This is a genomic window from Filibacter tadaridae, assembly GCF_900609045.1.
GTDB lineage: Bacteria > Bacillota > Bacilli > Bacillales_A > Planococcaceae > Sporosarcina > Sporosarcina tadaridae.
This window is the reverse complement of the sequence record NZ_UXAV01000014.1, coordinates 1-54,519: the sequence shown is the minus strand read 5'-3', so window position 1 is coordinate 54,519 and position 54,519 is coordinate 1. Positions and strand designations below refer to the sequence as shown.

Genomic DNA, 54,519 nt, shown 5'->3' with positions numbered 1-54,519 from the left:
TGCGAAGAGGTCACACCCGTTCCCATACCGAACACGGAAGTTAAGCTCTTCAGCGCCGATGGTAGTTGGGGGTTTCCCCCTGTGAGAGTAGGACGTCGCCGGGCACCAAGAAAGTCATTGCTGAAAAGCAGTGGCTTTTTTTATGCTCAAAAACAAATAGAAAATCAACTTTTCTAGTAGTGTTACCATCATAAAAGAAAAAAGACTGTAGGCAAATGCCATAGTTTCTGTAGTTTTACTACAGTCTGAGCCTTAAGCTAATGCAGCGGGCTTTCCCGTTCGACTAAGTCTGTAGTTCTGCCAATTGAATCACAAGGAGCCCCAATACTTCAGTGAATGACCATTCAAGAAGATATGAACTGCTTAAAGTACTGGCATCCATTATAATAGGGGTAGATAAAGGAAGTGTAAGTAGCTATGAGATACACGGATCGTCCGCTTGTTCAAGCGTTGAATACATTTAGGGCAGCAAACCCGGTTTCGTTTCACGTACCTGGGCATAAGAATGGGATGCTTTCCGGTTTGCCGGATGAATTGCGCTCGTCCCTTTATTATGATGTTACTGAACTTGAAGGACTTGATGATTTACATGAACCGGAAGGAGTCATAGAAGAAGCACAACGAAGGTTAGCTTCACTATACGCTTCGGATTGCAGTTTTTTTCTTGTTAACGGATCGACGGTCGGCAATTTGGCGATGATCTATGCAACGTGCCGTGCGGGAGATACAGTCATCGTTCAGCGAAATGCGCATAAATCGATATTCCATGCAATTGAATTGACGGGTGCGGTTCCGGTGTTCATCTCACCTGCATGGGATGCTTTTACCCAGACGGTTGGGACAGTGACAGCTGGGCAGGTTAAGCGGGCGTTACAGGTGTACCCGGAGGCGAAGGCGGTTGTTCTTACATATCCAACCTATTACGGTGCAGCGGGCACGGAGTTGCAAGAGGTGATTCGGTTATGCCATTTATACAAAGTACCTGTCCTTGTTGATGAAGCGCATGGTGCCCATTTCGTTGTCGGTAAACCGTTTCCGCGCTCAGCACTGGAGATGGGTGCGGATGTGGTTGTACATTCAGCGCATAAAACACTACCTGCGATGACGATGGCGTCTTATTTACATGTTCGTTCAGATTTACTCTCATATGAAAAAGTGGCCTATTATTTAAGGATGCTACAGTCGAGTAGCCCATCGTATTTACTTATGGCTTCTCTGGATGATGCACGAGCTTATGCAGAATCCTATGATGAAGAGGATAAAGTACATTTCATGGAAAAACGTGGTATCTTCATTGGGAAACTAGAGAAGATAGCAGAACTTCAAACTGTCGAAATGGATGACCCGTTGAAACTTCTTGTACGTATACACGGATATAGTGGCTTTGATGTACAAGATGCGTTGGAATTGGAAGGGATCTATACGGAACTTGCCGATGCATACCAGGTTCTTTTTGTTTTACCTTTATTAAAAACGGGGATTGCTTATTCCTTTGCTGAAATAGCAAAAAAGATTGAGTCGGCAGTCGCGAAGCTGAAAGAGTCGGGTAAGTTTTCACATACAACTGAGGCATTGACGATAGATGAAGAAATTTCCTGCCCCGTCTATACATTCAAGGAAATTGAAGGGATGGAGACGGAGTGGGTTACTTTTGAAGAAGCATTAGGGCGTGTTGCTGCCGCGTCTGTTATTCCTTATCCCCCCGGTATCCCGCTTTTGATAGCCGGGGAGGCAGTGTTGGACAGGCATATTAGGGCAATAAAGGAGTTAGTTCGACTGGAAGCTAAAATCCAAGGGACTATCCGATTAAAAGAAAAACAATTACTCGTAGTAAAATGAAGAGCGGAGGAATACCATGGTATATAAAGGGAAATTCATCACGTTCGAAGGACCGGAAGGCGCGGGGAAGACAACAGTCATTTCAAAGCTATTCGACTTCTTGAAAGAGGAGGGATGGAGTGTCATCATCACGCGTGAACCCGGAGGGATCCGTATCGCAGAAAAAATACGTGGGATTATCCTGGATAATGAACATGTTGAAATGGATGCGAAGACGGAAGCGCTGCTCTATGCGGCTGCCAGACGACAACATCTTGTAGAAAAGATCATTCCTGCGTTGGATAAGGGCTTCATTGTCTTATGCGATCGCTTCATTGACAGCTCGCTTGCTTATCAGGGGCACGCACGTGGACTTGGAATCGATGAGGTTCTGTCGATTAATGAGTTTGCGATTGGAAATACGATACCGGATTTGACTGTGTTTTTTGATATTGATCCAGAAGAAGGTCTTGCAAGGATTGCAAAGAATAGTGATCGTGAAAAAAATAGGCTGGATGAAGAAGGCATGCAATTTCATCGTGATGTATATAATGGGTATAAAGAGCTTATCCACCGATATCCAGATCGGATTGTCGTAACCGATGCATCGCTTTCGCAACTGCAGGTAATTGAAAATGTTAGCGAAATTATAAGCTCACGACTCATCTAATCAGTTAATTCATGATATACTAAATGGAAAGCGGAAAAGGGGAGATTACTGTGAAATTGATTGTGGCGGTAGTACAGGATCAAGACAGTAACCGGTTGTCTGCAGCATTGACGAAAGGCGACTTCCGGGCAACGAAATTGGCCAGTACGGGAGGGTTTTTAAGATCGGGGAATACAACGTTTCTAATTGGGACTGATGATAGCCTTGTACAAAAGGCGCTTGAGCTCATTCGGGAAAATTGTCGTTCACGAGATCAAATGGTAGCACCTGTTTCACCGATGGGTGGAAACGCCGATTCATATATTCCGTATCCGGTTGAAGTTGAAGTGGGTGGAGCGACAGTGTTTGTGCTTCCAATTGAACATTTTCATCATTTTTGATGGGCAGAGGTGAACAGGAGTGAAAGTCAACAGTGACTATCGCACCGGTCTAGACAAGTTAAGAAATGACCCTTTACAAACGACTCAAGGTGGGACACGGTTTGGTCAAATGGTTGTTAAACAAGAACAGCGTCTTCATGGTGAGCAAATTACGAGACTCTTCGGGGATATCTCAGCTGTTGGCAATCGAATTGCCCGGTCACGAAACTTACGGGATATGGCTAAATTCAAAATGCTTATCAAACGTTTTTTGAAAGAGGCGGTCGATTCAGGCATGGAGCTTAAACAGTCTCATACTTGGAACCAATATGGCGAAGGCCGACGATTGAAGCTCGTTGAAACAATCGATGAAAAGTTAATTGAACTGGCTGAAGACTTGTTGAATCAGGAAAAGACATCTATTGATTTGTTAGCTAAAATCGGCGAAATCAAAGGACTTCTTATTAATCTATACATGTAATCCCGTGTTTTCTGCCGTATTGGAAACACGGGTTTTTTGAAAAGTAAAGAACAAAATTATAATATAAAAAAACACCTTGTTATTCGTTAGGGGCTTGGGTCATAAGTCGGCTGAGCTAGGAAGGATTGAACTGCATCCTTCCCGGGCAAAGAACGCCGCTACGCCTTATGCCTGTCGCCTCTAAGCTAGACGCTGTTACTTTTCTTTTATAAAGGAGGGATTTATCATGGGAGAGGAAAAAGATGTGCGACTCTTTAAGGAACAGAAAGCTGTTGTTGAACGATTGTGTTCCACGTATCGAACGGGTCGAATTGGCCATGCTTATCTGTTCGACGGGGGAAACGGTACGGGAAAAGAAGCCGCGGCACTTTTTTTTGCAAAACTGCTCCTTTGCGAAAATCCTGGAAATTCTGTACCTTGTGAAACATGCCACTCTTGCCGACGTATAGCATCTGGCAATCATCCAAACATAACGATTATTCGACCAGATGGACAGGCTATTAAAAAGGAACAAATGTCCAACCTCATTTTTGCGATGACGAAGAAAGGTTATGAGTCGGGTAGGAAGATTTATATTATTGCACAGGCAGACAAGATGAATGTTGCCGCTGCAAATACTCTTCTTAAGTTCCTTGAAGAACCAGAAGGAGTCGTGACAGCGATTCTTATGACTGACTCGTACCAATCAATTTTGCCCACTATCCAATCAAGATGCCAGCGGATTCCATTTCTTCCACCCTCACGAAAAGTAATGATAGAGGAGCTTGTGAGAATGGGGATTACTTCAACGATGGCGGCGACTGTCACGACAATGACGGCGAATCTCGACGAAGCAATTCATCTCGCAAGTGAAGATCAATTTGCACACATGCGAAAGACAGTGTTAAAATTGGTTGAAGCATTGGATTCCCAAGTTCATGAAACATTATTGTTCATCCAATCGGAGTGGTCTCCACTGTTTAAAGAGAAGGAAGAGACCGACCGCGGATTAAACCTTCTTCTATACGCCTATCGAGATATTGTAGCGTATAAAGCGGGATTGCAATCCACGCCGACGTTTCCGGATCAGCAAGAGTTTTTCAAAGGATGCGCGATGAAGATGACTTACAGCTATCTGTCTGCCAATATGGAAGCGATTCTACAGGCGAAAAAACGTCTGCATAGCAATATGAATCGTACACTTCTGATGGAACAATTGGTACTCAGTATGCAGGAGGGGTTACTTGTTGTATAAAGTAGTAGGTGTCCGCTTTAAAAAAGCGGGTAAAATATATTATTTCGATCCGTTGGAGTATGCTCTCGATAAAGGCGAATATGTTATCGTTGAGACGGCACGCGGAGTTGAATATGGAAAAGTGGCAAGTCACGTTAAGGATGTCAGTGAAAATGACGTTGTTCTGCCGCTTAAGAAGATAATTCGCCCTGCACAAAATGAGGACCTCGAAAAAGTAGAGGAAAATCGTTCAGAGGCTGAAAGAGCTTTTGAAATTGGAGTAGGGAAGATTGTTGAACATCAGCTTGATATGAAGCTAGTTGATGTGGAGTATACATTTGACCGGAATAAGCTTGTGTTTTATTTCACTGCTGAGGGTCGAGTGGATTTCCGGAACTTGGTTAAAGATCTTGCCTCTATTTTCCGTACACGTATCGAACTTCGGCAAATCGGCGTACGTGATGAAGCGAAGATGTTGGGCGGTATCGGGCCTTGTGGACGAATGCTTTGTTGTTCCACTTTTCTGGGGGATTTCGAACCCGTTTCCATCAAGATGGCGAAAGATCAAAATCTATCGCTCAATCCATCGAAAATTTCAGGCCTATGCGGTCGTCTGATGTGTTGCCTAAAATATGAAAACGATGACTACGAAGAAGCAAAGGCACTTATGCCAGACGTGGGCACGCGCGTTCAAACTTCAGACGGACCAGGTAAGGTAGTGGGTCTGAATCTTCTTGAGCGTCTACTCCAAGTGAAGTTGACTGATCAAGATCAGGTTTTGGAGTATACATTGGAAGAAATTCTTAATCCGGAGAGTAAAATTGTTCAAATGATGAAATGATGAAATGGTGAGGTGGGGTAGTTGAAAGAAAGGAATTTTCTTGACAGGGTAATGGAATTCGAACAACAACTTGAATCCATGCAAAATCAATTCCGTGATTTAATTGGATTCGTTGCGCAGATGACGGAAGATAGCCATTCACTTCAACTCGAAAACCATCATCTGCGAAAGCGGCTCGAAGAGGTAGATGGACAATCGCAGACTACAAACAAGCGACAACATCGAAAAAAACCAAATAAAATCGATGTCGGAGAAGGCGTTGATAATCTGGCACGTCTTTACAATGAAGGGTTTCATGTCTGTAATGTCCATTACGGAGGTAGTCGTAAAGGGGAAGACTGTCTCTTCTGTCTATCATTTTTAAATAAACAAAATGTATGAAATGAGCCGATCCTATTAAAATGTAGGGATCGGCTTTTTTATATTCAGGAGGTATAACTTATGGAAGAAATCCTACAGGGCGATGAACGATTGGATTATTTATTGGCGGAGGACTTGCGTATCATCCAAAGTCCATCCGTATTCTCATTTTCCTTGGATGCAGTTTTGCTTGCGAAGTTTGCGTACGTCCCATTACGCTCAGGTAATATTGTTGACCTTTGTGCGGGCAACGGGGCCATTCCGTTATTCTTAAGCGCACGTACAAATGCCGTTATTACAGCCGTTGAGCTGCAGGGGCGACTAGCAAATATGGCAGAAAGAAGCGTCCATTATAACGGATTGCAGGAAAGAATTCATGTTTTGAATGATGATGTCATTGGTATTGCCAAAAAGATTGGCTATGAAAAGTACGATACGGTTACATGCAATCCCCCCTATTTTTTATCGAATGAGGCAAGTGAGAAAAATATGCTTGAACATATCGCAATTGCTAGACATGAGATCCATTTAACACTTGAGCAGGCAGTGCAATCCGCAAGCGAATTATTAAAGCAAGGCGGAAAAGCAGCCTTTGTCCATCGTCCTGGCAGATTACTAGATATTATTACAGCAATGCGGGCAAATCGACTAGAGCCGAAGCGAATTCGATTCGTTTATCCGAAAGAGGGAAAAGATGCAAATACATTACTAATAGAGGGCACTAAAGATGGAAAACCTGACTTAAAAGTTTTACCTCCCTTGTATGTCTACGGATCTGATAACAAATACACAGAAGAAGTGAGGCTCCTCCTGTATGGACAAGACGCGTGAGCATTACTTTTATGTACTTGAATGCAATGATGATTCGTACTACGCGGGTTATACGAATGATTTAGAACGACGCGTTCATGTCCATAATGAAGGGAAAGGTGCGAAATACACACGGGCGAAGCTTCCTGTTCGTTGTATTTATCATGAATGTTTTGAAACAAAGCGTGAAGCGATGCAAGCAGAGTATCGATTTAAACAGTTGAAACGATATGAAAAGGAACGGTATATAAAAAAGGGGATGGATTCGCATGAAGTCACAGAAAAGTGCTGAACTAGGCGGCGGAAAGTTATACCTTGTCGGGACACCAATAGGTAATCTGGAAGATATGACGTTCCGCGCAATACGTGTCATGAAAGAAGTGGATACAATAGCAGCAGAAGATACCCGTAATACAATCAGGTTATGCAACTACTTTGAAATCAAGACCCCCCTTATCAGTTATCATGAACATAATATTGAAGCGGGCGGCGATAAAATACTGGAGATGCTTGCCACTGGGAAGACGGTTGCTGTTGTCAGTGACGCTGGAATGCCGTGCATATCAGATCCAGGAGCAGACATTGTTGCTAAGGCGATTGCAGCTGGATTTGATGTCGTCCCGGTTCCCGGTGCAAATGCCGCAATTAGTGCGCTTGTTGCTTCTGGTCTAGTACCCCAACCATTTCTGTTTGTCGGATTTGTATCACGCCAGAAAAAGGATCGTAAAGCGCAATTGGATGTGCTGAGGCTTAAGAAAGAAACGGTCATTTTGTATGAAGCACCGCACAGACTGAAAGAGACAGTTCGTGCGCTCCATGAAAGCTTCGGCGGGACACGCCGGGTTGTCTTGGCACGTGAATTAACAAAACGATATGAAGAGTTTTTGCGCGGGACGCTTGAAGAGGCCCGTCTATGGGTAGAATCGAATGAACTAAGAGGCGAATTCTGTATCGTCCTTGAAGGGGGAGATGGCGTCGCCGAAGAAAAGCAAGAGGTGTGGTGGAGCGGTTACACCGTTCTGGAACATGTAACGGAGCTAATTGAACAAAAAGGAATCCGCTCAAAGGAAGCTATTCGAGAAGTGGCAAATGATCGAGGAATGAGCCGACGTGATGTCTATAGGGAATACCATGTCGAGGATTAAGACCAGTCCCAATAAAAATATGCAAGCACCCCGAGGGACTTGCACTAGACAATCATCTGATTTGAAAACGTTTAAAAAACCCGAATCAGTTAACCGGTCCGGGTTCTAAATGGAATTACTTGTTTAGTTTGTCTTGGATTTCATTAATAAGCTGTTGTGCACCATCTGGGCTTAAAATCAATTTACCATCTATTAGACGAAGGTTCTCGTCAGATACGTCACCCGTAATCGAGCAAGTCATATTTGGCATATACTTTTTCAGGATGATCTTATCTTCATCGACGTAGATTTCCAAAGCATCTTTTTGAGCGATGCCAAGTGTACGGCGTAATTCAATCGGAATTACTACACGTCCAAGTTCATCCACTTTCCTTACAATACCAGTTGATTTCATAATTAGGCTCCTTTCGATCTATGTAGTTTCGACACGTTTCGACATATTTCTCTTGTCTGTTAACTATCATACCAACTCTTCCAATTAACGTCAATATAATCTGCTTGATTCTTAGATAAAAAGAAAGACTCACTTACGAGAGTTGCAGATTACGATAAAAGTGACCTATGGCATAAGGAAAAAGGGATAGGAAAAGGCATGAGCAAGGAATTACATTGTATCAATGGGATGCTTTCGATAGAATAGATACTATATACTTTTGCAATGGAGGAATTGTCGTGGATAATCAGAAAAAAGCATTTTATATTACAACCCCGATTTATTATCCGAGTGGAAAATTCCATATTGGGACCGCATATACAACGGTTGCCTCAGATGCAATGGCGCGTTATAAACGACTTCGCGGTTATGACGTTCGTTTTTTGACGGGCATGGATGAGCATGGCCAAAAGATCCAAGAAAAAGCGGAAGAGGCGGGCCTACCCCCTCAAGAATATGTTGATGGTATCGCTCAAATTGCGAAGGAAGTTTGGAAACTCATGGACATTTCCTATGATGACTTCATCCGTACGACAGAAGAACGCCATAAAGTTGCTGTAGAAAAGATATTCCAAACGTTCCTTGATAACGGGGATATTTATAAAGGTGAATATGAAGGTTGGTACTGTACGCCGTGTGAATCGTATTTCACTGAATCACAACTTGAAAATGAAAATTGTCCGGATTGCGGGCGTCCTGTAAAAAAAGTGAAGGAAGAATCATATTTCTTCAATATGAAGAAGTACGCCGATAGACTCCTGAAATTTTACGAGGATAATCCAACCTTCATTGAACCGGTTTCACGTAAAAATGAGATGATTAATAACTTTATCAAGCCGGGGCTTGAAGACTTATCTGTTTCACGTATGTCGTTTGACTGGGGAATCAGAGTACCGGGCGATGCAAAACATGTTATTTACGTTTGGGTAGATGCATTGACGAATTACATCACTGCACTTGGTTATCGTTCGGATGATGAATCGTTATTCAACAACTATTGGCCAGCGGACGTTCATGTCGTCGGCAAAGACATTGTTCGTTTCCATACGATTTATTGGCCGATTTTCTTGATGGCGCTCGATTTACCATTACCGAAAAAAGTGTTTGCACATGGCTTCATTATGATGAAAGACGGTAAAATGTCGAAGTCGAAAGGGAATGTCGTATATCCGGAAATGCTTGTAGAGCGTTATGGATTGGACGCAACGCGCTATTTCCTTCTACGTGAATTGCCATTTGGACAAGATGGCGTATTCTCGCCTGAATCATTCATTGAACGGACGAACTATGACTTGGCAAATGACCTTGGTAATTTGTTAAACCGCACCATTTCGATGATCAATAAGTACTTTGACGGTTTCATACCAACAGAGGGACTTGTAGCTACGGAATTTGATACGGTCTTGACGGATTTCATCACAGAAACAGTTAAAAAGTATGAAGTATCAATGGAAAAGATGCAGTTTAGTGTTGTTCTCGGCGAAGTGTGGGCGCTTGTATCTCGAACTAACAAATATATTGACGAAACATCGCCGTGGGTATTGGCAAAAGACGAAGCGGATAAAGGAAAGCTCGCGTCCGTCATGGCAAGTTTGGCAAACTCGTTGCGTCATATCGCAATTTTGCTTCAACCGTTCATGACTGAATCCCCGAAAAAGATTGCAGAGCAACTCGGATTGTATGAACAGATACTTGCATGGGACACAATAGGAGACTTCGGTGCAATACCTACAGCAACAAAAGTTGTGGAAAAAGGCGTACCGATCTTCCCGCGTCTTGACCCAGAAGTTGAAGTTGTTTACATTCGCGAACAAATGGCAATTTCAGCGCCTGCTGAAATTGCGCCTTCTAAAGAACCAGCGAAGGATGAGACGGTGGTAGAAGAGCAAGTAGACGAAATCTCAATTGACGACTTTATGAAAGTGGATTTACGCGTGGCGACAGTTACAGCGTGTGAAAAAATACCCAAAGCAGACAAATTACTTAAACTTCAGCTTGACCTCGGTTATGAATCGCGTCAAGTCGTTTCTGGCATCGCGGAACACTATGAACCGGACGCGCTTGTTGGTCAAAAGGTAATCGTCGTGGCGAATTTGAAGCCTGTGAAGTTGCGTGGGCAACTGTCCCAAGGTATGATTCTAGCTGGTAAATCTGACGGTGTATTGAAACTTGCTACAGTTGATCAATCACTTGAAAATGGTGCGCAAGTAAAATGAGAAATGAAAACGACGTCCCTCCTGGATACGTCGTTTTTGCTTTTATCGTTGGAACTTCAATTTGTAATCAATTTGTAAACGAATTGTGATGAAAGAAATAAAGAGGTCAACTAAAATAAAGATATTGTGAGGCGAAGACGAAATGTTTATAGATACCCATGTACACCTAAATGACGATCAATACGAAAATGATATAGACGAAGTGATTCAACGTGCCCAAGAGGTTGGGGTAGAAAAAATGGTTGTTGTAGGGTTCGATAAAAAGACCATTACAAGAGCGATGGAACTCGCTGAAAAACATTCTTTCATCTATGCGGTTGTCGGGTGGCATCCCGTTGATGCAATTGATTGTACAGAGGAAGACTTGAACTGGATTGAGTCACTTGCTGCACATCCGAAAGTCGTTGGTATAGGTGAAACAGGACTGGATTACCACTGGGATAAGTCACCTAAAGATATTCAACAAGAAGTGTTCAGAAAACAGATCCGACTTGCACAAAAAGTGAACCTTCCAGTAATAATTCATAATCGAGATGCAACAGCGGATGTCGTCAGAATTTTACAGGAGGAAGAGGCCGGTAAAACGGGAGGCATTATGCACTGTTTCAGCGGTAGTGTTGAAACAGCCAAAGAGTGCATAGCTATGGACTTTATGATTTCGCTTGGCGGACCTGTTACATTTAAAAATGCAAGAATGCCAAAAGAAGTCGCAACTGAAATTTCACTTGAGCATTTATTGATTGAAACAGATGCGCCCTATCTTGCACCTCATCCAAATCGCGGAAAACGGAATGAACCGGCGTGGGTCACACTTGTAGCCGAAGAGATTGCGCGTTTGAAAGAAATCCTCGTGGAGGATGTGGCGAAAAAGACAACAGAAAATGCACTAAAAATATTTAAAATAAGATGACTAGAAAGCTAGGAAGACTCCCATACTTTGCTGTAAAGGGAGCAACTATTTCTCTTGCGTGTGAAATTCGAAAGGGTTGACACGTTAAAAAGTTCCCTTTATAATCAGCCGAGTGATGAAGGAGGAGTTATTTTCATGTCAAATAGAACCATGAAAAGCCTAATCTTTAAGTCATTGAGGAGTAAACAAATAGCAATTACCATCGTTTCGTTGACACTATTTGTTACTATAATTTCACTTGCCCTATATGAAGGGACAAAAAAATCAGTCACGCTAGATGTGAACGGTGAAGAGCTTGAGATTAAAACGCATGCAAATACAGTGGGCAAACTTCTTTCCGAACAGGAAATCAAGATTGCCAAACACGATATAGTAACACCCTCAGTGAAGACGCCCATAAAAGACGGTTTAGCTGTCAGTTGGGACCAGGCAAAACAAGTTGCAATACAAGTTGACAAGACGAAGAAAGTGGTCTGGACGACAAAAGAAACAGTAGGGAAAGTATTGGCGGAAGCTGGAATCGGGATAACTGAACATGATTCTGTGATTCCTGAAATGACAGAACAAATAGGTGATGTCGATAGCATTAACATCGAGAAAGCTTTCGAGGTAACGCTAAATGACGGTGGGAAGAAACAAACGCTTCGATCAACTTCGACTACGGTCGCTGACTTTTTAAAGAGAGAAAACATTCAATTAAATGAATTAGACCGACTAAAAGGGAATGCAGAAGAAGTTCTCAAACCCAATTCAATAGTTAAGGTCATACGAGTGGAAAAGGTCACCGATGTAGTGGAAGAATCGGCGAACTTTGCGGTTGAAACACGTAACGATTCTTCTTTACTCAAAGGACGTGAGAAAGTTGTCCAACAAGGGAAGAAAGGGAAAGTTTCGCGCAAGTTCGAAATAGTGAAAGAAAATGGTAAAGAAGTATCCCGTTCGTTATTGGTAGAAAAAGTACTCGTAAAGCCACAAAAGAAGGTTGTTGCCGTCGGTTCAAAAGTAATGGTAGCAAGTGCTTCAAAAGCTAGAAAGCGTGTCACAAGTGTATCTAGAAGTAATGCTCCTTCTGGGGGTAAAGAATTATTTATGACAGCTACTGCATATACTGCGCAGTGTAATGGCTGCTCTGGTATTACGGCTACAGGTATTAATTTACATTCGAATCCGAACTTAAAAGTCATTGCAGTCGACCCAAGTATTATTCCGCTTGGATCAAAAGTTTGGGTTGAAGGATATGGATATGCAATTGCCGGAGATACAGGCGGCGCTATCAAAGGAAAGAAAATCGATCTTCATATGCCGACGAAATCAGCAGCTTATAAATTCGGTCGGAAAAAGGTTAAAGTGAAAATCATCGATTAACGGCTATCCGCAGGACTATAATAGGTCCTGCGGATTATTGTGTTCAAGCAAAGTATACCAGTAGCGCTCGTCTGTACAAGCATCCAAGAGCAAGGTAGAATTAAAGTAAGAATGGAACAGGAAAGAGGATTTCTGTGAATATAAAAGAAGTGATTGTTGTTGAAGGTAAATCAGATACGATTGCTGTGAAACGCGCAACTGGCGCAGATACGATTGAGACGAACGGATCTGCAATCGATGAATTAACGCTCGAACGCATTGGACACGCGCAAAAGACGCGTGGGGTGATTGTATTTACTGACCCCGATTATCCAGGGCGACGGATCCGGGCTATTATCGAAGAGAAGATTCCAGATGTGAAGCATGCTTTTTTGAAAAAAGAATTAGCGATTGCAAAAAACGGGAAAAAACTTGGTATTGAACATGCGCGGGATGAAGACATTCAGCGCGCAATCCGCTCGGTCTATACGATGAATGATCAGCCTGTTGTCGATATCCCTCTTGCAGCTTTGATGGCAGCAAGACTTATTGGTTATCCCGAAGCCAAAAAAAGACGCGAACGCTTAAGTGCACTTTTACAGATTGGTCAGGTGAATGGGAAAGGTCTGAAAAAGCGTCTAGAAATGTTCCGCATCAGCCATAATCAGTTAGAAGAAGTACTAAAAGTTCTCGATGAGGAGGAAAAACATGAATAAGGACATAGCAACTCCGGTCAGAACGAAAGAAATTCTTAAAAAGTACGGATTTGCGTTCAAAAAAAGTTTAGGTCAAAACTTTTTAATAGACCCAAATATTTTACGTAATATTGTTTCATACGCAAATCTTACTGAGAAGACAGGCGTTATTGAAATAGGACCGGGTATCGGTGCGCTTACCGAACACATTGCAAGAAGTGCGGGGAAAGTGGTTGCTTTTGAAATCGATGGGCGTCTTTTGCCTGTTTTAGAAGATACATTATCCCCTTATGGCAATGTGGAAATTGTACATCAGGATATACTGGAAGCAAATCTTGCACAAATTGTTGAAGAACATTTTGCTGACTATGAAGAAATCGTTGTCGTCGCCAATCTGCCTTATTACGTAACGACGCCAATTATCATGAAGTTTTTACTTGGGAAAGTACCAATTGCACGCATGGTTGTTATGATGCAAAAAGAAGTTGCAGATCGCATCACCGCAGTTCCAGGTACAAAAGCGTACGGCTCATTATCCATTGCAATCCAATACTTTATGGATGCGGAGGTATCGATGATTGTGCCGAAAACTGTTTTCATGCCACAACCTAATGTTGAATCGGCAGTTCTTCTCTTAACAAAGAAGGAATCACCGCCGGCATATGTGATTGATGAGGACTTTCTTTTTACGGTTTCAAAAGGATCATTTATCCAGCGTCGCAAGACTATCTTGAATAACTTGCAAAGTTCGATGCCAGATGGGAAAGCGAAAAAAGAGCAAATCTTAGCGGCGTTTGAAAAAGTCGATATGGATCCAGGAAGACGGGGAGAGACGCTGTCAATCGAAGAGTTTGCAAAGTTATCGAATGCGTTGTATGAAGACTTTTTTATACCCCAAGATAAGTCCCGAAAATAGTAGATATTTTGTTGATTATCAACCTTTTTTTCATAAAAGCATTGACAAAGTTAATGCCCCATTGTTAAAATGAAACTTTTAATTGACAGAACTTTTTAAAAGTGCTATACTTGTGTCTAGTGAGGTGTAAGCCATATGCCAAAAACATTAGCGGACATTAAGAAGTCATTGGATTCTCACCTGGGAAAACGTTTGCACTTAAAAGCGAACGGCGGTCGTAAGAAGACGATCGAACGGGCGGGAGTATTGCGTGAAACGTATCGCGCAGTATTCGTAGTCGAACTCGACCAGGACGAAAATGCGTTTGAAAGGGTATCTTACAGTTACGCAGATATTTTAACCGAAGCGGTTGAAATAACAATTATTGAAGGTGTAGATCCCACTGCGTTCATCGTCAAGTAGTTACAGCATTTATGATTTATTTTAATTCTATTTTAAATAAAAACACTTATGTGAGTTTCCGGTAAACGGATTTTCTTACGTAGGTGTTTTTTCTTTTATTCCGTCCATACTATAGGCGTCAGCTGTAAAGGAGGAAAACCAAATGGCGAAAAAACGGAGTATGATGTCTGAGCAACTGAAGGTAGAAATAGCCAAAGAGCTTGGGTTTTACGATGTTGTTGAGCGAGAAGGTTGGGGAGGCATAAAATCTCGGGATGCTGGAAATATGGTGAAACATGCCATTGAAATGGCAAACCGTAGTTTGCAACAAAATCAAAATAATCTTTGATTAACCCTATATTCCCACTATAGGCTGACTGATTAAGAGTTGTACAAGGCGTCTCAATGACGTCTTGTGCAGCTTTTTTTCATTGGTTGATGAGTTCAACCTTTTTACTGTTCGTCCGGCGCTATTCGGGGCAAATCAAGGCGGTGTCGCTTCTCTTATTGTCTAGCTCCAGCACCCCGGGGCTCGGGTTATAAGTCAATCCAACTGAGTGGCAAAGGACGCTGCCAAGCCGTTCCGTCTTATGCTTGTCGCCCCTGACATAGGTGCTGTGCTTTTTTATCTTGACGATTTAGGATGCAAACGATTCAGCCTATGGTAAAATAGGGAACAAAGACAAGCTAGAATGGAGGGAGCCCTATGCTATATGAGAAGGCGCCGGCAAAAATCAATTTAACACTTGATGTATTACATAAACGCGAGGACGGTTTTCATGAAGTTGAAATGATTATGACGACCGTCGATTTGGCAGATCGGGTATGGCTTCGTTCGACGAATGATGGACTAATAACGATTAAAACATCTGAGCGATTCGTGCCAAGTGATCGAAAGAATTTTGCATACCAGGCTGCAGAGCTACTGCAACGTAAGTATGGTATAAAAAAGGGTGTGGAGATTACACTTGAAAAAAGCATTCCCGTTGCTGCAGGACTTGCAGGTGGCAGTTCAGATGCCGCTGCAACCTTGCGTGGTCTGAATAGGTTATGGAATTTAAGGATAGAAGCAGACGAGTTGGCATCGCTTAGTGCACAGATTGGATCGGATGTCGCATTTTGTGTGCATGGTGGAACGGCACTTGCAACAGGACGCGGCGAGATAATCGAGAGGTTGCCTATCCCACCTAACTGTTGGGTAATTCTTGCCAAGCCGGCTATATCCGTTTCTACTGCAGACATCTATGGCAAGCTGAATCTGGCCACTATTCAACACCCAAGTACTGCGGGAATGATTGATGCATTAGAAGAAAGTAATTATGAAGCGATGTGTAAAGCGGTTGGAAATGTTCTTGAACCAGTAACAATGGAACTGTATCCACAAGTGATAACTTTAAAAGAACAGATGGTAAAGTTCGGTGCGGATGCAGTACTAATGAGTGGTAGTGGTCCGACCGTTTTTGGTTTGGTGCAACATGAATCTAGGGTGCCGCGTATTTACAATGGGTTGAAAGGGTTTTGCCCCGAAGTATATGCAGTTAGAATGATGGGTGGGCGTCACATTCTTGATTAGACACGTATGAATGTGATAATCTACGATTAAAACATTCGTATTCGGAGGTGTACCTATGAAATGGAAAAGAAGTGAAAGACTTGTCGATATGACACGTCATTTATTGGAATATCCGCGTGAACTTATTCCGCTTACCTTCTTTTCCGAACGGTACAAGGCGGCAAAGTCTTCAATTAGTGAAGACTTGACGATTGTAAAAGAAACGTTTGAAGAAAAAGGAACTGGGAAACTAGTAACGGTGTCTGGTGCTGCGGGAGGGGTAAAGTTTATACCGAAAGTAGGTAGTGCAGATGTCCAAGAAGTGATATCATTACTTATGGAAGAACTGGGTCACTCGGATCGATTACTGCCGGGTGGTTATCTATTCATGACAGACCTTCTTGGAAACCCTCGCCTTATGGATCGTGTCGGCAAGGTGTTCGCTTCTGCTTTTGCTGAAACGGAAATCGATGTTATTATGACGGTGGCGACGAAGGGAATACCGATTGCACATTCTATTGCACGGCATTTGAATGTTCCCGTCGTGATTGTACGCCGTGATAGTAAAGTGACGGAAGGGCCGACGGTCAGCATTAATTACGTTTCGGGTTCAACGAGGCGTATACAAACAATGGTCCTTTCGAAGAGAAGTATGCGCAGTGGCCAAAAAGTACTCATTACAGACGACTTTATGAAGGCAGGCGGCACAATGGTAGGCATGAAAAACCTATTGGAAGAGTTCGGTTGTAAGCTCGCGGGGATTGCCGTCCTTGTTGAAGCTGAGCATTTAGAAGACGTACTTGTCGATGACTATTTATCGCTGGTGAAGTTGCGTGCAGTAAACGAGAAAGATCGTACAATTGTTTTGGACGAAGGAAATTACTTTGCGGAAGGTGGAAACTAATATGAATTATGTTGCGACGGAGAAGGCACCGAAAGCGATTGGTCCTTATGCACAAGCGGTGAACGTGAATGGATTTGTTTATACATCTGGTCAAATTCCATTGACACCCGAGGGTTTACTTGTCGCTGGAACAATCGAAGAACAGACTCACCAAGTATTTGAAAATTTAAAGGCGGTTCTTGAAGAGGCTGGTTCTTCCCTAGAGAAGGTTGTGAAGGCGACCGTTTTCATTAAGGATATGGATGAATTCGTTGCGGTGAACGATGTGTATGCACAACATTTTGGAACGCATACTCCTGCCCGTTCAACGGTTGAGGTTGCAAGACTACCTAAAGACGTAAAAATAGAAATTGAAGCCATCGCTTTAGTAGGCGAGTGATATGCATCCGCCCGGTAAAACGGAGCGGATGTTTTTTTTATTTTTTTTTTTCGGGGGATCTTGACTGCGAGACAAAAAGCGCCTCTTCATCGATCCGTCCTATGCCTGTCGAGTCTAAGCGGCTACTTTCACATTTCAATTATTTAAATTATTTCGTTTTTAAAAAGAGGGAAACGCTTACTTTTGTAGAATATAGATGACAAGCGCTGCAATGACAAAAGGAGTGGTTATGGGATGGAAGTGACAGATGTAAGGTTGAGGAAAGTGGAGACAGATGGCAGGATGAGGGCGATTGCGTCTATAACGATTGATGATGAATTTGTTGTTCACGATATTCGTGTTATTGATGGGAATGAAGGACTTTTCGTTGCGATGCCAAGTAAAAGAACGCCAGACGGTGAATTTCGCGATGTTGCACACCCTATCAATTCTAATGCGAGAATGAAGATTCAGGATGCTGTACTTGCAGCTTTCCATATTTCAGATGAAGCAGAGTTATTGGAAACTGTGGTTGTGTGAACTGAGTTTTGGTTAGACTATCGAATGTGAAGAAGAACTAGATTGGAACTGTCTGTGTTTATTCATGGGCAGTTTTTTTATTTATAAAAAGGGCTTTTTGTTATTTCTTATGCCTGTCGAGCCTGAACGGCCGCTTTCGCTTTTCTTGTAAAAAAAGAAATAAATAATAAAAGAAAATAAACTAAATGTCAAGGGGGTCCAGGTTGAAAAAAAGGTGTAAATCCGATATAGTCAATAGTGAAAACTTTGGGAGGGCCAACAAATGACGAATACATATGCCATCGTCCTCGCTGCAGGACAAGGTACACGGATGAAATCCGCTTTATATAAAGTGCTCCACCCCGTATGTGGAACGCCAATGGTCGAACATGTTATTGATCATATTCGCAGTTTGGGTGCAAATCGAATCGTGACAGTCGTTGGACACGGTGCAGAACTAGTTGAAGAAACACTTGGAAGTAAAAGTGAGTATGTGCTACAAGCAGAACAACTTGGTACTGCACACGCAGTGCAACAAGCAGAGCAACTTATAGGTGATCTCGAAGGTACGACAATTGTTGTTTGTGGTGACACGCCGTTAATTCGATCAGAAACAATGGAAGCACTCATCTCGCATCATACCAAGAATGGTGCGAAGGCAACAATCCTAACAGCTGAAGCGGATGACCCAACAGGATACGGTCGTATTATCCGTGGTGCAGAAGGCCAAGTTTTGCGTAATGTGGAACAAAAAGATGCAACGCCGGAAGAAAGAAAAGTAACTGAAATCAACACAGGCACTTACTGTTTTGATAACCGTTCACTTTTTGAAACGCTAAAAAAAGTAAAGAACGACAACGCACAAGGTGAATTTTATCTCCCGGACGTTATCGGGATCTTACAATCCGAGAAAGCATTAGTTTCAGCTTATATAACGGATGACTTCAGTGAAACACTTGGCGTTAATGATCGGGTTGTTTTGTCGGAAGCGGAGCGCGTAATGCGACGACGTATTGCCGAAAAGCATATGCGGAACGGCGTGACAATTATTAATCCAGATAACACATATATAAGTGCCGGTGCTGAAATTGGTCGTGATACGATTCTTCAACCAGGTACGCTAATCGAAGGCGCAACAATCATTGGTGAGATGTGCATAATTGGACCGAACAGCCAAGTGATTGACAGTGCGATAGGTGATGGGACGACCGTTCATTCATCAGTTGTCAAAACAAGTAAAATAGGTGCATCCACAACGATTGGACCTTTTGCGCATATCCGACCAGAATCAGATCTTGGAGATCATGTGAAAATCGGTAACTTCGTCGAAGTGAAAAAGTCAGTACTCGGCGAGGGAAGTAAAGTGTCCCATTTAAGCTATATCGGTGATGCCAAAGTGGGTACTGATGTAAATGTCGGCTGTGGGACTATAACTGTCAATTATGATGGGAAGAATAAATATGTGACAACGATTGAAGATGACGCATTCATTGGATGCAATTCCAATCTGATAGCACCAGTAACCGTTGGAAAAGGCGCATATGTGGCAGCAGGTTCGACAATCTCGAAAAATGTACCGGAAAGTTCACTTGCAATTGCACGCGCGCGCCAAGAGAATAAAGAAGGCTATGCAACAAAACTAAAACTTAAATAAACAGGGGGCCCACGATGGCTAATCATTATCCGAATGGTAAACTGAAGGTATTTTCTTTGAACTCCAACGAAACACTTGCAAGGGAAGTGGCGGAGGAAATTGGACGACCACTAGGCAAGTGTTCCGTAAAGCACTTCAGTGACGGGGAAGTCCAAATCAACATTGAAGAAAGTATCCGTGGTTGTGACGTATTCGTTATCCAATCTACGTCACAGCCTGTCAATGAAAATCTGATGGAACTCCTTATTATGGTTGATGCATTAAAGCGTGCCTCTGCACGTACAATTAATGTCGTGATGCCTTATTACGGCTACGCGCGTCAAGACCGTAAAGCGCGTTCACGTGAACCGATAACTGCAAAACTCGTTGCAGACTTACTTGAGACAGCTGGGGCACATCGTGTTATTGCAATCGATTTACATGCACCACAAATCCAAGGGTTCTTTGATATCCCCATAGATCATCTAGTTGCTGAACCGATCCTTACAGAATACTTCAAAGGAAAAGGCTTTGACAATGATGAACTTGTAATTGTTTCTCCTGATCATGGCGGAGTAACGCGTGCACGCAAAATGGCGGATCGTATGAAAGCACCAATTGCTATTATTGACAAACGTCGTCCGCGTCCAAACGTTGCTGAAGTGATGAACATTGTAGGTAATGTCGAAGGCAAAACAGCCATACTTATCGACGATATCATCGATACTGCCGGGACAATTACAATTGCTGCAAACGCATTAATAGATAGTGGTGCGAAAGAAGTGTATGCTTGTTGTACACACCCTGTTTTGTCCGGTCCTGCCATTGAGCGGATTGACAACTCACAGATTAAAGAACTAGTTATTACGAACACTATCGAAATGCCCGAAACAAAGAAATCGCCGAAAATCATCCAACTGTCAATTGCTAAACTTCTCGGCGATGCAATTGTACGCGTATTCGAAGAGAAATCAGTCAGTACGTTATTTGATTAAGCAACACGTTTCAGGTCGTCTGCCATGGGGTATTTATAAGTTAGATTAATCTTTTCAAAAGAAAGGTGATTAAACAATGAGTACAACATTAAAGTCGGAAATGAGAGAAACAAAGAAGAAATCAAATTTAACGCAATTGAGAAAAGAAGGATTCGTTCCCGCAATTGTTTACGGATACAAAATGGACGCGACGCCCGTTTCAGTAACCGAAAACGATTTACTGAAAACGTTGAAAGTGACAGGACGTAACGGTGTTTTGAAATTAGATGTCGATGGGAAAAGCGTTGACGTTGTCTTGGGAGATTATCAGGCAGGTGCATTAAAAGGCGACATCCGCCATGCAGACTTCCTTGCGATTGATATGACCGAAGAACTTGAAGTGGATGTACAAGTCCATCTTGTAGGTCCGTCCATAGGTGAAAAAGAAGGCGTCGTCGTTCAACAGCCAAACTTTGAACTGAGGATTAAAGTGAAACCTTCAGAAATTCCAGAGTCATTTGAAGTTGATATTACAAAACTTCAAATTGGGGAAACGATTACAGTCGCGGATATTCGTGGAAAATCGAAATTTGAAATTTTAAGCGATGATGATCATTCACTTGTACTGATCTCTGCTCCACGTACTGAACAAGAGATGGAAGAACTTGAAAGCGAACCATCAGTAGATGTAGACGCGGAGACTAAGGTCATTGGTGAAAAAGTAGAATAAAAAAGTGCAGCACACGGGTTACCCGTGTGCTTCTTTTCTATATATGTTGAACTAATGATTCCGTATAATCATAAGTGAAGGCATCCCCGAGCGCCGAGCGTAGTTGAGAGGATTCTTTATGTCAACACATATATTTGAATAATTACTTTTAAAGGAAGAGCGTATATAATGAAAATGATAATTGGACTCGGAAACCCGGGTAAACAATATGAAAAAACACGCCACAATGTGGGCTTCCAAGCTATCGATAAGCTCTGTGAGCGTCTTTTGGCACCTTCCATGCAGTCCAAGTTTAATGGAATGTATTCGGTTGTCCATCACCCTAAAGGTAAAGTAATACTTGTTAAGCCACTTACGTATATGAATTTATCGGGCGAATGTGTCAGACCATTAATGGATTACTATGGAGTGGATGTAGGTGATATCGTCGTCATTTATGATGATCTCGATATTGCACCAGGTACAATTAGACTTCGTCAAAAAGGAAGTGCGGGCGGTCATAACGGCATGAAATCACTTATTGCGCATCTTGGTACGGATCAATTCAATCGGATTCGAATTGGTGTGGGCAGGCCGGTTGGGGGTATGAAAGTTGCTGACTATGTGCTCTCTTCTTTTAGTAAAGAAGAACAGCCTTTGATAGGCGATATGATTGATAAAAGTGCTTCTGCAGTTGAATCATGGCTTGATAACCCTTTTAACGATGTGATGAACAAATTTAATGGTGCATAAGGAATAATGGATCCATCTGTTGCCTATACTTTAGTAAAAAGGGGGCCTCAAAAAAAGATGAGCATCCGATATACATGCCGCCACTGTGAAGTAGAGATGGGTAAAATACCGTTCGAATCGGTGAAGGAAACTGTACTTCTTTTGCAAAAGATTGACACAGGGGAAGAAGAGCGGTTTTTAACATATGAAAAAGATGGGGCTTTGACAGTGCGTTCCATATGTGAACAATGCGAACAATCATTACAGCGGTTTCCTGATTACTATACACTTAACAAATGGCTACAATAGATGTATGCTTTGGCGCTAAACGGCGTTCAGAGCTTTTTCTGTTTTACAAAACAAACAAGGAAAGGAAGTGCGTATGTGGAAATGCTCGCTGATTTACTAGTAAGAGAAAACAAGATTCGTGAACTCGTTGAAGATTTGGAGACAGGAAAAGACCGACAGTTTATTTCGGGATTGACAGGGGGAGCTAAACCCTTATTTTTCGAAGCGCTTCACCGATCTATTTCAAAAACTACACTTATCATTTCGCCGAACTTGTTGCAAGCGCAACGTACATATGAAGATCTAGTGAAAGTACTTGGGGAATCATCTGTCCATCTTTACCCTGCAGAGGAACTCATTGCGGCTGACTTTTCTATTTCGAGTTATGAGCTTCGTGCACAACGTATTGAGACGCTGGATCATATGGCGAGGGTTGGAAAAGGCGTTTATATTGCGCCAATTGCAGGCATGAAAAAACTGTTGCCAGCAAAAGAACAGTGGCTTGACAGCTCCCTATCCGTGGCAATTGGAGACGCACTTATCATTACCGATTGGTTAGACAGGCTTGTATCAATGGGTTATTCGAGACAACCAATGGTGACAGCACCAGGAGAATTTGCGCTGCGTGGGGGTATTTTAGATTTATATCCGTTGTATATGGAAAACCCAGTAAGAATTGAACTATTCGATACTGACGTAGATTCTATCCGTACTTTTTCCGCGGAAGACCAACGCTCAATTGAAAAGCTGGATTCTGTATCCATTTTGCCTGCAGCAGAATTCGTCTGGAGTGCGGCAGAATTGTTGAACATCGCGGACAAGCTGGAAAACTCATTGAGTACAAGTTTGAAAAAAATGAAGGATGTCGAAGCGAAAGAACGACTGACGACTAATATAATGGGTGATATCAGCTTATTAAAAGAAGGCGAGACACCTGAAAACATGTTGAAGTATGCTTCTTTTGCATCCTCAACCGCTTCGCTCAGTCATTACCTCCCTAATAATGGTATCATCTATTTCGACGAAATTGGACGAATTCACGAGGTTGCCGGGTCGCTTGAAGCAGAGGAAGAAGAATGGATTGTTGCACTTCTGGAAGAGGGGCGAATCGTCCATGACGCTAAGATATCAATTCCGTTTGATGAAATGTATGGATCATTAAAACAACCAAAAGTATTTTTATCACTATTTGTTCGAACTGTACCCGGCATCGTTGTAAAAAAAACCGTTGCATTTTCTTGTAAGCCGATGCAACAGTTCCATGGGCAGATGAATTTACTGAAAAGTGAAATCGAGCGTTGGCAACAAGGTCGTTTCAATCTATTCATCGTAGTAGATGGTAGTGAACGGATGAAGAAAGTAAAAGAAATACTTCAAGACTATGAAGTGGAAGCTGTTCTTTCGGGTGGTCCGACAGATAGTGGAGTTGTTTCGATAATCGATGGGGATTTGTCTGCGGGGTTTGAATTACCCTTCCAACGTATAGCGGTCGTGACGGATTCCGAGTTGTTCCATGGTAAACCAAAACGGAAGTCCCGTCCACAAAAGATGACCAATGCAGAACGTATTAAAAGCTATTCGGAGATAAAGCCCGGCGACTACATTGTCCATGTACATCACGGAATCGGAAAGTACTACGGCGTTGTAACCCTTGAAGTGAGTGGTACTTATAAAGACTACCTTGATATAAGATATCGGGGAGAAGATAAGCTGTTCGTACCTGCTGACCAGATTGATTTGATACAGAAATACGTAGCGTCCGGTGAAAAAGAGCCGAAACTGCATAAACTCGGTGGGACGGACTGGAAGAAGACGAAAAGCAAAGTATCGGCTGCTGTCAAGGACATTGCGGACGACCTTATCAAGTTATACGCCAAACGTGAGGCAGAGAAAGGGTATGCCTTTTCCAAAGACGATGATATGTTGAGGACTTTTGAGAACGCATTTCTGTATGATGAAACTGAAGACCAACTGCGATCGATTACCGAAGTGAAGCAGGACATGGAAAAAGAGCGTCCAATGGATCGACTGCTCTGCGGAGATGTTGGATATGGCAAGACGGAAGTGGCGATTCGCGCGGCATTTAAAGCGGTGTTGGATGGAAAACAAGTCGCTTTTCTTGTGCCGACAACAATTCTCGCGCAACAACATTTCGAAACGATGAGAGAACGGTTCGCAGGCTTCCCGGTCGAAGTCGCATTGTTAAATCGTTTCCGTACGAAGAAAGAGCAAACAGAAACGTTGAAAGGCGTAAAGGCCGGAACTGTGGATATTGTTATTGGAACCCATCGTCTCCTTTCAAAAGACGTTATCTATCACGATCTTGGCTTGCTTGTTGTGGATGAAGAGCAGCGTTTCGGAGTGACGCATAAAGAGAAGCTCAAACAGTTGAAAACGAATGTCGATGTACTGACATTAACAGCGACACCGATTCCTCGAACACTTCATATGTCGATGCTCGGCGTTCGAGATTTGTCTGTCATTGAAACCCCCCCAGCAAATCGTTTCCCGATCCAGACGTATGTAATGGAACATAATTTTGCGCTCGTCCGTGAAGCGATTGAGCGGGAAATGGGACGAGGGGGTCAAGTGTTTTATTTATACAACCGGGTTGAAGACATGGCGCGTAAAGTCGATGAAATCAAACAGCTTGTACCGGAAGCGCGAGTTGGGTTTGCACATGGTCAAATGGGTGAATCAGCACTTGAAGCAGTTATCGTAAGCTTTTTAGAAGGTGAATATGATGTGCTTGTTACAACAACAATTATTGAGACTGGAATTGATATTCCGAACGTCAATACGCTAATTGTTCACGATGCAGACCGTATGGGCTTGTCGCAACTGTACCAGCTCCGTGGCCGGGTAGGACGTTCGAATCGCGTCGCTTATGCCTATTTCCTTTACCAGCGCGACAAGGTTCTAACTGAGGTTGCTGAAAGTCGGCTACAGGCAATCAAGGAATTCACTGAACTTGGTTCAGGCTTTAAAATTGCGATGCGTGACCTATCGATACGTGGTGCGGGCAATTTACTTGGAGCTCAGCAACACGGCTTCATAGACTCCGTTGGTTTCGATCTTTATTCTCAAATGCTGCAAGAGGCCATTGAGGAAAAACAAACAGGTATCGTGAAAGCAGATATACCCGACATGGAAATTTCACTACCTGTCAATGCCTATCTACCGGATGAATATATCCGTGATGGATTCCAAAAAATTCAAATGTATAAACGAGTTAAAGCAATCGAGAATGAAATGGATTATCTTGAACTAGTAGATGAAATGACGGATCGTTTTGGTGATATGCCTCTGGAAGCAGATTTGTTACTTCGTATTGGACGTATCAAAGCGTGGGGAAGGCTGGTGGGCGTGGAGTCCATAAAAAAACAGCGCGTCCTAATCGAAATACGTTTATCACCAGAAGGAACAGCAAAAATAGATGGTGCGAAAATGGTCGAGGAATCGATGAAATTCGGTCGTGCGGTTGGATTCACGATGGAGGGTAGTCGCCTTATCCTTACAATCGATGAACGTCACGCAGGAAAGAGGACAACATTCGATATTCTTGAAGAAATGATGGCACTTTTGCAGGAGTCGGTAAAGCAAACAGATACCTTGGATTCCGTCTAAAGGATACGTTGCATATTTTGCCCATGTATGATGCATACTAAGACGGAAGCGAAGGAACTCTTCAATTTTGTGGAAAGTGAGGCATCATGTATGAAAGCGACAGGAATCGTCCGCAGAATAGACGATCTAGGTAGAATCGTCATCCCGAAGGAAATTCGGAGGACATTGAGAATTCGAGAAGGAGATCCACTTGAAATCTTTACCGACCGGGACGGTGAAGTCATATTAAAAAAATATTCACCGATATCCGAACTAGGACAATTTGCATCGGAATATGCTGAAACATTGTATGAAACGCTGGGCACGCCTGCGCTCATCAGCGACCGGGACGAAATGATTGCAGTATCCGGGGTATCCAAAAAAGATTATTTAAACCGACAGTTATCCCCGAACGTAGAAGAAATTATGGAAGGTCGTAAAATTGTCACGGAAAAGCTTGAAAAGACAATTGAGTGGGTGCCGGGCCAAGTGGAACAAGTCAAATCCTATTGCGTCGCACCTATAATTGCGGGTGGGGACACAATAGGTGCGGTATACTTGCTGTCAAAGGTGCATTTCGTCGGCGAAAGCGAGCAGAAAGCGGCTGAAACAGCTGCCCACTTTTTGGCGAAGCAGATGGAACAATAAGAAACAGCCTACATGCACCGGTACGTGGCGGTTCAAGTGGGCTGTTTTTTTGTGGTGGAAATAGTATGGCGTGGGCTGTTGGTGTTTGCTGCGAGGTGTGGGCTTTATGTGCTGAATTTGTTTTGAGGAGGAGAATAATCGCCTGGAGCTGCTGATTGATCGCTTGGAAGGGGTAAATGAGCGGACGGGGCTACGGATTGATCGCTTGGAAGGGGTAAATGAGCGGACGGGGCTGCTGATTGATCGCTTGGAAGGGGTAAATGAGCGCCTGGAGCAACGGATTGATCGCTTGGGTAGGTAAAACAATTGCCCGCGTGGAAGATACAAGCATCCGACATAAAGAAAAACTGTTTTCATTCAAAAAAAAGAAGCTTCCAAAGAGCTTCTTTTACTTTGCGAATGGGCAATATGGGCATTTCTCGGTTTCCGGGAGTTCCTTGAACAAACAACAGGTTGTTCGTTTATAAGCTGCCATCGCTTCGATTGCTTGCTGATCTTTCAAATACTGTTTAAAAGGCGATCGGCGCATCGCGGGTTTCCATGTGTCATCTTCCAACAAGACATTCAAATCCCGCTGTGCAAACGTTGACTTGTCTTGCAATAACATCGAGTACGTCCATAAGACGTAGCCCCAGATATTTTCCCACAAAATCAATTTGGAGATTTTAGCGCGTTTACTTAAATACCCAACAACGGGATGCCCATACGATTCAAGGACGAAGCGGATATCTTCTTGTCGGTTTTGTACGGCCTTGAAACCCGTAGGTGGGATTGAAAATAGAATGGTGTCATTTTCGATGAATAACGAAACGTCTTTCAAGTCACCAGCCCAGAACAAACTATATTCACTCATTAAATGTAGTTGAGCGGTGATGAAAAATCCATGTCTTCTTGTATAAACAGAAACTGCTACAGCATTTGTTGGGGCGCCAGAAAGTGTGCAAACTTTTTCCATTAATGTTGCGCTACCCGATTCGGTTATCACATCGGCACCAGTTAAGAATGTGTTCGTTTGATGACCGATACGGACATTGAAACGCTCCAGTGCAGCCCGCTGTTCATCGTTCACCTTAAGCAATGGTTGTGCTCCGAAGTTCGGATACGACACAACGTCCACGGCCGAAAGGAACACAGTGCGGTGTTCCAAATAAAGGATCTGACGATACTTGACATTCCATACCGAAAACGGAACGTACCAGATCACATGTAATAATATCTTCAGGTTTGCCTTGCGCAAATACACCGCCATCTTTAATGGCCACAATATTGTGTGCGTAGCGGGAAGCTAAATTCAAATCATGTAACACCATGACAATGGTACGGTTTTTCTGTTCATTTAATTCAAACAGTAAATCCAATATTTCAACTTGATGTGCCATATCAAGATATGTCGTCGGTTCGTCGAGTAGGATGACGTCTGTGTCTTGGGCAAGTGTCATCGCAATCCAGGCACGTTGACGTTGCCCGCCTGATAATGTGTCAATGGCCTGGTCGCGGATATCTCCGATTCGTGTCGCTGCAAGTGCAGCTTCCGTTTTTTTTGTATCTCCTTCCGTCCAGCGCGAAAGCCAAGATTGGTGAGGGTAACGACCCTGTTTGACAAGGTCATGCACTGTTAACCCTTCAGGTGATACAGGGCCTTGCGGAAGAATGCCCATTTTTTTAGCGACATTTCGTGAAGACATCGAGTGGATATCTTTCCCTTCAAGTAACACAGACCCTTCAGAAGGTTTTAAAAGACGCGCAATCGAACGTAATAAGGTCGATTTTCCACAACCGTTACTGCCAACAAAAACAGTTATTTCACCTTGAGGGATGGACAAGTTTAAATCTTCAAATAGAAGTTTATCTGGGTAGCCGATTGACAGGTTCTCAGTTTTTATGGAAGTGTGCATATGAATGCCTCCGTATCTATAGGTGTCTAAATGATTTTTGTTCTCAATTACCGATAAGCATAACATATTTCCTCCCAATTGAGAATCATGATTACTAATTTCTGAAATAACTTTACAGTGTACCCGTTTTCAGTTTACAATACTAATTGATAACAATTATCAATTAAAACAACCATTGGAGGAATATAAAAGATGAATAAATATCTAAAAATGCTAGTTGCCTTGATGCTTTTTGCTGGAGTATTGGCTGGATGCTCGTCGAAAAAAGATGAGGATACATCGAAAGACAAAGTGAGTAATGAAAAAAGTATTACCATTACAGGCTCTAATGGAGAAGTAACGCTGGACAAACCTGCTAAAAAAGTGGTCGTTTTGGAATGGACCTATGCTGAAGACGTATTGGCGCTAGGTGTTCAACCAGTCGGTATGGCCGATATACAAGGGTATGGCGATTGGGTGAATGTAGATGCAGAACTGAGTAAAGATGTAGTCGATGTTGGCGGTCGTCAGGAACCTAATTTAGAAGCGATTGCTGCCTTGGAACCGGATTTAATCATCGGGACGGACTTTCGAATCGAAACAACACTTTCAGAGTTGGAGAAAATTGCTCCGACAGTCATTTTCAATCCGTATCCTGACGATAAATCAATTGATCTCTATGAAGAAATGACAACTACCTTTAATGAAATTGCGAAAGCATTGGATAAAGAGAAAGAAGCAAAACAAGTATTGGCTGATTTGGATGCGAAATACGAAGAAGCGAAAGTGGAAATTGCAAAAGCTGACTTAAAAACCAAGGATGTCATTCTTGCAATGGCTTACTCGGGGGCATCGGCTCCTGAAATCCGTGTTTTCACACCGAACTCCATGGCCTCTATGATTGTAGAGAAAATCGGGCTGAAAAATATTCATATTCCTGCAGAGGATAAGTACGAAATCTTTGGGTCTAGTACATTTAACGTTGAGGGCCTTGTCAAATATGAAAATGCAAACTATCTGTATATCGTGCAAGACAATGACAATATTTATAAAACGCAGTTGAAAGGAAATCCGGTGTGGGAGAACTTGAACTTCGTAAAAGAAGACCGTCTTTTTGATCTTGGTGGAGATACTTGGTTATACGGAGGCCCGCTTTCAGCTGAAACGTTACTTAATAAAATTGTAGACACAATGGTAACCAAGTAATGACGAACAAAACATCAGGAAAGAGATCTTTTCTTGTAATGATTATTGGTTTTTTCCTGTTGGTTGCACTATCATTCATTCACTTGACGCAAGGACAGGCTGAATACACAATCGTACAATTACTAAAAGAAGTGTGGACGGAAGGACGTGTACAAGATATAGTCGTCTCCTTCCGGCTACCACGTTTAGTAATTGGGATACTTGCAGGCGGGGCACTTGCGGTTGCAGGCGCTGTTTTACAAACGTTAACGAATAATCCGTTAGCATCTGCGAGTACATTAGGGATAAATGCGGGGGCATACTTTTTTGTTGTCCTTTCTGTCATTTTCTTTCCTTCGTATCTTGCTAACTTTCCATTTCTTGTGGCACTTGTGGGTGCAGTAATCTCATCTATTCTTGTCGTTACACTCGCAGGTAAGCAAATGGAACCGGTACGCGTCGCACTGACGGGTATGATTATTTCATTGTTATTTGCGTCGCTAACAGGATCTTTACAATTACTGTTTGAAAATGAAACAAATGGACTTTTCTTATGGGGCTCTGGAACACTTGTCCAATTAAATTGGACAGGTGTTGGGTTCGCAGGTCCCGTGATTGCCGTTTTCTTTATTTTTGCCTTAGTGTTGGCAAAACCGTTGGATACATTGTCATTAGGTGAAGATATCGCGTCTTCCCTTGGGCAAAATATCCGTGTTGTTAAGCTGTTGGCCTGGGCTGTTGCAATCCTTCTTGCGGCTACAACGGTAAGTGTTGTCGGGCCAATTGGTTTTATCGGCTTGATGGCACCCCATATTGTACGAATGATGGGTGTTCGGGGACATTTGAATATTTTCCTTCAGTCCTTTTTGTGGGGAAGTGTCATTCTCATAGGTGCCGATGTTTTAGGGAGGTTTATCCAGCCCGGACAGGAAGTACCGGTGGGTGCAATGACAGCGTTAATTGGCGGTCCGTGGTTATTGTACTTGGCATGGAAAACTGCGAAAACGTATAGTCGGGGCGATCGACAAATGGGCGGCGCGTTGAAACCGGTGAAACTGCCGATTGTCGTGGCGATTGTGGTCGCATTGCTAGTCGTTATTATTACACTGGCTTTATCTTATAACGGAATGGCTTGGACGATGGAATGGCTAAAACCGGTTGTATGGAACTTCCGTGTTCCGCGCGTACTAACGGCGTTCATTGTGGGTGTGATGCTGGCGATTGCAGGGGTTCTATTGCAAGGTGTATTACGGAATCCGTTGGCTGATGCAAGTATTTTAGGCGTTACATCGATGGGTGGCGCAGGAGCCATGTTACTCCTCGTGCTATTTCCAGCAATACCCGTTCAATACATGCCGCTTGGCGCTGTTGTAGGTTCTGCACTTGCACTTGTAATTATTATGAGCACGTCATGGAAAAATAATTTTCAACCGATGCTAGTTGCGTTGATGGGAATTGCAATTTCCGCATTTGGTTCAGCTGCTACACAAGTACTTGTAGTGAAGGCTAAACTTGCTGTCGCTGCCGCACTTGTATGGCTGTCGGGAAGCACCTATGCAAAGGGATGGGATGATGTACAACTTGCGGCTTTGTTATTTTTGTTATTCATCGGTCCAGCCATCTATTTGACGCGTAGTTTGGATACGTTGACATTTGGGGACGATGTCGCTTCGGGTCTTGGTTTGTCTGTTAAAAAGACGCGTGTATGGGCACTTATTATAGGGGTTGCAATTAGTACAGCCGCCGTTTCAATTGTGGGAACTATAGGTTTCGTTGGGCTTGTTGCCCCTCATATCGCACGTAGGCTTGTAGGATTCCGCCATCTGCCATTGCTAGTCGCTTCAGGATTATTAGGCGGGCTGCTTCTTGTAACAGCTGACTTTGTCGGACGGATTATTATTGCGCCGAAGGATATTCCAAGTGGCCTAATTGTTGCATTGATTGGCACACCGTATTTGTTATATTTACTCCGTAAGATGAAATGAAAAAAGAGCTGCGTAATTGGCAGCTCTTTTCTTATGGGGGAAAATTGTACGCATTTCGATCAGGCTGTTTTAATACCTTGAAACTTATTCAATAGGTAGTCGAGTTCTTGACTACGCGCAACCACTATAGGGTGAGTCAAACCAAAACGCTTTGCTTGTGTATACATATCAAGCCTTTTGCGTTGTATTTGTTTTGATAAGATATGTCTCCTTGAAATTGTTTTGATCATTTTTCTCATCTCCCATGTGATTTATTGGTGTTTCTATTTTGGGCCGAAATGGAGTGGAATATACATATGCCACTTGACTATGCTTTTCCCGAATTATTTGAACCGTAAACCTATTAGTAGGCGTAAAACTTTCATAGGCGTTTTTCATGATATAATGCGGGTACTATTTAGGATGGAAAGAGGCACAGATTATGGTGCAGCAATGGAATATGAAAACATTTATGAAGGGTGCGTCAATCCTGACAATCTCAGCGATTATCGTCAAATTATTAGGCGCGGTTTACCGGGTACCGTTTCAAAACCTTGTGGGTGACAAAGGGTTTTATATTTACCAGCAGGTGTATCCATTCATCGGGATTTTTATTGTATGGACGTCTTATGGATTCGCAGTAGCGGTCTCGAAGTTACTGGCAGCCAGTACGAGCCATGGAGAGGCGAAAGCAATGATGCGAGTTGCATTTATGTATCTGCTAGTACTGTCATTGATGTTTTTTATCATATTAATGGAATTTGCACCTTTCTTTGCACAGTCTATGGGGGATCCTGAGCTTGTTACACTTCTTCGTGCCGGTGCATATATCGTTTTGTTGATGCCAGTTCTTGCGGTGTTGAAAGGGTCTTTCCAATCAGAAGGTAGGATGGTGCCTGTCGCGGTGTCTGGCGTTGGTGAGCAATCGTTCCGGGTAGCGGTCATTCTCGTGGGGACATGGATTGCTGTGCAGTCTGGGGCGACGCTCTATGCAGCGGGAGAGGTTGCGATGTGGGGGGCGGTTGTCGGCGAAGCAGCTGGCGTCGTTATCTTAGCCCTCTATTTCCGGAATACATTTAAAGGACCATTAGAAAAAGTAGATACATGGCGAGTAGTGAAAGAACTGACGATTGTCAGCCTAAGTGTCAGCGCAAGTTCGCTCATTCTTTTACTATTTCAACTTGTGGATTCGTTTACGGTTTACAATATTCTTCGATCTACAGGTTTCACAGGAGATACTGCAATGGAGAAGAAAGGTGTCTATGATCGCGGGCAACCGCTTGTGCAGATGGGTATCTTGATTGCTTCAACGCTCGCACTTGCGATTGTGCCGCTCATCGCTCATCATGCGACGAAAAAGGAAGGAAGGGGTGCAACACCTTTCATCCGGCTTACATTTCGAACCGCTTTCTTATTCGGCTGGGCAGCTTCAACAGGTCTTGCGCTTGTCCTACCTTATGTCAATGAAATGCTGTTTGAAACACGGGATGGTTCGATTGCACTCATCATCTTTTCATTTCAAATTTTTTGGCTTTCCTTGCTATTGCCGATGACTGCTATTTTGCAAGGAGCGGGGAAAGTTAAAATCCCGACATTGCTCTTATTTGGCGGGCTTATTGTAAAAGTTATCGCGAACCAATTGTTGGTGCCATTATGGGATGTGACTGGTGCGGCTATTGCTGGTAATTGTGGATTTATCGCCATTACAGTGGGGCTTGTTCTTTATTTTAAAAAAGTGTGGAAGATAGGGCTGGCACCCAAACGGTTTTACGGTTGGATTCTACTGGCTACTACATGTATGATTGCGGCAGTTGGACCGTGGATGCTTGTAGCAGATGGTTTTTTATTCAATAATTTGCCGTCACGTATTGCTGCGACTCTGATTGCACTTACATCAGTTTTACTTGGGGCGGCCACTTTTCTTTTTGTCGTTCTGAAATCACGTATAATGGGTGAGAAGGAATGGTATCTATTACCGTTCGGGAAACGATTAGCAACTGTACAATTAAGACTAACTAGAAATAGAAGGTGATTGAAGTGTATCCGATTACAGTAATTGGACTGGGTGCAAGTGATTTAGATCAACTTGCCCTTGGGACTTATCGAAAGTTAAAAGAAGCAAACTTCATCGTGGCACGGACAGATCAACACCCCGCTATCGACGCATTAAGGGCAGAAGGAATTGTTATCAAAAGTTTCGATGCTATTTACGTGAAGAACGATTCTTTTCAGCAAGTGTATGAAGGAATTGTGGAGGAACTACTTTCGCTATGTATGGAGAAGCCGGTTACGTATGTTGTACCAGGACATCCACTTGTTGCTGAGCAAACGGTGCAACTACTCGTTGAAAAGGAGCAGCAAGGGCTGATTACGCTCGAGATTGCAGGCGGTAATAGTTTCCTCGATCCGATTTTTGCAGCGCTACGAATCGATCCAATCGAAGGGTTCCAACTCCTTGACGGTACGGATATGAAACGCGATGACGTCCAAATGAAGCAACATGTGCTTATCGGACAAATATATGATGCATTTGTTGCATCTGAAGTGAAATTGTCATTAATGGAAAAATACGCGTTCGATCATCCAGTGATAGTCGTCACGGCAGCAGGTTCAAAAGCCGAAAAACTGCGTACGGTTCCCCTGTTTGAATTGGATCGTGTTACGGAAATCGATAATTTAACGACTGTCTACGTTCCGCCTGTTATAAATCGGGATGATCGGCTGAAGGATTGGTCAACATTCCGCGAGATCATTGCAGCGTTACGCGCGCCGGATGGTTGTCCATGGGACCGTGAACAAACCCATGAGTCGTTGAAACGATATTTGGTGGAAGAAACGCATGAATTGCTGGAAGCGATCAATCAAAAAGATGATGAGGCAATCATTGAGGAACTTGGTGATGTCATATTGCAAGTGTTCCTCCACGCCCAAATCGGTGAAGATGATGGATATTTTGCAATGGAAGATATTCTACACGCGGTCGGTTCCAAAATGATACGCCGCCATCCACACGTCTTTGGTGATAAAGACGTAGAAAGTTCGGAGGAAGTCCTGCGCAATTGGCAAGAGATAAAAAAAGCGGAGAAACCACAAGTTGAATCGGTGCTAGATGACCAAGAACGTTATTCCGCTTCACTTCTAACTGCATTTAACTTCCAAAAAGAGGCTGGGAAAGTTGGTTTTGACTGGCCGACGATTGAGGGGGCTTTTGACAAGTTTGAAGAGGAGTGGCAGGAATTTCGTGAAGAAGTGAAGAATGGAAAGAGTGAAAGCCAAACAGATGAACTCGGTGATGTCCTGTTTACCCTCGTGAATCTGGCGCGTTTCTTGAAGCTATCGCCGGAGGAAGCAATGATTCATGCCAACCAAAAGTTCAAACAGCGTTTCTTATTTGTTGAAAAAAGTGTACATGCAGAACGTGGGAAATTCACGGATTATACACTGGACGAACTCGAATCGTTTTGGCAACAAGCAAAGGAATTAGGAAAGGGAGAGAATGATGAGACTCGATAAGTTTTTAAAAGTATCCCGCCTTATTAAAAGGCGTACACTGGCAAAGCAAGTAGCGGACCAAGGTCGTATAACTATCAACAACAAAGTTTCAAAAGCTTCATCCGTTGTAAAGGAAAGTGATGAATTGTCAATCCGTTTCGGTCAAAAGGTTGTAACGGTGAAAGTTGAGGCATTGAAAGAATCGACTAAAAAAGAAGATGCTGCTTCGATGTATACAATATTGAAAGAAGAAAAGCTTGAAAAAGTGGAACCCGAATTTATTGATGATGAAGACTGATTTGGCGTGGCAGGATAAATTCCTGTCATGTTTTTTTGTTCCCCAACATAAGATGGCAATGAACGTACAAGCAAAGGGGGATATTCATATGCAATTACAGACGGACAGCCCGACATACGCAATCCCATCAGGGGATCATGTTGTCACAATGCGCAACAGAAAAAGAATGGACATCACTTCGGTAAAATCGATTGACCGTTTCGATCAGGAAGAGTTCCTTGTTCGAACGTCACAAGGGGTATTACAAATACGCGGAGAGGAACTACGCATCGTTCATCTCGATGTCGATAAAGGGCTTCTCACATTGGAAGGTACAGTCAGCACCATCCAGTATGATGAAGAAGAATCAGGCTCACGAAATTTCCTCCATAAATTGTTTGGATGAGTCTTTCTCTTCAATTCCTTAGTCTACTTGCGATGATTGGGACAGGCATTGTAGCAGGGGCGTTCATGGATATGATTGGTACGGGAACGACCCATGCTGGAAATAAGTCATTAATAAAAAAACGTGCAATCTGGCTGGAGATAATCGGATGGATACTTGTTGGATGTGGAACATTTTATATCCTTTATCTTGTCCGTGATGGTGCTTGGCGCATGTATGATCCATTTGCGCAGATAAGTGGGATGTTGCTGTATGTGAGTTTTTTTCACAAGCCTTTTCGTTTGCTGGGACGAATACTACTGATGATTTTTGTGAAACCAGTCTGGTTCTTAATTTGCTTTGTTTTGTCGATTATCCGACAAATTATCCTGTTTATTGTAAAAGTTATTGCATTCCTCTCTGGTCCATTTGTTAGAAAATTCCGTGTCAATTCAAGAAAAGTCTTTAAAAAAAGACCGAATTGATGTATAATCTATTGACTAATGAATTGGTTTGTACGCAGAGAGGATGTGCAAGACGTGGAACAAAAGCAGCAAGGGAAATCGTCCGCAAGAGTGGCATCGATCCAAACTGAGTATGTTCGCTCTCTTCAAAAGAAAGAAAGTAGAAAAAACGCACGGAAGGCTCGTCTATACCGGAGACTAGCAGTGTTTGGTATTTTGGTTGCTGTTGTAATGGGCGGTCTTACGCACACATTCATCAAACAGAAACAAGCGTTGGTGGACAAAGAACAACAGAAAGTAAAATTAATTGCCGAGTTGGATGAAGTACAAAAACAACAGGTTGTGTTGAAAAATCAACTTATTAAATTGAACGATGATGACTATATTGCCAAGCTTGCACGCAAGGAATACTTTTTGTCAGATGAAAATGAAATTATTTTTTCGGTACCGGATAATATAAAGAAAACGGACAAAAAAGACGACGAAAAAGAGTAGTCTTATTGACACTCTTTTTTTGTTGGCTATAATAGAAGTAAGAATCTTGTATATTACAGGACTCGGGAATATGGTTGCAAGGCTTCCAGCGCGGAGCCCGCTTAAATTCTAAGGAGGAGCATTTTTTTTATGTCAATTGAAGTAGGCAGCAAGTTACAAGGTAAAGTTACAGGGATCACAAACTTCGGGGCGTTTGTCGAGCTACCAAACGGTTCGACGGGTCTGGTCCATATAAGTGAAGTAGCGGACAATTATGTCAAAGACATCAATGATCATTTTAAGGTAGGCGACATGGTTGAAGTGAAAGTCATGAACGTTGGAGCAGACGGGAAAATCGGTTTATCGATCAGAAAAGCGAAGCCTGAGTCTGAGCAACGTCCAGAACGTCCACAACGCCCTCAACGTCCGCGTCCGGGTAGTCGTCCTGTGAACGATCGTCCAGAGAACTTTGAAACAAAAATGGCGAAGTTCATGAAAGATAGTGAGGAACGTCTCACAACTTTGAAAAGAGCAACAGAATCGAAACGCGGTGGCCGTGGGGCAAGAAGAGGGTAACTTGCTGGCTGTTTCAATTCATGAAAAATGTTTGTTGGAATTATAAAAAGACGGGCAAAGGGAATCCTTTGCTCGTCTTTTTTCGACGTTTCTCTTTAGGTGAATGAAAAAACGATTTCCGCGGGGGAAATCGTTTTTGGGTTTGTCTTATGCCTGTCGAGTCTAAGCGGCCGTTTTCGCTTTTCGTTAATGGCGGCAGAGGGGATCGAACCCCCGACCTCACGGGTATGAACCGTACGCTCTAGCCAGCTGAGCTACGCCGCCGTAATTGTTCTTTGGAAGCGGTTTTCACCGTCTTTCGGAACAACAATTTCCATAATACATCTGAAAGGGGAACAAGTCAATACATCGTTGAAAAAAAGAAAAACAGTACGGAAAGAGTCGAAAAATTTTGTTTGTTCACCGCCATGAACAGACAATTTCTTGGTGATCTCCTATGTATACTCAATACAAAGCAAACATAGGGGGAATGGGAAATGAAATTGATAGGCAACGTGGAACGTCCGATCTTTCAACCGATTCGTATGTATATGGAGGTGGTTGCAAGGCGGAAAGTGGAAATTCTCGTTTCAGTTTTATTTTTATTCGGATCCTTTTTCTTATCTCAAGCAGTTTTATTTGATGCCGCAGTGCCATTTTTTCTACCGGTATGGGCATTGGCGCGTGCCCGCTTTCGTAAACAACAGATGTGGGTGTTTATCGGAGGGATGATAGGTAGTGCATTTCTTGGCTTAGGACAAGCTGTAATTCATCTATTGATGATTGGTATATTCAATGCAGTTATTAAGTATCCGTTTACGCGGAAGTCAATTCCGCTTACGGTAGCAGGTTGTATTATTGTGGTTCAAGTCGTGTGGCAGTTTATCATGTTTGCCGGACAACCTCCTGTGAATGTGCAATTATACATTGGGTTCGAAGCTGCCCTCGCTTTGTTCATGACCTTCTTCCTTTTTGTTGCATTTCCAGCGTTGGACCGGATTTTCTTTGGAACATGGACGCCTGAACGGCTGGGTGCTGCATGTATTGTTGGTGCAATGGCTACGACTGGAATGAGTGGAATAATGATTGGGCATGTTTCGGTTGCTGGTACACTTATCCACCTTACTATTCTGGTAGCTGCTTTAGCTGGAGGTCTTCCTTTTTCTACAACCGTTGCGATGATTATCGCAGCTATTATTGGAATCGCAGAACTATCATTCACTGGAATGATGGCGGTTTATGGAATGACTGGATTTTTTGCAGGTGCGCTTCGACGCTTCGGAAAAGTCGGTATTGCTACTGGAGGACTGGCTGTATCAGCATTTTTCCTTCTTTACGATTTGACATTGCCACTGGATACATCGCATTTTACGACATTGGGTGTCGCGACTGTCTTATTTTTATTGCTCCCTCGGAAAAGGATTGAACCGATCCAACGTATATTCTTTCCGGAGAACCAGGAAGTTTCGGAGGGGCGCCAGAAGTGGCTTGCGGATCGACTTGACGAACAACTATCGGATTTCCAACAGTTCTCTCAATTTATGTCTAAACTTGTTAGCGGTAAATCGTCATTCAAAGAAGATGTAGATGCCCCGTTACTTCAGGTTGTCCCAACGGTTTGCCAGTCATGCTTTCGCTACTCGAAGTGTTGGGAAAGCACGGATGATGATATGGGGGGGCTTCTTCAGGAGTGGGAGGCGTCCTATACGATGACGAAAAAGGCGTCGAGGCATCGTGTTGAAGAAAAAATCAAATATAAATGTATCCGGTTCACAGGACTTATTACTGAACTTGAAGAACAGGCGACGAATCGATTGTTGACTGGACAGTTGCAACACGGTCGAAAAATGCTAGCGTTACAATTACGGGACATGAGTACACATCTAGATAAAATCATGAATGAAATAAAGGAAGATTTGACTGTATACAAGCCCGCGGAAGAAGAGCTGGCAAAACGTCTGCAAGAGAAAGAAATTGAATACTTTCAAATAGATGTCCTCTCAGGAGAAAGGGGTGCACGTCGTATTGTGTGTTGCATTCCCGAAAGAAGATCCGATTTTGAAACAGACACAACGGTTGCTGAGCGACTTATTTTACCTGTTTTAGAAGAAATGTACGATGAACCATTCCAAGTCGATAAGTCATCCGTCAAACAAGATCCATTTCCGCATATTCAACTGACACTCTGTTCTGCGGTACGTTTCTCATTGGATTACGGCATCGTTGCAACAGCGGGTGGGGAATCGTTCCATGCGGGGGATGCCTATGAGGTTTTTCCGATTCACGATGGGTTGACAGCCGTTTTACTTTCAGACGGAATGGGTCAAGATATTAATGCATATCATGAAAGTCGAAAAGTTATTCGCCTTATGCGGGAATGTCTCGACAGAAAGATGGACCCGGAGACTGCGATGCATACCCTTCACTACATGATGTCGTTAAATGGATTGGATGATATGTATGCAACGCTCGATTTAGCGCTAATCGATTTACAGGACGGTCGGCTATGGTCGTGGAAGGCTGGCTCTATGAGTACGTATATCAAGCGCGGAGATGACTTCTTGCGATTGGACAGTAAATCGGTTCCTGTTGGTTTTCTGCCTTCATTTTCCGTAGAGTCTAAAAATGAAGAGTTGAAATCGGGGGACATCATTGTCATGATGACAGATGGTATATTTAATGGGGATGTTTCGCTTGAAAAGCAAGAGAAAGCACTGTACGGTACACTTGAAAAGTTCGGTAATTTTGATTGTGATAAGATTGCTGATCGGATTATGACTGAGATGGAACGACGATTCGGTGTCGCAGCGGATGACAGGACTGTACTTGTTATGAAAGTCGATCATGTTCTTTCTAAGTGGTCGAGTTTCACACCTTATTCACAGATTACTTCTCGGGAAAATGTTTTGGGATGATTACAATCAAATGTTCATGTAGAAGGAAGGTGCAACAATGGATAGGTTAGTGCAGGATGTTTTACAGTTTTCAACGAAATGGTCACTTGTTGCACCGGGAGATCGATTGCTTATTGCCTGTTCAGGTGGAGTCGATTCAATAGCGTTATTGCATTTTATGGCTTCTGAGCGCGAGCGGATGAAGATTGAACTAGCTGCCGTCCACGTCGACCATATGTTGCGTGGAGAAGAGTCTGCGATTGATGGTGATCTGGTCGAACAATTGTGTGAGACGCTAGGTATTCCGTTTTTCGGTGGGAGTGTTCCAGTACCGGCTATCGTAGCAGAAGAAGGTGGAAATATACAAGCAGTCTGTCGCGAGGAAAGATATGCGTACTTTTCAACAATAATGAACAGGTATGGATATCATGTTCTAGCAACGGCACATCATGCGGAAGATCAGCTCGAAACAATGATGATGCAACTTACAAAAGGTACACGGCCGTCAGGGATGCCGGTCAAGCGCAATATGGATGGGGGTAAATTGATTCGTCCGTTTCTACCCGCCATGAAAGCTGATCTCTATTCATACGTAAAAGAGAATGACTTGCAGTTCCGTGAAGATCCAAGTAATCAGAGTGAGAAGTATATGCGGAATCGTTTACGTCATCATGTCATGCCATTCATCTTAACCGAAAATCATCTAGCCGCTAAAAACGCGGTGGAGGTGGCAGGTAGAATTCAAGAAGATGATGATCTACTTGACAAGTTGACAACGGTAAACTTTGATAGAATCGTCGCATTTACGGCAGAGGGTCTCCCTTCCGTCGATAGGAAAGCATTTACTGACATGCATCCGGCTTTACAAAAAAGGATGATTACACTACTATTGAATTATCTTTACGATGGGGAAAGTATACCCGTTGAATACACAAATGAGCTCATTAGCCAGCTGTTTCATCACATTTCCGAGCAAAAGGGGAATGTGTCGATTGACCTTCCGCGAGGGGGTCAATTCATCAGAGAGTACGATAAGTTAACGTTTAGCCGTGCAACAAAACCTTTTGAACAGGGTACAGAAAAAGTATTCCCCGAAGGTAGTTGGACGAAGTGGGGACGCGAAGTCCAAATGTATTGGAACAAACTAGACGAACTGCCTGCAGAAGCATTCGCGGATACTGATGAAATTATGTATTTCGATTTGCCGGACTCCGCATTTCCGTTGACGATTAAAAGTCGTACGGATGGTGACCGAATCCTATTACCGGGTATGAAGCATTCAAAGCGTTTATCGAGGTTGTTTATCGATGAGAAGGTGGCTATGTCCCAACGCGACTGCTGGCCGATTATTACAACAGCACAAGGCGAAATTTGTGCGGTTCCAGGAGTGCGTTATGGGGTAGCATTTTCAAAGATAAAGGCAAGTCGCAATAAGTACATATTTAGATTGAAAAAGTTATAATGAATGGAATTGAGAGAAAGAGGAGGAGTCTCGGTGTTAGAGAAGGATATTCAAGAAGTGTTGATAACAGAAAAAGAGATTCAAGAAAAAGTCGAGAAACTAGGTGCAATGTTAACGAATGAATATCAAGATAAGTTTCCTCTTGCAATTGGCGTACTAAAAGGCGCTCTACCTTTTATGAGTGATCTTATCAAGCGAATCGATGCTTACATCGAACTCGACTTCATGGATGTTTCAAGTTATGGAAATGCAACAGTTTCATCGGGTGAAGTGAAAATCATCAAAGATTTGAATACAAGTGTTGAGGGGCGCGACGTACTCATCATTGAAGACATTATCGATAGCGGGAAAACACTTAGTTACCTCGTCGATCTTATGAAGTACCGAAAAGCAAACTCCATTAAAATTGTAACGCTTCTTGATAAGCCGACGGGCCGGAAAGTAGATTTGAAGGCTGATTATGTTGGATTTATCGTACCGGATGCATTTGTTGTTGGATATGGTCTGGATTATGCAGAAAAATATCGAAACCTACCCTACATCGGGGTTTTGAAAAAGGAAATTTACTCTTTTTAATAGCCTCCCGATAACCCCTTTCGCAAGGAGTTGGAAAGGGTTTTCTTTTAAGGCATTTCCTTTGTAGATGAACGCTTTCCTATGATAAGATTTACACTAGTTTTTGTTTAATGAAATGAGGAGGTTTAGGATGAATCGAATATTTCGATACTTTCTATTATATGGATTGGTTTTTCTCGCGATTATGGGGATATTCAGTTCACTGAACAAGACAAACCCAAAGACGAAACCGATTACCTACAGTGAGTTTATCGTTGCGCTGAATGATGGGAAAGTAGAAAATGTAACATTCCAACCAGATCAGCTTGTTTATGAAGTGACAGGTAAAATGAAAGGGTACAAAGATGGGGAGCAGTTCATAACGAATGCTCCACAAGATGATAAAGAGCTACTGAATGATGTTCGTAAAATGACAAAAGTGGATTTCCTTAAAGCGCCTGAAACAAGTGCTTGGGTTGCTTTCTTTACGGGGTTATTGCCATTTATCATCATCTTTATCCTATTCTTCTTCCTGTTGAATCAGGCGCAAGGTGGAGGCGGCGGTGGCGGTCGCATGATGAACTTCGGTAAGAGTAAAGCGAAGCTTCATACAGATGATCGTAAGAAAGTACGCTTCACGGATGTTGCAGGAGCGGATGAAGAAAAAGCGGAACTGGTAGAAGTTGTTGACTTCTTGAAAGATTCCCGTAAGTTTGCAGAAGTCGGTGCTCGTATTCCTAAAGGGATTCTATTAGTAGGTCCTTCGGGTACAGGTAAAACGTTGCTTGCTCGTGCAGTTGCTGGTGAAGCAGGCGTTCCATTCTTCTCAATTTCAGGTTCTGATTTTGTGGAAATGTTCGTCGGTGTCGGTGCTTCTCGTGTGCGTGACCTATTCGAAAATGCGAAAAAAAATGCACCTTGTATAATCTTTATTGATGAAATCGATGCGGTTGGTCGTCAACGTGGCGCAGGCCTCGGCGGCGGACATGATGAACGTGAACAAACGTTGAACCAACTCCTAGTTGAAATGGATGGCTTTGGTGAAAACGAAGGAGTTATCATCATTGCGGCAACAAACCGCCCTGATATTCTAGATCCCGCACTTCTCCGTCCCGGACGTTTTGACCGTCAAATCACTGTTGGTCGTCCGGACGTTAAGGGAAGAGAAGCAGTTCTTGAAGTACATGCGCGCAATAAGCCACTTGACGATACAGTCAACTTGAAGGCGTTGGCACAGCGTACCCCTGGATTCTCAGGCGCTGACCTCGAAAACCTATTGAACGAAGCGGCACTAGTCGCCGCTAGACGCAATAAGCTGAAAATTGATATGGCTGATATCGATGAAGCGACAGACCGCGTTATTGCAGGTCCAGCGAAGACGAGTCGTGTTATATCAGAAAAAGAACGAAATATCGTAGCATTCCACGAAGCAGGACACGTTGTTGTCGGACTTATGCTGGATGATGCTGAAATCGTTCATAAAGTAACCATTGTTCCACGAGGTCAAGCGGGTGGGTATGCCGTTATGCTACCGAAAGAGGATCGTTACTTCATGACGAAACCGGAACTTCTTGATAAGATTGCCGGACTTCTCGGCGGTCGTGTTTCAGAAGAAGTTGTTCTTGGCGAAGTTTCCACTGGCGCACATAATGACTTCCAACGTGCGACAGGAATTGCGCGTTCCATGGTGACGGAATACGGAATGAGTGACAAGCTTGGACCGATGCAGTTCGGTCAAGCACAAGGCGGCAATGTATTCCTTGGTAGGGACTTCAACTCTGAACAAAATTACTCTGAATCGATTGCTTATGAAATCGATCAGGAGATGCAACGTATTATCAAAGAACAATACGCTCGCACAAAACAAATTCTTACGGAAAAACGGGAACTACTCGATTTAATCGCAACGACACTTCTGGAAGTCGAGACACTCGACGCCGAGCAAATCAATCACTTGAAAGATCATGGTACATTGCCAGATCGTCCTTATGAAAATAAAGATAACGGCATATCTCTCAATAAGAATGATGCTACAGAAAGTGAAGATGCAGCTAATCCTGATGTGACCGGGGCGCCAACGGATCCCTCAATTGGCGATTTGCCAAAAGACATGAATCCTGAACAACCGCTCAAACCGATTGATGAAGAACGAAAAGGTTAACTGAAAAATTAAAGCTGACTGTCTGCGTTGAGACAGTCAGCTTTTTTCTATAGGATATTATATGGTATGATGTGTTGGAAAACGTCGAAGATAGTGAGGAAACCATTATGATTTTAGTGTTGGATACGGGAAATACAAATATCGTCCTTGGCGTCTACGAACAAGGGCAACTGAAATACCATTGGCGTATGGAAACATACAGACACAAGACGGAAGATGAATATGCTATGCAAGTGAAGTCATTTTTCACACATGTGGGAATGACTTTTGAAGATGTGAGTGGAGTTATCATCTCGTCTGTCGTACCTCCGGTGATGTTTCCGCTTGAGCAAATGTGCAGAAAATATTTCAATATTAAACCACTAATCGTAGGACCGGGTGTGAAGACGGGGCTTAATATTAAATACGAAAATCCGCGGGAAGTTGGAGCGGATCGTATTGTGAATGCGGTAGCGGCAATTCATGAATATGGTACACCGCTTATCATCGTAGATTTTGGGACAGCAACGACGTACTGCTATGTGAATGAGAAAAGTGAATATATGGGCGGAGCAATTGCTCCAGGTATCGGGATTTCAATGGAAGCCCTATTCGACCGGGCATCCAAATTGCCCCGTATTGAACTGGCTCGACCGGAGCATATTGTAGGTAAGAACACCGTTGCCGCCATGCAAGCTGGAATTCTCTATGGTTATGTAGGACAAGTAGAGGGAATAGTGGCACGTATGAAAGCACAAAGTGAAGTGGAACCAACTGTTATCGCTACAGGGGGACTCGCCGATTTAATCGCAACTGAAACTGAGGTCATCGATGTTGTCGATAATTTCCTCACATTGAAAGGGCTTCATTTAATTTACGAACGTAATTTATAAAAGGGGTAGAGAATGAATGAGTGATTACTTAGTAAAGGCACTTGCTTTTGATGGAACAATTCGCGCTTATGCAGCTCGTTCAACGGAAACAGTGAATGAGGTACAACGCAGGCATGGCATGTGGCCGACCGCAACTGCGGCACTTGGGCGTGCAATGACAGCAACTGTCATGATGGGCGCAATGGTGAAAGGTAAAGACAAATTGACTGTGAAAGTCGAAGGGGGCGGTCCGATTGGTTCGATGATCATTGATGCGAATGCTCATGGGGAAGTCCGTGGATACGTTTCGAACCCTCAGACACACTTCGATTTGAATGAAGTCGGAAAACTCGATGTCAAACGTGCAGTCGGAACTACCGGTATGCTGACAGTTGTGAAGGACCTGGGGCTCCGTGAATTCTTTACAGGACAAACCCCGCTTGTATCCGGTGAAATCGCAGAGGACTTTACCGAGTACTTTGTTGTTTCGGAACAAGTTCCTTCCGCAGTCGGACTTGGTGTTCTGGTCAACCCGGATAATTCCGTGAAAGCGGCAGGTGGATTTATCATTCAAGTGATGCCGGGAGCATCCGAGGAGACTATTTCAAAACTTGAAAAGAGTATTGCGAACGTCGAGCCGATTTCGAAACTGATTGCTCGCGGTCTTACTCCTGAAGAAATTCTATATGAAGTGTTGGGTTCCGAAAACGTTAAGATTCTTGAACAAATGGCTGTTTCATTCAGCTGCAACTGTTCAAAAGAACGGTTTGGTAACGCAATCATCGGACTTGGGGAAAAAGAAATCCAAGAAATGATTGATGAGGAAGGCAAGGCAGAAGCAAATTGTCATTTCTGTTTGGAGACGTATGTCTATCCGAAAGAAGAGTTGGAAGGATTTATTCATGAAATACGGTCGGAATCCTGAATCTGAATTAGTTAGTCCGCGAAAGCGTAAATTGAAGACGAAACCACTTATCATTCTTATTGGAATCCTTTTTGCTTTTAACGTTTTTTGGTTCATCGGTTGGCTTATTCCCGACAAAACTACACAGGTCGATGAGGAAGTTGCAACCGTTGCGGGCGAACCAATAATGCGGGAACAGTGGATGACTGCAATGGAAAAAGAGGTGGGGCGTGATGTTCTTCTGGAACTTGTGAACAACAAAGTGATGGAAGCAGCTGCTGAGCAATATGAAATTGATGTAACAGACAAGGAGATTGACCTTGAACTCGCTCTTATCCGTTCAGTTGATGGACAATCCTATTCAGGTTTGGACATTAAAAAAATGCGAAAAATGATCCGTTCTAACCTTATTCTTGAAAAAGTACTAACGAAAGATGTCGTCGTGAAGGACAAAGCAATCCAATCCCATTACGATGAAAACACATCGCTCTACCACATCTTGCCGAGTTATCGGACATCGGTCATTATTGTGCCTTCTAAAAGTGATGCGAAACAAACGAAGGAAGAGTTATCCCAGGGATCCAGTTTTGAAGTGCTTGCAAAAGAACGTTCATCTGATTTGTCTTCAGCAAGTCTCGGCGGAGATATCGGTTATATCAATGAATCGACAGATACAATCGACAAAGCGATTGTATCTGCAGCCGCGAGTACGAAAGAAGGAAAGAATAGTGATATTCTTTCTCTGGATGATGGGACTTACGCGATTATCCGGGTGAATGAAATGATTGAAGGGCAATCGTTCAAGTTTGATGAAGTCAAGAATCATATTAAGCGCGAACTAGCTCTTGAACAACTTCCTCAATCAGTGAGCCCTGAAGCATTCTGGAAAGAATTTGATGCGAAATGGTTTTACGGTAAATAACGAATGGAAAGCTGTCTGGATACCGATTTGACTCGGTAGGTCCAGGCAGCTTTTTCTAGTTGTTGCTGGATTAAGTCTGCGGGATTAGGGAAAACATAAGAAAGTGTATTTCCGAATGATTGACAATGCATACAATAGGGGAGTATCATTAAATTAACAAAGCATATCAATTTAGTAGGGATAGGGAGAGGGTAAAATGAATTTGTTGGGAAACTCAATTGCAGATCTTGTTGGGAAGACGCCGATTGTTAAAATGAATAGAATGGTAGGTCCGGACGATGCGGAGGTTTATTTGAAACTCGAATATTTCAACCCGGGTGCCAGTGTAAAGGACCGCATTGCACTCGCTATGATTGAAGCTGCTGAAAAGTCGGGAGATCTGAAGGGAGGTAGTACGATTATCGAGCCAACCAGTGGTAACACAGGAATTGGTCTTGCGATGATTGCGGCAGCAAAAGGCTATAAGTCAGTTCTTGTTATGCCTGATACAATGAGTATGGAACGACGCAATCTGTTGCGGGCATATGGCGCTGACCTAATCTTGACACCGGGTGCTGGCGGTATGAAGGCGGCAATCGAGAAGTCGGAAGAGCTCTCAAAAGAGAATGGATGGTTCATGCCACAGCAATTTAACAACGAGGCAAATCCTGAAGTTCACCGTTTGACTACAGGACCGGAAATTGCCGATGTGATGGATCGAGTGGACGCGTTCATCTCGGGTATTGGTACGGGTGGTACAATTACAGGAGTAGGCGGTGTTCTGAAAGAACGTTTCCCTGACATCAAAATTATTGCAGTCGAACCTACAGATTCCGCAATTCTATCAGGAGGAAAACCTGGCCCGCATAAAATCCAAGGAATCGGGGCGGGATTTGTCCCGAAGGTGTTGGATACTGATATTTACGATGAAATCATACTTGTTTCGAATGACGAAGCATACGATACAGCCAGACGTGCCGCGCGTGAAGAAGGAATCCTTGGTGGGGTCTCATCGGGAGCAGCTATTCATGCAGCGTTGCAAGTAGCGAAGAAGTTAGGGAAAGGTAAGAAAGTGGTTGCTATCCTCCCTTCAAATGGTGAGCGTTATTTAAGTACACCGTTGTATCAGTTTGATGAAGAATAATTGACACGGGGAAGGAGCAATTATGCTTCTTCTTTTTTTGTAGCGTAAATTAGTTCAATAGCGTTAAGATAGGTGTATCAATCGTTATCAGGGGGAAACCGATATGCAAGGACAATCACCAGTGTATACAGCTATAGCAATGACGAAAGAACAGTTTTTCTATGCCTATAAAGAATTGGCACGAGTGCAGGATCAACATATACTTCTTGAAAGTGGTCGAGGTGGCACGATGTGCATGGCGGGTATTGGTCCGCTCGCCACATTACAGTCGCAGGATGGTGATAAATTGCACCTCAAATGGCGTAATGGTTCGGAAGAAGTGAGGGAAGGGGACCCGTTGGAACTTCTGACGGAGTTTGCGAAGTCATATGAAATGGAGTCAATTCCGAACATGCTGGAATTTCAAGGTGGTGTTGTCGGTTTCCTAAGTTACGACTATGTACGACGTTATGAAACGATTACCGAGGATACGGTAGATGATCTCGACACACCCGACTTGTTCTTCTATTTATTCGATCAGTGGGCGGTCTTGGATATCGAAAGGGAAATGGTCTATTTCATGAAGTTGCCGGATAGTGATGCTGACCTTGCTGACATGGAATCGGAATGGAAGACTGCTGCAGCTATCGGTATGGAAAAGCAACAATTTACAGCAGGGGAAACAGCAATTGATATTGAAAGACAGGAAGATGTCGCCGTTTCTGTTACAGGGCCCGAGTTCGAACAAATGGTACGTGACGTGCAAACGTATATCGCAGACGGGGAAGTTATTCAAGTAAATCTATCGGTAAGACAGTCGAAGCCGCTTGCTGCACATCCGCTTGATATGTACGAAGCCCTTCGTTCATTCAATCCGTCACCTTACATGGCGTCAATCGGCTCCGCGGAATTCGATGTTGTCTCAGGTTCACCCGAACTTCTGTTGAAAAAAAGAGGGAACGAACTCAGCACACGCCCGATTGGAGGGACAAGACCAAGAGGAATGGATGACAATGAGGACGAGGCCCTTCAAACGGAGTTGTTGGATAATGAAAAAGAAAAAGGTGAACATATCATGCTTGTCGATCTGGAACGAGAAGATCTTGGGCGTGTTTGTGCAGCTGGAACAGTGGAAACGAACGAATTCATGGTCGTGGAAAAATACTCGCATGTCATGCATCTCGTGTCAAATGTCCGGGGAACAGCAGCAGAGAATATGTCGAATGCGGACATTGTCAAAGGTGTATTTCCGGGCGGTACCATTACGGGTGCACCTAAACTTAGAACAATGGAGATCATTGAAGAACTGGAGCCTACGAGAAGGGGACTTTATACAGGCTCCATTGGGTGGTTCGGCTTCAACGGTGATTTCGAATTAAATGTCGTCATCCGCACAGCTTTCATCAAAGACGGCATTGCGCATATCCAAGCGGGAGCAGGTCTAGTTGCTGACTCAATTCCAAAAGCGGAATACATCGAATCGTTGAACAAGGCAAAAGCACTTTGGCAGGCGAAATCGATGGTTGAAAGAGGGTAATTGTATGTGGTGCTGGATGAATGGCGAGTTTGTTTTAGCAGATGACTTAAAGATCTCCCCATTTGACCATGGTTTTCTTTACGGGGTTGGGTTCTTTGAGACGTTTCGCACATACGACGGTAACGTTCTACTGTTTGACGAACATATGGATAGACTTCGAACAGCGCTTATTGAGTTTCAAATTACGCTACCTTATGAGGATTCTGTGATTTTGGAGACTGTTGCACGGCTTAATGAGTTATCGGGCGAACAAGATGGCTATTTCCGTTTAAATGTTTCTGCGGGTGTGCATGATTTAGGTCTTGCTCCTTCCATATACGAAACACCGAACGTCATTTTATTCAGGAAAGAGTTGGTGCAGACAACCCGGGGAGCGGAAAAGAAAGCTGTCTGGCTCGAAACACCACGCAACCGAAAGGAAGGGGCTATGCGGCACAAATCACATAGTTTCTTGAACAATGTACGGGGGCGATTGGAGGTACCTTCTTTAAAAGAAGTGGAAGGACTTTTTTTGACGGAGGAAGGTTTCGTCGCTGAAGGAATCACATCGAATGTCTTTTGGGTGAAGCGTGGGGAACTCTTTACACCTTCTATCGAAACGGGAATCCTATCAGGAACAACACGTGCCCTTGTTATCGAGCATGCACAATCCACCGGGATACATGTGAACGAAGGACTTTACAATAAGAAAGATGTAGAAACTGCGGATGAGGTATTCGTTACGAATGCCGTGCAAGAACTCGTGCCGCTATCGGAAATTGGAGGGATTCCGTTTCCGGGCGTAACTGGCATGTACTATGAAAAACTACACAAACTATATGTTAAAGCAATAGATGAGATGAAAGAAGGCGGACAGTGGTGAAGTTGGCTGAAAAGCGTGATGTGTACCATTTTGGAAAGACAGAAATCGATTTCGAAAAAGAAACAATCATTATGGGGATTTTGAATGTGACCCCCGATTCATTTTCGGATGGTGGGAAATATGCCTGTGTAGATAAAGCACTGAAACACGCAGAGGAGATGCTTCGCGACGGTGCAAAAATCATCGATGTCGGCGGGGAATCGACACGTCCGGGACATTTGCCTGTTTCGTTGACGCAGGAACTCGAACGAACGGTTCCTATTATTGAGGCACTGACGAAAGAACTTGGTTGCGTCGTGTCAATCGATACATATAAAGCAGATGTCGCTGAGGCGGCGGTCAAAGCAGGGGCGCATATCATCAATGATGTGTGGGGAGCGAAGCGGGAACCTGCAATTGCTGATGTCGCTACAAGGTACGGTGTGCCGATTATACTGATGCACAATCGTGAAAAAGCGGAGTACGAAGGATTGTTCATGGATGAAGTACTTGCTGACTTGGAAGGAAGTATCGGAATTGCGACCGCGGCCGGTGTGAAGCGTGAAAATATCTGGCTCGATCCAGGCGTTGGCTTTGCGAAAAGTACCGCGCAGAATATTGCTGTCATGCAACAGCTGCGTACAATCTCGAATATGGGTTATCCGGTTTTACTAGGAACTTCGCGGAAATCGGTCATTGGCAATGCGTTAGGACTTCCTGTCGGTGAAAGGTTGGAAGGGACAGGTGCAACGGTTTGTTACGGAATTGAGCAAGGTTGCCAAATTATGCGAGTCCATGATGTAAAAGAGATCGCGCGTATGGCGAAAATGATGGATATCTTAACGGGGAAGTCCGTTTTAGAAGAATAGGGGCGAGTGGAATGGATTACATTCATTTGAATGAATTGGAGTTTTACGGCTACCACGGAGCGTTGCAAGAAGAGACAAAGCTTGGTCAGCGTTTTCGAGTAACAGTATCGCTTGCGACGGACCTTCAAGACGCGGGCTCAACAGACGACCTGGATAAAACGGTCAACTATGCTGAAGTCTATAATCTGTGCAGAGCGATTGTTGAAGGGGAACCCGTAAAGCTCATTGAAACAGTTGCAGAAAACATTGCGACAGATATTCTGAGAACCTTTCCGGAAAAGGTTCTCGGCGTCCGTGTTGTACTCATAAAACCGGATCCTCCGATTGCGGGTCATTATGCGTCCGTATCTGTTGAAATTACGAGGGGGCGGTTTGCGTGAATATCGGATACATCTCGATCGGGTCGAATATTGAGGATAGGTTGTATCATTTGACGGAAGCGGTACGCGCCCTACATTTACATGATAGCGTGACGGTTGCTGCGGCGTCGTCTATTTACGAGACGGTTCCGGTCGGGTATACAGAGCAAGCCGATTTTCTTAACATGGTCGTATGTGTGAAGACAAAGTTGGATGCGCAGGAGTTACTTGAAATATGTCAGGAGATTGAACGGGGGCTAGGCAGAATCCGTGACGTCCGATGGGGCCCGAGAACTGCGGACCTCGACATCTTACTGTATAATGACGACAACATTGAATCAGAGACCCTAACTGTACCGCATCCACGTATGCAAGAGCGGGCGTTTGTACTGGTACCGCTTTTAGAGATGGATTCTTCAATCATCCATCCGGTCTCGAAGAATCTTTTGTCGGATGAAGCTGCTGCAAAGGACAAGGGTGTAAAGCTTTGGAAGAAAATTAATGAAGTCGCATACTTCGTGGATAATAGATGACAAATTCGTCCCTATCTATATAGTATTGCCGAAACCAGCAATATTATTGGTACTTAAAAGGCGTACGTGGCAATGCGATAGTACGTAAACACATTAATACAATGGAAACGACCGCAGATTTGATAGCATTGTTGAACAACTTTGCTGATGAGAAGATGGGGCGTGAACAAAAGATGTTAAGCGTGAACGCTATTTAATACAACTAATTTGAGCTGCCATACACCATGGCGGCTCTTTTTGTTGCCTTGCGATGTTTCTCGCATAAGTAAAGTGTGTCTGAATCACTTAAATTGTGTACAATAGATACATGCTATCCAACTTAACGGATAAATGATAAGGGAGTGAAAGATATGTCTCAATTGGATGAATTGAATGATCAGCTTTTGGTGAGACGCCAGAAGATGGATGATATACGGGAAAGTGGATTAGATCCATTCGGCTCGAAATTCGAACGGACTCATTTATCAAATGAAATTCAAGAAAAGTTTGAAGCTCTTTCAAAAGAAGAACTTGAAGAAACAAAGCATGAAGTAACAATTGCGGGCCGCGTCATGACGAAACGTGGTAAGGGGAAAGCTGGTTTTGCACATCTCCAGGACCTTGGTGGTCAAATCCAGATTTACGTAAGACAAGATGGAATCGGTGAAGAGGCTTACGAACTTTTCAATACTGTGGATTTAGGTGATATCATCGGAATTGCAGGTACGGTTTTCAGAACCAAAGTCGGTGAATTATCGATCAAAGCAACAACCTTTACATTTTTGACGAAAGCACTCCGCCCATTACCTGAGAAGTTTCACGGGTTGAAAGATATCGAACAGCGTTACCGCCAACGTTATCTTGACTTGATTTCAACAGAAGGAAGTAAAGAGACATTCATTCTACGTAGTCGCATCATACAGTCCATGCGACGTTACTTGGATGATCAAGGATTCCTTGAAGTTGAAACACCGATGCTTCATTCCGTCGCGGGTGGTGCTTCAGCAAGACCATTCGTTACACATCACAACACGCTTGATATGACATTGTACATGCGTATCGCGATTGAACTTCATTTAAAACGCCTTATTGTAGGCGGGCTTGAGAAAGTATACGAGATTGGTCGGGTGTTCCGTAACGAAGGAATGTCGACACGTCATAACCCGGAATTTACGATGATTGAGTTATATGAAGCGTATGCTGATTACAAAGACATCATGGAACTTACGGAAAATATGATTTCTCACATTGCTCAAGAGGTGCTTGGCACGACGAAGGTGATGTACGGGGAAGATATGATCGACTTATCTCCTGGATGGAAACGACTCCACATGGCTGATGCTGTAAAAGAATATAGTGGTGTGGATTTCTGGAAAGAGATGACGAAAGAAGAAGCGCACGCACTCGCGAAAGAGCATCATGTTGAGGTTACACCAATGATGGAAGTGGGACATGTGTTGAATGAATTCTTTGAACAAAAAGTAGAAGAACAGCTCGTCCAACCAACATTCATCTACGGTCATCCGATTGAAATCTCACCATTAGCGAAGAAAAATCCCGAGGATGAACGATTCACGGATCGCTTCGAGTTATTTATTGTTCGTCGTGAACATGCGAATGCATTCACGGAACTGAACGATCCAATCGATCAGCGTCAACGTTTCGAAGCGCAACTTGTGGAGAAAGAACAAGGAAATGACGAAGCACATGACATGGATAACGACTTTATAGAAGCACTTGAGTATGGTCTACCGCCTACTGGTGGTCTAGGAATCGGAATCGATCGCCTTGTTATGCTATTGACGAACTCACAGTCTATTCGAGACATCTTGCTGTTCCCGCAAATGCGACCAAAAGAATAACAATCATACCGCCATACCAAGCCTGTAGTAACAGCTTGGTATGGCGGTTTTTGTAGATTTAAGAGGAACTGTGAAATTTATATTGAATTTATTGTTGCATTAAATAAGATAAGCTGATATAGTAAATAACGTTGCTTCTCCGACATATTAAAAACAACGAAAACGACTTAAAAAACAAGTTAAAAATAGTTGTTGACAAAGAGAATGTAACTTGATAAGATATAAGAGTTGCTGCTACAACAACAGCAGCTAACAAAGAACGATATGAACCTTGAAAACTGAACAGCAAAACGTCAATGAAATACAGCGAGAGTACCAAGTGTACTCGCGCAAAACATTTCTGAGCATCCAACTTTTGTTGGAGCGGAGAAATACAAATTGTCATTAACGAAGGATTGAAATACATTCTTTTAATTAATGCCAGCAAGAAATGAGCTACTCATTTTCTTCTATTATGGAGAGTTTGATCCTGGCTCAGGACGAACGCTGGCGGCGTGCCTAAT

56 protein-coding genes, 1 tRNA gene and 1 rRNA gene are annotated in these 54,519 nt (G+C 43.3%); 53 read left to right on the top strand and 5 right to left on the bottom strand.

All coding sequences use genetic code 11. The features are described 5' to 3' along the window. The 11 genes from rrf to rsmI form a co-directional block, all read left to right on the top strand. A 5S ribosomal RNA gene (gene rrf / locus FILTAD_RS01085) occupies nucleotides 1-104 on the top strand; the annotation flags it as partial. A gap of 313 nt (nucleotides 105-417) precedes the next feature. Then, nucleotides 418-1,839: an aminotransferase class I/II-fold pyridoxal phosphate-dependent enzyme gene (locus tag FILTAD_RS01080; RefSeq protein ID WP_124068650.1), complete on the top strand. Its 1,422-nt coding sequence runs from the start codon at nucleotides 418-420 to the stop codon at nucleotides 1,837-1,839. A 16-nt stretch (nucleotides 1,840-1,855) separates the two neighbouring features. Continuing rightward, nucleotides 1,856-2,488: a dTMP kinase gene (gene tmk, locus FILTAD_RS01075; RefSeq protein WP_124068649.1), complete on the top strand. Its 633-nt coding sequence runs from the start codon at nucleotides 1,856-1,858 to the stop codon at nucleotides 2,486-2,488. 50 nt (nucleotides 2,489-2,538) lie between these two features. Next, nucleotides 2,539-2,868, top strand: coding sequence for a cyclic-di-AMP receptor (locus FILTAD_RS01070; protein ID WP_124068648.1), 330 nt, complete (start codon nucleotides 2,539-2,541; stop codon nucleotides 2,866-2,868). Between the two features lie 19 nt (nucleotides 2,869-2,887). Then, a complete protein-coding gene (locus FILTAD_RS01065; protein ID WP_124068647.1) occupies nucleotides 2,888-3,328 on the top strand; it encodes a YaaR family protein in 441 nt (146 codons plus the stop codon). 226 nt (nucleotides 3,329-3,554) lie between these two features. After that, nucleotides 3,555-4,562: a DNA polymerase III subunit delta' gene (holB, locus tag FILTAD_RS01060; RefSeq protein ID WP_124068646.1), complete on the top strand. Its 1,008-nt coding sequence runs from the start codon at nucleotides 3,555-3,557 to the stop codon at nucleotides 4,560-4,562. Next, a complete protein-coding gene (locus FILTAD_RS01055; protein ID WP_124068645.1) occupies nucleotides 4,555-5,382 on the top strand; it encodes a PSP1 domain-containing protein in 828 nt (275 codons plus the stop codon). The genes holB and FILTAD_RS01055 overlap by 8 nt, the downstream gene beginning before the upstream one ends. A 21-nt stretch (nucleotides 5,383-5,403) precedes the next feature. Next, nucleotides 5,404-5,763 (top strand): DNA replication initiation control protein YabA, encoded by a 360-nt coding sequence (gene yabA, locus FILTAD_RS01050; protein WP_124068644.1) that lies wholly within the window; start codon nucleotides 5,404-5,406, stop codon nucleotides 5,761-5,763. A 60-nt stretch (nucleotides 5,764-5,823) separates the two neighbouring features. Continuing rightward, nucleotides 5,824-6,573: a tRNA1(Val) (adenine(37)-N6)-methyltransferase gene (locus FILTAD_RS01045; RefSeq protein ID WP_124068643.1), complete on the top strand. Its 750-nt coding sequence runs from the start codon at nucleotides 5,824-5,826 to the stop codon at nucleotides 6,571-6,573. Continuing rightward, nucleotides 6,557-6,844 (top strand): GIY-YIG nuclease family protein, encoded by a 288-nt coding sequence (locus FILTAD_RS01040; RefSeq protein ID WP_124068642.1) that lies wholly within the window; start codon nucleotides 6,557-6,559, stop codon nucleotides 6,842-6,844. The genes FILTAD_RS01045 and FILTAD_RS01040 overlap by 17 nt, the downstream gene beginning before the upstream one ends. Next, on the top strand, nucleotides 6,822-7,697 hold the full coding sequence (gene rsmI / locus FILTAD_RS01035; RefSeq protein ID WP_124068641.1) for a 16S rRNA (cytidine(1402)-2'-O)-methyltransferase: 876 nt from the start codon (nucleotides 6,822-6,824) through the stop codon (nucleotides 7,695-7,697). Before FILTAD_RS01040 ends, rsmI begins: the two co-directional genes overlap by 23 nt. Nucleotides 7,698-7,812: 115 nt before the next feature. On the opposite strand, the gene abrB is transcribed toward rsmI, so the two are convergent. After that, the gene (gene abrB, locus FILTAD_RS01030) at nucleotides 7,813-8,091 is read right to left on the bottom strand and encodes a transition state genes transcriptional regulator AbrB (protein ID WP_124068640.1); all 279 of its coding nucleotides are present in this window, start codon (nucleotides 8,089-8,091) and stop codon (nucleotides 7,813-7,815) included. Between the two features lie 278 nt (nucleotides 8,092-8,369). Between abrB and metG the strand changes: the two genes are divergently transcribed. The 19 genes from metG (at nucleotide 8,370) to FILTAD_RS15720 (ending at nucleotide 26,816) form a co-directional block, all read left to right on the top strand. Next, nucleotides 8,370-10,346 (top strand): methionine--tRNA ligase, encoded by a 1,977-nt coding sequence (gene metG, locus FILTAD_RS01025; protein WP_124068639.1) that lies wholly within the window; start codon nucleotides 8,370-8,372, stop codon nucleotides 10,344-10,346. Nucleotides 10,347-10,488: 142 nt separating this feature from the next. Continuing rightward, nucleotides 10,489-11,256: a TatD family hydrolase gene (locus tag FILTAD_RS01020; protein ID WP_124068638.1), complete on the top strand. Its 768-nt coding sequence runs from the start codon at nucleotides 10,489-10,491 to the stop codon at nucleotides 11,254-11,256. A 135-nt stretch (nucleotides 11,257-11,391) separates the two neighbouring features. Then, nucleotides 11,392-12,621 (top strand): resuscitation-promoting factor, encoded by a 1,230-nt coding sequence (locus FILTAD_RS01015; RefSeq protein WP_124068637.1) that lies wholly within the window; start codon nucleotides 11,392-11,394, stop codon nucleotides 12,619-12,621. Between the two features lie 134 nt (nucleotides 12,622-12,755). After that, nucleotides 12,756-13,316: a ribonuclease M5 gene (gene rnmV / locus FILTAD_RS01010; protein ID WP_124068636.1), complete on the top strand. Its 561-nt coding sequence runs from the start codon at nucleotides 12,756-12,758 to the stop codon at nucleotides 13,314-13,316. Beyond that, nucleotides 13,309-14,211: a 16S rRNA (adenine(1518)-N(6)/adenine(1519)-N(6))-dimethyltransferase RsmA gene (gene rsmA, locus FILTAD_RS01005; protein WP_124068635.1), complete on the top strand. Its 903-nt coding sequence runs from the start codon at nucleotides 13,309-13,311 to the stop codon at nucleotides 14,209-14,211. Before rnmV ends, rsmA begins: the two co-directional genes overlap by 8 nt. A 135-nt stretch (nucleotides 14,212-14,346) precedes the next feature. Continuing rightward, nucleotides 14,347-14,613, top strand: a complete 267-nt coding sequence (gene veg / locus FILTAD_RS01000; protein ID WP_124068634.1) for a biofilm formation stimulator Veg — start codon at nucleotides 14,347-14,349, stop codon at nucleotides 14,611-14,613. A gap of 142 nt (nucleotides 14,614-14,755) precedes the next feature. Next, on the top strand, nucleotides 14,756-14,941 hold the full coding sequence (locus FILTAD_RS00995) for a small, acid-soluble spore protein, alpha/beta type (protein ID WP_124068633.1): 186 nt from the start codon (nucleotides 14,756-14,758) through the stop codon (nucleotides 14,939-14,941). 357 nt (nucleotides 14,942-15,298) lie between these two features. Next, complete coding sequence (ispE, locus tag FILTAD_RS00990) at nucleotides 15,299-16,165, top strand: 4-(cytidine 5'-diphospho)-2-C-methyl-D-erythritol kinase (RefSeq protein WP_124068632.1); 867 nt, start codon at nucleotides 15,299-15,301, stop codon at nucleotides 16,163-16,165. Between the two features lie 55 nt (nucleotides 16,166-16,220). Further along, nucleotides 16,221-17,048 (top strand): pur operon repressor, encoded by an 828-nt coding sequence (gene purR / locus FILTAD_RS00985; protein ID WP_124068631.1) that lies wholly within the window; start codon nucleotides 16,221-16,223, stop codon nucleotides 17,046-17,048. Between the two features lies 1 nt (nucleotide 17,049). After that, nucleotides 17,050-17,427: a RidA family protein gene (locus FILTAD_RS00980; protein ID WP_124068630.1), complete on the top strand. Its 378-nt coding sequence runs from the start codon at nucleotides 17,050-17,052 to the stop codon at nucleotides 17,425-17,427. 234 nt (nucleotides 17,428-17,661) lie between these two features. Beyond that, nucleotides 17,662-17,946 (top strand): septation regulator SpoVG, encoded by a 285-nt coding sequence (gene spoVG, locus FILTAD_RS00975; RefSeq protein ID WP_124068629.1) that lies wholly within the window; start codon nucleotides 17,662-17,664, stop codon nucleotides 17,944-17,946. A gap of 262 nt (nucleotides 17,947-18,208) precedes the next feature. Next, nucleotides 18,209-19,579 carry a bifunctional UDP-N-acetylglucosamine diphosphorylase/glucosamine-1-phosphate N-acetyltransferase GlmU gene (glmU, locus tag FILTAD_RS00970; RefSeq protein WP_124068628.1) on the top strand — a complete coding sequence of 457 codons (1,371 nt, stop codon included), beginning with the start codon at nucleotides 18,209-18,211 and terminating at the stop codon, nucleotides 19,577-19,579. 14 nt (nucleotides 19,580-19,593) lie between these two features. Beyond that, nucleotides 19,594-20,553 (top strand): ribose-phosphate diphosphokinase, encoded by a 960-nt coding sequence (locus tag FILTAD_RS00965; RefSeq protein WP_124068627.1) that lies wholly within the window; start codon nucleotides 19,594-19,596, stop codon nucleotides 20,551-20,553. 76 nt (nucleotides 20,554-20,629) lie between these two features. Further along, a complete protein-coding gene (locus FILTAD_RS00960) occupies nucleotides 20,630-21,262 on the top strand; it encodes a 50S ribosomal protein L25/general stress protein Ctc (RefSeq protein ID WP_124068626.1) in 633 nt (210 codons plus the stop codon). A 168-nt stretch (nucleotides 21,263-21,430) separates the two neighbouring features. Next, entirely contained in the window at nucleotides 21,431-21,994 is a 564-nt protein-coding gene (gene pth, locus FILTAD_RS00955; RefSeq protein ID WP_124068625.1) for an aminoacyl-tRNA hydrolase, read from the top strand. Nucleotides 21,995-22,051: 57 nt separating this feature from the next. Next, entirely contained in the window at nucleotides 22,052-22,282 is a 231-nt protein-coding gene (locus FILTAD_RS00950; RefSeq protein WP_124068624.1) for an anti-sigma-F factor Fin, read from the top strand. 75 nt (nucleotides 22,283-22,357) lie between these two features. Beyond that, nucleotides 22,358-25,888, top strand: coding sequence for a transcription-repair coupling factor (gene mfd / locus FILTAD_RS00945; protein WP_203229610.1), 3,531 nt, complete (start codon nucleotides 22,358-22,360; stop codon nucleotides 25,886-25,888). A 90-nt stretch (nucleotides 25,889-25,978) separates the two neighbouring features. Continuing rightward, nucleotides 25,979-26,515, top strand: coding sequence for a stage V sporulation protein T (gene spoVT / locus FILTAD_RS00940; protein ID WP_124068658.1), 537 nt, complete (start codon nucleotides 25,979-25,981; stop codon nucleotides 26,513-26,515). Nucleotides 26,516-26,678: 163 nt separating this feature from the next. After that, nucleotides 26,679-26,816: a hypothetical protein gene (locus FILTAD_RS15720; protein ID WP_160117535.1), complete on the top strand. Its 138-nt coding sequence runs from the start codon at nucleotides 26,679-26,681 to the stop codon at nucleotides 26,814-26,816. Between the two features lie 87 nt (nucleotides 26,817-26,903). Here FILTAD_RS15720 and FILTAD_RS00935 read toward each other — a convergent pair whose 3' ends face one another. Together FILTAD_RS00935 and FILTAD_RS00930 are read right to left on the bottom strand one after the other, a co-directional pair. Then, nucleotides 26,904-27,584 (bottom strand): hypothetical protein, encoded by a 681-nt coding sequence (locus FILTAD_RS00935; RefSeq protein WP_238988108.1) that lies wholly within the window; start codon nucleotides 27,582-27,584, stop codon nucleotides 26,904-26,906. 1 nt (nucleotide 27,585) lies between these two features. Continuing rightward, entirely contained in the window at nucleotides 27,586-28,410 is an 825-nt protein-coding gene (locus FILTAD_RS00930; protein WP_124068623.1) for an ABC transporter ATP-binding protein, read from the bottom strand. Between the two features lie 192 nt (nucleotides 28,411-28,602). Here FILTAD_RS00930 and FILTAD_RS00925 point away from each other — a divergent pair, with 192 nt between their 5' ends. Together FILTAD_RS00925 and FILTAD_RS00920 are read left to right on the top strand one after the other, a co-directional pair. After that, the gene (locus FILTAD_RS00925; RefSeq protein ID WP_124068622.1) at nucleotides 28,603-29,595 is read left to right on the top strand and encodes an ABC transporter substrate-binding protein; all 993 of its coding nucleotides are present in this window, start codon (nucleotides 28,603-28,605) and stop codon (nucleotides 29,593-29,595) included. Next, the gene (locus FILTAD_RS00920; RefSeq protein ID WP_124068621.1) at nucleotides 29,595-31,559 is read left to right on the top strand and encodes an iron ABC transporter permease; all 1,965 of its coding nucleotides are present in this window, start codon (nucleotides 29,595-29,597) and stop codon (nucleotides 31,557-31,559) included. The genes FILTAD_RS00925 and FILTAD_RS00920 overlap by 1 nt, the downstream gene beginning before the upstream one ends. 59 nt (nucleotides 31,560-31,618) lie before the next feature. On the opposite strand, the gene FILTAD_RS00915 is transcribed toward FILTAD_RS00920, so the two are convergent. After that, nucleotides 31,619-31,789: an aspartyl-phosphate phosphatase Spo0E family protein gene (locus tag FILTAD_RS00915; RefSeq protein ID WP_124068656.1), complete on the bottom strand. Its 171-nt coding sequence runs from the start codon at nucleotides 31,787-31,789 to the stop codon at nucleotides 31,619-31,621. A gap of 191 nt (nucleotides 31,790-31,980) precedes the next feature. Here FILTAD_RS00915 and FILTAD_RS00910 point away from each other — a divergent pair, with 191 nt between their 5' ends. The 7 genes from FILTAD_RS00910 (at nucleotide 31,981) to FILTAD_RS00880 (ending at nucleotide 37,206) form a co-directional block, all read left to right on the top strand. Then, complete coding sequence (locus tag FILTAD_RS00910) at nucleotides 31,981-33,570, top strand: putative polysaccharide biosynthesis protein (protein WP_124068620.1); 1,590 nt, start codon at nucleotides 31,981-31,983, stop codon at nucleotides 33,568-33,570. Between the two features lie 5 nt (nucleotides 33,571-33,575). Further along, nucleotides 33,576-35,051 carry a bifunctional methyltransferase/pyrophosphohydrolase YabN gene (yabN, locus tag FILTAD_RS00905; RefSeq protein WP_124068654.1) on the top strand — a complete coding sequence of 492 codons (1,476 nt, stop codon included), beginning with the start codon at nucleotides 33,576-33,578 and terminating at the stop codon, nucleotides 35,049-35,051. Next, nucleotides 35,038-35,328, top strand: coding sequence for an RNA-binding S4 domain-containing protein (locus FILTAD_RS00900; RefSeq protein WP_124068655.1), 291 nt, complete (start codon nucleotides 35,038-35,040; stop codon nucleotides 35,326-35,328). The genes yabN and FILTAD_RS00900 overlap by 14 nt, the downstream gene beginning before the upstream one ends. An 88-nt stretch (nucleotides 35,329-35,416) precedes the next feature. Then, on the top strand, nucleotides 35,417-35,713 hold the full coding sequence (yabP, locus tag FILTAD_RS00895; protein ID WP_124068653.1) for a sporulation protein YabP: 297 nt from the start codon (nucleotides 35,417-35,419) through the stop codon (nucleotides 35,711-35,713). Beyond that, nucleotides 35,710-36,177, top strand: a complete 468-nt coding sequence (gene yabQ, locus FILTAD_RS00890) for a spore cortex biosynthesis protein YabQ (protein ID WP_124068619.1) — start codon at nucleotides 35,710-35,712, stop codon at nucleotides 36,175-36,177. Before yabP ends, yabQ begins: the two co-directional genes overlap by 4 nt. 54 nt (nucleotides 36,178-36,231) lie before the next feature. Then, entirely contained in the window at nucleotides 36,232-36,651 is a 420-nt protein-coding gene (locus FILTAD_RS00885; RefSeq protein ID WP_238988107.1) for an FtsB family cell division protein, read from the top strand. A gap of 129 nt (nucleotides 36,652-36,780) precedes the next feature. Then, a complete protein-coding gene (locus FILTAD_RS00880; protein WP_124068617.1) occupies nucleotides 36,781-37,206 on the top strand; it encodes a S1 domain-containing RNA-binding protein in 426 nt (141 codons plus the stop codon). A 190-nt stretch (nucleotides 37,207-37,396) separates the two neighbouring features. Here the strand turns inward: FILTAD_RS00880 and FILTAD_RS00875 are convergent. Next, a tRNA-Met gene (locus tag FILTAD_RS00875) sits at nucleotides 37,397-37,470 on the bottom strand. 212 nt (nucleotides 37,471-37,682) lie between these two features. On the opposite strand from FILTAD_RS00875, the gene FILTAD_RS00870 reads away from it, so the two are divergent. The 14 genes from FILTAD_RS00870 to lysS all read left to right on the top strand — a co-directional run bounded on the left by FILTAD_RS00870 (nucleotide 37,683) and on the right by lysS (nucleotide 54,016). Further along, nucleotides 37,683-40,100 (top strand): SpoIIE family protein phosphatase, encoded by a 2,418-nt coding sequence (locus tag FILTAD_RS00870; protein ID WP_124068616.1) that lies wholly within the window; start codon nucleotides 37,683-37,685, stop codon nucleotides 40,098-40,100. Nucleotides 40,101-40,137: 37 nt separating this feature from the next. Beyond that, nucleotides 40,138-41,541, top strand: a complete 1,404-nt coding sequence (gene tilS, locus FILTAD_RS00865) for a tRNA lysidine(34) synthetase TilS (protein WP_124068615.1) — start codon at nucleotides 40,138-40,140, stop codon at nucleotides 41,539-41,541. Between the two features lie 33 nt (nucleotides 41,542-41,574). Next, nucleotides 41,575-42,117, top strand: a complete 543-nt coding sequence (gene hpt, locus FILTAD_RS00860) for a hypoxanthine phosphoribosyltransferase (RefSeq protein WP_124068614.1) — start codon at nucleotides 41,575-41,577, stop codon at nucleotides 42,115-42,117. A 115-nt stretch (nucleotides 42,118-42,232) separates the two neighbouring features. Continuing rightward, nucleotides 42,233-44,257, top strand: coding sequence for an ATP-dependent zinc metalloprotease FtsH (gene ftsH, locus FILTAD_RS00855; protein ID WP_486599171.1), 2,025 nt, complete (start codon nucleotides 42,233-42,235; stop codon nucleotides 44,255-44,257). 107 nt (nucleotides 44,258-44,364) lie between these two features. After that, entirely contained in the window at nucleotides 44,365-45,129 is a 765-nt protein-coding gene (locus FILTAD_RS00850; protein ID WP_203229609.1) for a type III pantothenate kinase, read from the top strand. Between the two features lie 16 nt (nucleotides 45,130-45,145). Further along, nucleotides 45,146-46,033 carry an Hsp33 family molecular chaperone HslO gene (hslO, locus tag FILTAD_RS00845; protein ID WP_124068612.1) on the top strand — a complete coding sequence of 296 codons (888 nt, stop codon included), beginning with the start codon at nucleotides 45,146-45,148 and terminating at the stop codon, nucleotides 46,031-46,033. Next, nucleotides 46,011-46,934: a peptidyl-prolyl cis-trans isomerase gene (locus tag FILTAD_RS00840; RefSeq protein WP_124068611.1), complete on the top strand. Its 924-nt coding sequence runs from the start codon at nucleotides 46,011-46,013 to the stop codon at nucleotides 46,932-46,934. Before hslO ends, FILTAD_RS00840 begins: the two co-directional genes overlap by 23 nt. Nucleotides 46,935-47,130: 196 nt before the next feature. Continuing rightward, complete coding sequence (gene cysK / locus FILTAD_RS00835; RefSeq protein WP_124068610.1) at nucleotides 47,131-48,057, top strand: cysteine synthase A; 927 nt, start codon at nucleotides 47,131-47,133, stop codon at nucleotides 48,055-48,057. Between the two features lie 103 nt (nucleotides 48,058-48,160). Next, nucleotides 48,161-49,573: an anthranilate synthase component I family protein gene (locus tag FILTAD_RS00830; RefSeq protein ID WP_124068609.1), complete on the top strand. Its 1,413-nt coding sequence runs from the start codon at nucleotides 48,161-48,163 to the stop codon at nucleotides 49,571-49,573. Nucleotides 49,574-49,577: 4 nt separating this feature from the next. Beyond that, nucleotides 49,578-50,435 carry an aminodeoxychorismate lyase gene (gene pabC / locus FILTAD_RS00825; protein ID WP_124068608.1) on the top strand — a complete coding sequence of 286 codons (858 nt, stop codon included), beginning with the start codon at nucleotides 49,578-49,580 and terminating at the stop codon, nucleotides 50,433-50,435. A 71-nt stretch (nucleotides 50,436-50,506) separates the two neighbouring features. Next, entirely contained in the window at nucleotides 50,507-51,283 is a 777-nt protein-coding gene (folP, locus tag FILTAD_RS00820; RefSeq protein ID WP_124068651.1) for a dihydropteroate synthase, read from the top strand. A gap of 11 nt (nucleotides 51,284-51,294) precedes the next feature. Next, nucleotides 51,295-51,663, top strand: coding sequence for a dihydroneopterin aldolase (gene folB / locus FILTAD_RS00815; protein ID WP_124068607.1), 369 nt, complete (start codon nucleotides 51,295-51,297; stop codon nucleotides 51,661-51,663). Next, a complete protein-coding gene (folK, locus tag FILTAD_RS00810) occupies nucleotides 51,660-52,175 on the top strand; it encodes a 2-amino-4-hydroxy-6-hydroxymethyldihydropteridine diphosphokinase (RefSeq protein WP_124068606.1) in 516 nt (171 codons plus the stop codon). The genes folB and folK overlap by 4 nt, the downstream gene beginning before the upstream one ends. 350 nt (nucleotides 52,176-52,525) lie before the next feature. Further along, a complete protein-coding gene (lysS, locus tag FILTAD_RS00805; RefSeq protein WP_124068605.1) occupies nucleotides 52,526-54,016 on the top strand; it encodes a lysine--tRNA ligase in 1,491 nt (496 codons plus the stop codon). Nucleotides 54,017-54,519: the final 503 nt, after the last annotated feature.

What these genes read in the sequence shown, in the direction of transcription:
- FILTAD_RS01080 (WP_124068650.1), top strand. Translation starts at nt 418, where the DNA reads ATGAGATACACGGATCGTCCGCTTGTTCAAGCGTTGAATACATTTAGG.
- tmk (WP_124068649.1), top strand. Translation starts at nt 1,856, where the DNA reads ATGGTATATAAAGGGAAATTCATCACGTTCGAAGGACCGGAAGGCGCG.
- holB (WP_124068646.1), top strand. Translation starts at nt 3,555, where the DNA reads ATGGGAGAGGAAAAAGATGTGCGACTCTTTAAGGAACAGAAAGCTGTT.
- FILTAD_RS01045 (WP_124068643.1), top strand. Translation starts at nt 5,824, where the DNA reads ATGGAAGAAATCCTACAGGGCGATGAACGATTGGATTATTTATTGGCG.
- FILTAD_RS01040 (WP_124068642.1), top strand. Translation starts at nt 6,557, where the DNA reads ATGGACAAGACGCGTGAGCATTACTTTTATGTACTTGAATGCAATGAT.
- rsmI (WP_124068641.1), top strand. Translation starts at nt 6,822, where the DNA reads ATGAAGTCACAGAAAAGTGCTGAACTAGGCGGCGGAAAGTTATACCTT.
- abrB (WP_124068640.1), bottom strand. Translation starts at nt 8,091, where the DNA reads ATGAAATCAACTGGTATTGTAAGGAAAGTGGATGAACTTGGACGTGTA.
- FILTAD_RS01020 (WP_124068638.1), top strand. Translation starts at nt 10,489, where the DNA reads ATGTTTATAGATACCCATGTACACCTAAATGACGATCAATACGAAAAT.
- FILTAD_RS01015 (WP_124068637.1), top strand. Translation starts at nt 11,392, where the DNA reads ATGTCAAATAGAACCATGAAAAGCCTAATCTTTAAGTCATTGAGGAGT.
- rsmA (WP_124068635.1), top strand. Translation starts at nt 13,309, where the DNA reads ATGAATAAGGACATAGCAACTCCGGTCAGAACGAAAGAAATTCTTAAA.
- veg (WP_124068634.1), top strand. Translation starts at nt 14,347, where the DNA reads ATGCCAAAAACATTAGCGGACATTAAGAAGTCATTGGATTCTCACCTG.
- FILTAD_RS00995 (WP_124068633.1), top strand. Translation starts at nt 14,756, where the DNA reads ATGGCGAAAAAACGGAGTATGATGTCTGAGCAACTGAAGGTAGAAATA.
- ispE (WP_124068632.1), top strand. Translation starts at nt 15,299, where the DNA reads ATGCTATATGAGAAGGCGCCGGCAAAAATCAATTTAACACTTGATGTA.
- purR (WP_124068631.1), top strand. Translation starts at nt 16,221, where the DNA reads ATGAAATGGAAAAGAAGTGAAAGACTTGTCGATATGACACGTCATTTA.
- FILTAD_RS00980 (WP_124068630.1), top strand. Translation starts at nt 17,050, where the DNA reads ATGAATTATGTTGCGACGGAGAAGGCACCGAAAGCGATTGGTCCTTAT.
- spoVG (WP_124068629.1), top strand. Translation starts at nt 17,662, where the DNA reads ATGGAAGTGACAGATGTAAGGTTGAGGAAAGTGGAGACAGATGGCAGG.
- glmU (WP_124068628.1), top strand. Translation starts at nt 18,209, where the DNA reads ATGACGAATACATATGCCATCGTCCTCGCTGCAGGACAAGGTACACGG.
- FILTAD_RS00965 (WP_124068627.1), top strand. Translation starts at nt 19,594, where the DNA reads ATGGCTAATCATTATCCGAATGGTAAACTGAAGGTATTTTCTTTGAAC.
- FILTAD_RS00960 (WP_124068626.1), top strand. Translation starts at nt 20,630, where the DNA reads ATGAGTACAACATTAAAGTCGGAAATGAGAGAAACAAAGAAGAAATCA.
- pth (WP_124068625.1), top strand. Translation starts at nt 21,431, where the DNA reads ATGAAAATGATAATTGGACTCGGAAACCCGGGTAAACAATATGAAAAA.
- FILTAD_RS00950 (WP_124068624.1), top strand. Translation starts at nt 22,052, where the DNA reads ATGAGCATCCGATATACATGCCGCCACTGTGAAGTAGAGATGGGTAAA.
- spoVT (WP_124068658.1), top strand. Translation starts at nt 25,979, where the DNA reads ATGAAAGCGACAGGAATCGTCCGCAGAATAGACGATCTAGGTAGAATC.
- FILTAD_RS00930 (WP_124068623.1), bottom strand. Translation starts at nt 28,410, where the DNA reads ATGCACACTTCCATAAAAACTGAGAACCTGTCAATCGGCTACCCAGAT.
- FILTAD_RS00925 (WP_124068622.1), top strand. Translation starts at nt 28,603, where the DNA reads ATGAATAAATATCTAAAAATGCTAGTTGCCTTGATGCTTTTTGCTGGA.
- FILTAD_RS00920 (WP_124068621.1), top strand. Translation starts at nt 29,595, where the DNA reads ATGACGAACAAAACATCAGGAAAGAGATCTTTTCTTGTAATGATTATT.
- FILTAD_RS00915 (WP_124068656.1), bottom strand. Translation starts at nt 31,789, where the DNA reads ATGATCAAAACAATTTCAAGGAGACATATCTTATCAAAACAAATACAA.
- FILTAD_RS00910 (WP_124068620.1), top strand. Translation starts at nt 31,981, where the DNA reads ATGGTGCAGCAATGGAATATGAAAACATTTATGAAGGGTGCGTCAATC.
- FILTAD_RS00900 (WP_124068655.1), top strand. Translation starts at nt 35,038, where the DNA reads ATGAGACTCGATAAGTTTTTAAAAGTATCCCGCCTTATTAAAAGGCGT.
- yabP (WP_124068653.1), top strand. Translation starts at nt 35,417, where the DNA reads ATGCAATTACAGACGGACAGCCCGACATACGCAATCCCATCAGGGGAT.
- yabQ (WP_124068619.1), top strand. Translation starts at nt 35,710, where the DNA reads ATGAGTCTTTCTCTTCAATTCCTTAGTCTACTTGCGATGATTGGGACA.
- FILTAD_RS00880 (WP_124068617.1), top strand. Translation starts at nt 36,781, where the DNA reads ATGTCAATTGAAGTAGGCAGCAAGTTACAAGGTAAAGTTACAGGGATC.
- FILTAD_RS00870 (WP_124068616.1), top strand. Translation starts at nt 37,683, where the DNA reads ATGAAATTGATAGGCAACGTGGAACGTCCGATCTTTCAACCGATTCGT.
- tilS (WP_124068615.1), top strand. Translation starts at nt 40,138, where the DNA reads ATGGATAGGTTAGTGCAGGATGTTTTACAGTTTTCAACGAAATGGTCA.
- ftsH (WP_486599171.1), top strand. Translation starts at nt 42,233, where the DNA reads ATGAGGAGGTTTAGGATGAATCGAATATTTCGATACTTTCTATTATAT.
- FILTAD_RS00850 (WP_203229609.1), top strand. Translation starts at nt 44,365, where the DNA reads ATGATTTTAGTGTTGGATACGGGAAATACAAATATCGTCCTTGGCGTC.
- hslO (WP_124068612.1), top strand. Translation starts at nt 45,146, where the DNA reads ATGAGTGATTACTTAGTAAAGGCACTTGCTTTTGATGGAACAATTCGC.
- FILTAD_RS00840 (WP_124068611.1), top strand. Translation starts at nt 46,011, where the DNA reads ATGAAATACGGTCGGAATCCTGAATCTGAATTAGTTAGTCCGCGAAAG.
- cysK (WP_124068610.1), top strand. Translation starts at nt 47,131, where the DNA reads ATGAATTTGTTGGGAAACTCAATTGCAGATCTTGTTGGGAAGACGCCG.
- FILTAD_RS00830 (WP_124068609.1), top strand. Translation starts at nt 48,161, where the DNA reads ATGCAAGGACAATCACCAGTGTATACAGCTATAGCAATGACGAAAGAA.
- pabC (WP_124068608.1), top strand. Translation starts at nt 49,578, where the DNA reads ATGTGGTGCTGGATGAATGGCGAGTTTGTTTTAGCAGATGACTTAAAG.
- folP (WP_124068651.1), top strand. Translation starts at nt 50,507, where the DNA reads ATGGGGATTTTGAATGTGACCCCCGATTCATTTTCGGATGGTGGGAAA.
- folB (WP_124068607.1), top strand. Translation starts at nt 51,295, where the DNA reads ATGGATTACATTCATTTGAATGAATTGGAGTTTTACGGCTACCACGGA.
- lysS (WP_124068605.1), top strand. Translation starts at nt 52,526, where the DNA reads ATGTCTCAATTGGATGAATTGAATGATCAGCTTTTGGTGAGACGCCAG.